Raw genomic sequence first — 57,671 nt, forward strand, 5'->3', positions numbered from 1 at the left:
GGCATACGACGAGGTCCTCGCTGACGTCGCGGACCGAATCCGTGCGACGGCCAGCATCGGCAAAGCCGACATCGGGGCGTTGCTGTTCTGGAAGCGCCTCCGAGCCGACACACCGTGGGTCCGTGAACTGATGGTCAAGCCCGAACAGGAAGTCAGGGTGATTACGGCGAAGGCCGTGTCTGCTGTCACCGATGTGTCACTTTCCGTACCTAAGGCGGCTTCTGCCGGCCGGGCGGCGCTCTCACCGCTTCCGGGCTTCAAAACGGGAGATGCACTGGCTTCAGCACTTCTGCTGGCCGCATCTCCTGAACGAATGGCGGTATACGACGAGCGTGCCCAAACCGGGCTGGAGACTCTGGGTCTCCCGCTCTCCCCTGCACCCGGTAGGTATGGACGCTACATGGAGCTGGTTGAAGACCTGCGGTCGACGGCGGCCCACTACGGGCACATTTGGTCTGCGAGGGACGTCGATGTCGCACTCTTCTGGCTCGGCGGTCCGAATGCACAGTCCTGAAGCATCCCGGGCCAGCATGAGGTGGCCATTGCCTTGCTGAGCTGATCGACTCCGTCATGAGCGGCGGACTATGCGCTTTGGCTGCAGTTGCGGTGAACGCTCACGATAGCCCAGTACCTGCATGTCTTTATCTAGCCCCGTGCGAGCCTGTCAGGCATTGACAACTACTTCATAAAGGAGCAAGTGGGACTGCCCCCGGTGTTGTTGACTCCTTGACCCATCGAGCTGGTGCTCGTGGAAGCATGTTGACCATGCCCACGGCTTATGGGGAGTTCCGCCAGGATGTTATTGATGGGGCCCGCAAGAGCGAAGCGCCGCTGGCGCAGATTGCGAAGGATTTCAGGCTTTCGGTCACAACGCTGAAACGCTGGATCGCCATCGCCGAGCGAAAAGAAATCGGCGCTGGCCCGGCAGCGGCGGAGTCGGCCGAGATCCGGGAGCTCAAGAAGCGCAACCGGCTCTTGGAACAGGAGAATGAGATTCTGCGCCGGGCGGCTGCCTATCTCGCGAGGGATATCAACCCAAAATGATGTACCCGCTGGTCACGGATCTTGCCGCCGACGGTGTTCCCGTAGCGGTGACCTGCAGGGTGCTGGGCTTCAGCAAGCAAGGCTATTACCGGTGGAGAGCCAGCCCGGTGACCGACCGGGACTGGGCGGACGCGCACCTGGTTGACGCGGCCCTGGACATCCACGCCGATGACCCTGCCTTCGGGTACCGGTTCATTGCCGATGAACTCCCCGGGAAGGGCATCACGGCGGGCGAGAACAGGGTCCAGCGCTTATGCCGGGACCACGGCATCTGGTCGGTGTTCTCCAAGAAGCGGGGCCTAAATCGGAAGCCGGGCCCACCGGTCCACGATGACCTGGTCTAACGCGACTTCACCGCCGCTGCTCCGAACGAGCTGTGGCTGACGGACATCACCGAGCACCCCACCGCTGAAGGGAAGCTCTACCTTTGTGCGGTCAAGGACGTCTATTCCGGCAGGATCGTCGGGTACTCGATGGACTCGCGGATGAAATCCTCGCTGGCGGTCGCAGCGCTGGAGAACGCCGTGCAGGCACGTCGTCCGGCAGGAACCGTGGTGCACTCCGACCGGGGATCCCAGTTCCGGTCCCGGCGGTTCGTTGAATCACTCCGGCACCACGGGCTGACTGGGTCGATGGGCAGGGTCGGTGCGTGCGCGGACAACGCCGCGATGGAATCCTTCTTCTCGCTGCTGCAGAAGAACGTTCTGGACCGTCGGCGGTGGCTCACCCGGCAGGAACTCCGGCTGGCCATCATGACTTGGATCGAACGGACCTACCACCGCCGGCGACGGCAAAGACGACTGGGAAAACTCACGCCAATCGAATATGAAACAATCAACCGGACCGCGCTCACAGCGGCCTAAGACCCCGAGTCAACAAAAGCCGCGGCAGTCCCCTTCGCATTACCCATGAACGCGTCTTAGCAGACGCACAAGACACGGCCCGCAAGCTGGTTGAGTCGCGACGCCTCGTCCAGGTTCTGGAAAGAGACCTGGCAGCATCGCGACAGGCGCATGCCGAGCATGTTCAGCGCTTGAGTGCCGGCGCCGAGAACGTGGTCGCATTCGGACGCCATCAGCGCGTAGAGGCTGACTGAAGTTGATGATGCACCTCTGGTGGGCATTGCCCCCAAACATGGGCACCCAGTCCCGTCGAAGTTCGCAGGGCCGTCGCGTACCTTCGAGGTCGTCGTGGCGCAGGGCAATGGGGATGGGCTGTGATCACCATTCTTCGCAGGTAGAACGATCTGAACGGTCCGGCCGTGGATGCGCGACAATGGGGCCAAGGAGGAGGACGCTCACCTCCATAGGGCCTCACTGATTTGGTTAGATTCTGAGCTTGCCAATACGAACTACTGACCGCGCTCAGCGCATGTCCCGATCTGGATGATGCCAAGATCGAATGAGCAGTGCTCAGTGTGTGTGCGACGAGGCTGAGCATCGTTATTTGACTTCATCGCTGTCGCTGCTTCGAGCCTAAGGTGTGGCATACCCCACTTGCCCACTTGCCCACCGGCCGTGCAACCGTAGCCGCACCCTTCGTAGCTGCTTCGCATCTGCTCAATAAATCTGGACATCGACGAACATGTTGCGGATCCGAAGATTGAGAGTGTCTGATTCGCGCAAACTGAGTTGTAGCTCGCCACGTGAGCGTTGAGGCAATAGAGGTAGTCGTCCCCGGGCTCACAGATTCGTTCGGCTGTTTCAAATACGTTGAACGCGCCCGTTGGCTGCATACTCTGCGTAGCGGCGCGAGCCTCTTGATCGACAATTTCAACATCGTAACTATTTGTTGCTCCAACGACCAGGAATGACAGGGTCGCAACCACTACGAGTGGTAACCAGATCCACTTCCTAAAGTCGTGCCATGTCTTTGCGAACTTCCACATAAGCAGGCCGCCAATTAGAGCTACAAGCCCACCGCTAGACCAAGTTTGAGTCCCAGGTGCTAGCTCGAGTCCGGCCATCGATACTGCAGCGAGTTGACTGGCAGTTGCGACCGCACCTACCAGGAAAACGGTTGACCAGCCGCTCCTTAGGCCTCGAAACCAGCTTGGTCCGACCGGTCCCTTCTCGGAAGGGTTCTCTACTCCTGAATCTGTGCTCATGCCGTCTGCTTACCTAGATCAGCACATCGCTGTGTCGCCCAGTCTTCGAACTGCCTGTCGGCTTCTTTGAGCATTCGAGTACTCAAGTCGTTGAGGACCTTTACTCCCCGAGCGGTCTGCACTTTGACGCCCCATGGGGTGCCTGAGCCATGCGCAAACATGTGACGAAGCACTCTTCCAAAGAAGAGAATGTCATCCGTTGAGTGCATTCCGGAAAAGTCAGTCCGTGAGGTGTTCTCGTCGGATCTAATGGAATCCAGGTCGAGAACCTCCCTGAGACTCTCGGCCAAATCCATATCTTGAAGTGGCTTGCCTCGCAGGGATGGAATTATATGGATTAGTTGGTCCACCGCGGAGTACGAGAGAGTAACCCGAAGAAGAGCTTCGTAGCCAGTGATGGTCCGCGAATCATGCTTCCCGCTCAGGGTCAGGCTCTCAAAATCCCGTGCAAATGCCCGGCGCGCTTGGAACCGTGTCACTCGTTGTCGCTCGGTGCACTTGGGGTCCGAGGCGGTTGCCTTAATGTAGTCCGCATAACCAGGAAGCTGATAGGGCATTGGTACTTCAACTGGAGTAGCACCGATCAATTGATCACGCATCGTCCCCCCGTTGAAGTTCTCGTTAAGTTCCTTGATGTCGATGCTATCGAATTCCAATGCCGGGATAGGACGGGCACGTCGAGGCGGCGTGTCCCGTCGGCCGGCGTCGCAGTGTTCCACTGTTTCAACGTGGTGATCTGTCCAGCGGTGAGGCCGGCATGGATGCCACGCTGTAGCTCCGAGCCTCCTAGGGCGTCTGAAACCACTGAGGTTCGGCAGATTGCAACAGTACCCTGCTACTAGTTGAGCTCGTCTGCGCGAAAGATCTCTCGGCCCGAGACGTGCCGCCATATGACGTGATCGGGACCGCTGAACGGGCCTAGGAATGCTGTCTTGGACAGTTGCATCCTCGGGTTGGGGATTACGAGACTCCAAGTCTCTTGTCTCCTCCGAATATATGTCGTCCTTGGACCACTGCGGCGCAGCATGACACTTTTCTGTAGAGGTTCAAGAAACCTGACACAGGCGGAAGATGAAGAGTTGACTGACAGTAGCTGACAGGCAATTCCTTTGAGGATCAGGAGTAGAAGCCTCTAGGGCTAGATAACGGACGGACGCCTACAACAAGGAGGCAGTCATGGCGATTTCGGCGCGGACAGCTCGTCGCAACCTTAGCCGTCTCATCAAACGGGTCACCAACGACCGCACCGAGGTTGAGATCGTGTCAAAGCGTGGGTCCGCGGTCTTGATGTCGAAAGACGAATATGACGCTTTAGTGGAAACAAGCTACATTCTCCGCTCCCCTGCGAACGCGCACCGCCTCATGTCGGCTCTGGACTCCGTTCGCAAGGTCGAAGCTAACGAGCACAAGCCTTAGAACCTGACAGGACACGCCTCGGCTTGGACTGCCTCTTGTGATGTGAAGACGACGTGCACGGTCAAAGCTCGGATGGGTGTCCATCAGGCCTTCTACGTCTACTCCGAGGAGCTGGTCGGCCCTGCTGGCTTTGTGTGGAAATCGCAGTGCCGACTCGGCCTGGCGATCGGCGGCAATTTCATACCAGCCAAACGTGTCACCGTCGGCGACGACTCGCGGCCAAGCTGATTGTCGAGGGTGACTTTCAGTCGAGCTGCGAGGATTTCGCGGCGCAGCAGGGCGAAGACCTGGTTCGTCTTTGCCGGGTCGGCTCTTGTGGCGTTGCCCGCAAGACTTCGTTGCCTTGCTTCGTTTTGTCCGACTGCCGACGGGTCCTGCTCTTCGTCTCGGTCGTTGGCTGCGAGTTTGTCCCGTGCGAGCGCACCCCTGCACTCCGCAATAAGCTGCCGTATCTCGTCGTCGTGCATCTTCGTGTAGGACCCTATCCAGACAGTGTCGAGGATTGCCTTGTCCTCAGGGCCGGTCAGATCACTACGGGCCAGTGCCTCAAGAATCGTGATGCCATAGAAGTGCCTCGTGTCGTTGCTGGAGGCAGCAGCCCCCAGGGCCCATTGGGTGCGCCGAATCCATTCGGCCCTGTCATCCGCCTTACACCTCCGCCTTAGGCTGCCGGCATAGGTTCCGGCGCTGCCAAGGAGAGCCCTCTTCTGACGTCGCAGATTCAGCAAAAGGAAAACGGCCGCCCCGATAATGACCGCCGAGAGGACGATGGATGTGAAAGGTGAAATCTGCGTCCACCACCCCGGACCCTCCGGCGTCGGGGCCACCTGGGGTGCAGCTATGAGCACCCGTAGCGGTTGGCCAGCACTCATGGCGTTGCCGTTCCCTTTCGTCGACGCGGCTCCAAGGGAAGCTCAGTCAAGTTCATCCAGAATTCGGGCTATCTCCCGAAATGTCGCTGCATCAATCTGACCGCTCTGACAGGCACGAAAATTGCGCACGCCAGCGCGGCGCATGCTGCGGAGCAGAACAAGTTCCGCCTCGACACGCTCGGAGAGGGGGCCGTCCTCCTCCAACAGGTATTCAGGGCTAACGCCGAACACCGCTGCCAGTGCCCGCAGGAGCTCCTCCGGGAGGGCCTGCTCCTTGCCGGCTTTCAGCAAGTCCCACTGCTCCCTGTAGACGAAGAAGCCGTGCGCTTGGGCTGCGTTGCGGACTGCCGGATAGTCGAAGGGTTTTCCGTTCCCAGCCGGGATGGTGTCCAAGAGCAGTTCGACTTTCCGGGCGAGGGTCTCGGCCCGGCGCCGGCCGGCGCTCCCCCCCGACCTCAGATCAAGATCGTCCACAAATTCAACTCCAAGTTTTTTGATGCCCGAAATCGGTTGAAAGACGCCCTCAAAGCACGGCTCAAATGTCTTCATGACGCAGCAAGGTATCGGCCCTGGTGCGTGGTTGTCTCTTTCCCTGCCTTACTGCGGCACAGCACGCCTGGTGCGCTGTAACACCGCGGGCAGGACATCGACATGGCCTTCGTCCTTTCTTGCTCAAGCTTCTGATTTCTTTCCGCCGAGATTCGTTGCCGTTCCGCAGCCCGGATCTGCTCGCTAACCAGCTGTGGTGGAGAGGAGTGCCGACTGATCCCATCCTCGTAACTAACCGTGAACTCCGGGCGCCTCTGGCCGAGGTCAGCCAGCGCCACAATCTGTCTTGGGGATAATGGCGCGCCGCCGGACGAGGACCATGAGGGCCGCCCCAGGTCTTCCTCCCCGGGAAATTCGGGCGCGAGAAGAGTGCCGGTGCCCACATGTTCGCATGCCCGCTCAAGCAGGGCGAGTTCGTCCACGACGAGGCGCAGAGCCTCCCCCAAGGAGCCGTCGGTGCTTCGCAAGTTGAGGCGGACGTTGACCCCGACGAGCATGTTGCGGACGTGACGCAACGCGCCCCGGGCACGATGAAAGGATTGGATCAGCTCAGGGAAAGTACAAGCAACGGCGCCAGGGAGCGCCTTGGAAAGGTCCGGCTCCTCGGGGAAGACCCAGTGCTGGACATTTTCTGCATAAGTTCTGGTCATTTCATCGACGAGATTAGAATCCAGATTCTGGTTCTCTTGAACGTCGGCGATGAAGACGGAGGCCGTGTCGTGACCCGACACCGCCGTCTCCCACTTCACATAGTGGAGAAGGCTCCTCTGTGAAAGCCGGCCTTCCTGGTACGCCTCCACGGCCCTCTGTAGTTCGGCAATTGGCATATTCACATCCTTCTGTAAGGTACTCAATTACCGTAAGGGCGCAATTTCGCATCAGAGTGCGGCGTTCTGCAGTTTCAAGCACCTATGATCGAGGAACGCCTCGTAAACGAGCAGATCGACCGTGATGAAGCTCACAAAATTAATCTGATCAAATGACTGCGCAGTGGCTGCTCGAATGTGCCCTCCGAAGGCCAAGAGACCTGGCACTCAGATCACCACGCCCGGCCCGGTTCCCTGGCCAGAGCCCTCCGAACTCCCCGCCGACGCCCGGCCGCAGGGACATGTTCCCCCCGCCTCAGTAATTCCTGAACCCTTGGTGCAGCGTCTTACCGACCTTCCACGTGAGCCAGCCGAAGCCTGACAGTACGACGATGGCGGTGCCGGCGATGGCGAGCTTCCAGTACCATTCCTGGGCGCTCAGGAACCAGGCCCAGACGGTCTGGAGAATCGGCTGAAACCCGAGCGCCGCCCAAACAGTCTGTGCAGTCCCGAACACGACCCAGACGGCTACTGCCAGCGGCACGAGTGCCCCGGTCATCTGCCCGACGGTGCGCCAGGTCACCGTTCCTCGGAGCTGATCGACTTGCCGGCTGGCCCGGTGGATCTGTTCACTGACCTGCGTCCCGGCCTCGCTGAGCGCTGTGCGGCTTCTTTTCAGCTCAGCCAGCATCGGAGCGCTCGCCTCGGCGAAAGCGGCCTGCACGGCTCCCTCGTGCGCCAAGAGTTGCCCGCTGAGTCCGGGAACGAGGTACTTGGCCAGTTTGTCGTGGTCAATGCTGACGGCGCGCTGGCGGTGCACGGCATCAGCCAATCTCGAGTTCGTCGTTTCCAAAGCCGAGATCTGCGCCGAGATATCCCGCGTCAGAGCGTGGGCGGACACGTCCCCGGCCCGCACTGTGGACCCGTCGGGGAGCTTGACGACTCTTGAGCCGGCCAGCAGTTCCAGCATCTCGCTCTGCGTCGTGGCGAGTGTTGTCAGCGTCTTCCCGTGCGAGTCGTTCGCGGAGACGTTGTAGTTGTACAGCTGCTGCATCAACCGTTGCGTCTGCTCCAGTCCCTCCCATGTGCTGATGAAGCTGTGAGCCATCGCGTTGAACGAGCTCACGACTTCCTGTTGATTCCTCTCGATCCCGTCGAGCCGGTCGAGGAACGAATTCAACGTCTCCGAAAGCAGTTGCTGCTCGTGGTTCTGGTCGTGGTGCTGCTGATTGAGTGTGTCCATGATTCCCATGCCTTTGCTCCTTCATCTCCTGCTTTTTTGTAAATATCTGCTCCAGGCCATCAGCGGTGAACTCGAATGACAACGCCGAGGCCTTGCGCCTGCGCACCCGGGGATTCCTCCCAGGCGTGGAGGCGTCGAGCATCTTGTACGTGATGCCGGTGGCTGTCTCACCGGCCGTCTTGCCTCGGTACCCGTCGCTCACAACTTTGTGTTCCGCTGTGATGACCTCGACGCCGCGGGCATTGCACGCCGCTGTGAACGTCACCATGTCCACCGCGGAGGGGTCGATACCCGCCTGCTCGATCGCGTCGCCGAACTGCTGGTCGAAGGCCGCCATGTCACCGCGCTTATTGGCCCAGTAGGAACCTCGTGTGGACGCCGGTGCCGGCTCGGTCACCCGCATCCCTTCTTCCTGCATCAGGCGGTCATTCGCGCGCTTCACCTGCCAGTGCACGCGGTAGCCCTTGGGTGCCTGACCCGTGACGGCGTCGTGGTTCAGGATCGTGATGTGCGCGTGGACGCAGCCGCCCAAGCCGTCGTCGTGAACCACGACCATTGCTGGACTGTTGGGCCGCATCTTCTTCGCCAGCAAAAATCCCAAATCTCCTGCCCGCTGAAGGTCATGGGGATCACTGACATCGAGTTCGCCTGGATGAAAGGAGATCACGTAGGAATGAGCCTTCACTCTGCGGCCGTTCTGCTCGGCCAGCCGGTTGCCCAGCCTGATGAACTCGTCGATGCTCGGTGCATCGCAGTAAAAACCCGGCGCCAGCCGGTCGGTGCCTGCGGCTTTATGACCCTTCTTCTTCGCCCCGACGCCAAAAACCAGGTAGTCCCCGCGGGTGCCCAGGTCGTAGACCGGCGATACCGTCGTGATGCTCACTGGTGCTCCTTCCCGCTGAGCACTGTAACGATGCGTTCATAGTGCTCCGCCAGTTCGTCGACCACGGGGGCAAGGGCGCCGAGGTCCAGCACGCCGCGGCGCCCGAGGCGGCTCAGTTCGTTGAGATTCACCCCGACGCGCTTGACGTCCACCCGTGCAGCATCGAGGACCCTGAGTTGGCCCGCCGTGAGCACAGCCGTCGGCGGCTCCGCCGTCTCGGCACCGCCGCCGTGCCCTTCGGCCTGCTTCGCCGCGGCAAGGGTCGCGCCTCGAACGAACGCCGACGGCGACAAGCCCCGCCACGTCGCCACCTTCTCGACTAACGCGAGTTCAGCTTCGCTGAGCCGCGTGTCGATCCGGCGGCTCCTAGGCTCCGGAGCAAACTGTTGCGAAGTGCTGCTCATATGCGCGCCTCCGTCCAGTCCTGAACCACGAAATCTGCGGTGGAAAACGAACGCAAGCAGGCACTCTGTCCGACACCGCTTCGCTCCTCGTCCAGTGCGCCGCTTGCGAGGGGCTGGGCTCCGCCCTTCCCCCTCGACCCCCAAACCCGAACCAAGGCACCGCACCCGGGTGCTTCCGCACCCAGGTACTGGCCGCCGACGACAACCTGCCCGCCGGTCACGGCGCATCCTCCGTGCTGCGCCCGTCGTGCGGAGTAACGGCATTCCCGCCGTTGCCCTGGCCCGCCGGCGGCGGCACCGCCCTCGAAGTCTTGGCCCGTGTCGACCGCTGGGCCGACTCGGCGGCAAGCTGCGCACGCGCTTCAACCTCAAGCTGAGCCGCCGGCCCAGGGTGCTTATCACGCATCAACATCAGCATCCGCGCGTCGACGGCCTGCTGCTGCTTGCGCTCACGATCCCGCAGGAGCCGGAGCTTCTTCGCTGCCGCTGCTTTGACGGCTGCAACCTCATCTTCAATTGCCATGGTGTTTCTCCATTCGTGGGTTCTCCAGCCACAGGTGGTGAGCTGGAAGTTACGAGTTACGCCGCGTTTACGGTGCAGTCCTTGCCCGTAACGACGTTGCTGGCCCGCAGCATGCGGTCATAGTGATCTCCCTCGAAGCCGAGCCGATCCGCGATCCAGCTCAAGCTCTCTGTCAGAGTCACTCCAGTGCGCACCCTGAGTTTCATGTCCTGGTGACCGGGGGTCAGCTTTCCCTCCTCGACGTGGGCCATCCTGCATTCCTCGGCTATGCGTTTCAGGGTGGAAAAGTGCTTCGCGTACAAGAGCGGGTCGGTCTCACGGACTTCCCATATCGAGAGGCTCCCGGCTAGCACGCCGACTTTGATCTCGTCCAGACGCGTCGGGAGCTTCAGGGGTCTTGCGAAATGGGCTTCCACTTCGCCACGCCAATCAAAGTTGGCGACGACCCTGGTATCCGGGTAGCGGTGCTTTCCCAGAGCCTGTTGCGTTGGGTCTTCGTGGGTCAGGTAACGGAGGTAGCTCGCAAAGCCACCTCGGCCACCCACGACTTGGACCAACTCCAGCGGCACACCGAACCACTCGGCGATTTGTTCGCGGCTGCGGGCATCCTTGCATTGCAACGCGATATGGATGTGGGGAGGAACCAGGCTGCCGTCGCTACGACGGTCCTGGTCGTGCTCGGTCCATGCCCACTTGGTGATCGAACGGTGGGCAAAGCCCCTCTGGAGTTGCCTCGGGTTCATGAGTACTTCGCCCGTCTCCGGATGACGCCGGTACTGCGTGATCTTGAATGAGCGATAGCGAGGGGGCGCGGACTTCTTGTCCTTCGACGTCGAACGGACAGAGGATCGTCCAGGATTGCGCGGACGGACCGCTCTCGAAGTGTCGTTCGCGACGGAACGGTTTTTTGCTGCCGGCATTAGTAACGCACCTCCTCGGAGGTGCTGCGGTGCTCCTGGGAAAGCAGCCAGGCTTCGACGGCCGCGGACCGGTAGCGGACCGTTTTGCCCAGTCTGATGAAAGCGGGACCGCGGCCCGTGATACGCCACTCGCTGAGAGTGCGCTCGGTGACGTCCAGTTGACCGGCGAGGGCCGGCGGAGTGAGAAGGTCATCCAGCACCGGAATGCGAGCACTGGCGACGTCGCGTTCGATGGCGGCCAGGCGTTCGGCGATCGAGCTGAGGGTGGGTCGGCTGATGGAAACGGTTGTATACATGAGTATCCCTTGCGGCTTTTCAGCGGCAAGAGGATCATCCGACGAACCATTTCAGATTTCTATGTCGGCCGTGCACCTTGTGGTGCGTATCCACTCGGGGAGATTACTCTCCACTACTCCTTGTGATTGTTTTCGGAGCTTTGATCTCGTGTGTCACACAGTATACACACACGCGTGAGTCGTCCCACTGATTTTCACAGGTTCGCCCTTCACCGGGCATTGTGCATTCGACACTCTTGAGCAATACCGGGCAAGCTTGAAAACCCGCCAAATGACCTTGACTCGCAAGTTCTAATTTGTGTTCGCGCAGTCGATGGGTGGGGCGGTGCCGATAAGCCGAACCTTTTCGTCATCGAATAGAAACTCCTCATGTGTGGCCAAAGCTACCGGTTGGAGGCTAAAGCCGGGAGTCCCTCCGCTAGAGCCAGAGTGGCTGCTTTCGAACTGGCGGACAGGGTTCCCCGTGCGTAATCGTAAACAAACAGCGCCGCACCTGCCCGATCGGCGAACTCCACCGACGCCGGCGTGTACCCAGACAATGTAAAGAAGAGGGCCCGTTTCCCCTCCACGTGGGCGACGCCTACCACCGCTCGGACCATCGCGGGCGATATGACCGAAGCGTGGTGCTTGACCTCCGCCATGAACCGCTCGCTAACCACGTCCGCCCCGCCGTCCCGAGTGGCCGCAGACACGAAGCAACGGTCCTCTCCGAGGAACTCCATCCACCGTTTCGCGAGGAACTCCGCCTGCCGGTCCGTGCAGGCCATCATAGGCTCCGGTCGTTCGCCGCGCGGCATCCATTTCAAGCCCTCTCTCGGGTAGTTGCGCACTTTTGCGGCAGGAACGGAAGCGACGGACCGGTAGTACTCGGCGTGTGCTGTTGTGAAGTCGGCGCGCACTGCTGCAAGTAAGGCATCGTGAAGCTTAAGGCGCTCTTTAATGTATGGATCGTAGCTCTTCCACCACTGGGCGGTCCGGGCGTCGTTGCTCCTGCGAGCGGCCTTGGCCGCCATCACCCACCCGCCGATAAAGGCGATCACCGGGAGCATCCCGAGTCCCTGCACGTTCCGCATAACAGACGGGGCTGTCACAGCGACAAAGAACCACGCGACGTAGCCCAGGAAGAACATCCAGTGCACCCACGCAGTGCTGTACTGCGGCTGGGTCCGGTGCTCGCGTGGCGGAGGATATATCGCCTGAGCCTTCGCCCAAGACCACCGGTGGGTCTCCATAAGTCCAGTCGCCTCGCGGCCCGCGCTGATCGCAAGATGCTCGGCGTACTGCCTGGCTTCACTCTCGAGTCCACTCACCTGGGCCGCGCTCAGCCCGGTCCCGGCCCATTCGGTCAGCCCTCCGGGTGCCGTCCCCACGCGCTGCCCCCTCTCCGTCGAATCGGTTGCCCTGAGGCAGCCCCCGAGGCGATCATGAGGTAGGCGCGGCCCATCATCGTCTTCTTCCCCGCTGGCACCCCGAACCCTGGGTTCCTGTCGAGAAACCTATCAACGAATCGACGCTGCACCGACCCAACTCCTAATGCCACTCCGGCGCCTGCTTCATGTCCTCGGCCCAGAGCCGGAACCGCCTCCGCTCCTCCGGCCATGGCGTCGCGTCATCACCCTCGATGTGCGAATTCATCATGTTGGGCACGCGCACGCCTTCCGAACGCAGCGCCCTCTCCAGACACTGTCTTACCTCGATGAGCCAAACTTGGATCCGTGTGAGCGGGATGCCGGAGAGCCACACCTCATCGTTGTCCGGGAATGGAAGTTCGAACACCGCCCATAGGTCTTGTTCCGCCAGCTTCCGAAACCGCGCCAGTTCCTCAGGCCCAGCCATTGTTGCGAGCCTCTCCTGGATCTCGAAGAACTCCCTGGCATGCCCGGTCTCCATGAGGTTATACGCCGACCGCCCGAACTCGTCCCAATGTTCGGAAATGTTCCGGAGGTCTTTGAGCACTCGCTCCTCCTCCATGGTGGTCTTCGGCCTCTCCGCAAGCCTGTCCTGCGAACGGAACACGTTGTTGATCGCCGAAAGCAGGAACGTGCGCTCGATTCTCTGCTGCTGGTGCATCGCCACAGTCGGGACGAGCACCGGCGAATTCGGGCCGGGGCGCACCTCGTTCCGAATCGCGGCCAGCGACCTATGGGCCGCCTCAGTCCTCGCAATCGTGTTGAAAGCTGAGATGCGGCGGAGCCGTGCGCATTGCATCTCTGCCGCCTCTACCCACATGAGCCCCAGGGACCAGACCTCGACGTCTGACCGCGCAACGCGCTCCTGCTTCTCCCTTCCCATGCCACCTATGCTCGCACTCGAATGGCACGACCGCGGCCACATTACAGAACCTCCGTATCTGCGCCCCGCCGGAAGCGACAAACGACGTCATCGCAGTTACCCATGCCGCGGAAAAATCCGCACGGGGGATTCGAAGGGCCACTCAACTTCAAAGATTCGAGGAAGCACAACTCGGCACGGTTTGAAGCTATGCCCCAGATCCGATCAGTCCATCGACGGCCAAGGACCCAACGTAAGCATTTGCTGCGGGGATGACGGCGCAGAATCAGCCTCCGACCTTCCGACAATCGCGCACAGCTCGGCACAGCTCGGCTTCAGTCTCACTCAAGAGAAACTTCCTCTGGGCACGCGGGCGTAGAGCCCAGCAGTGGCAACAGATCCGGCCCTGACGACTGCCGCCGTGGAGTGCTGAAGCACAGTTGAGCACGCCAATTCTCAAAGTTTTTGATGTCGGGACAAAGTCGAGAATCGGTGGTACACGCGGCACACGCCTTATAGCAGTGGGATCCCCTGATAAACCAACAAAAAGCGCTCCCAAGGGATGCGCCATCTTTTGTTTCAAAAACGCTACACGGTCCGGCGAAGCCACAGATCCCGGTAGTCCCAATGCCTTTTAGTCGCTTGACGGAAAGCCCAAACTCACATTTACTGACACTTCATTCGCACCACGGCATCTACAGGGAAGGCAGAGCATGGGGAGTATCCACGCCTACGAAAATAAGAGCGGTAAGTGGTACCGCGTGCTCTATAAAAAGCCGAATAACGGCCAGGGCCAGAAGCGCGGGTTCAAACTCAAGCGTGATGCTCAGGCCTTCCTGGACGGCGTAGAGGTCTCCAAGCGGAGCGACCAGTTCATCGCCCCGAGTGACGGGCGCATCACTGTAGAAACCCTCGGAGCCGAGTGGCTGGCAGCCCACAAGCACACGGTCAAACCTTCAACGTTCCACAGCGACGACAGCGCTTGGAGAAACCACGTAAGTCCGATGTGGGGGGACCGCCCCGTCTCTTCTTTGAGGCGAACGGAAATCAAGGCATGGGTGGCCTCGCTTTCCGAATCTCGAAGTCCAACAACGGTTTCTCGTTGCCTCGGCGTACTCTCAGGGATTCTCCACGACGCAGCAGAAGACAAACGTATTGCCTCGAACCCGGCAGAGGGCGTGAAAATCGCCCGAAAGACGAGCCGCCGCCGCGCGTATCTGACGCACAGCCAGGTGGAAGCCCTCGCATTGGAATCTAAATACCCGGATTTTGTGCGGTTCTTGGCTTACACCGGGCTCCGATGGGGTGAGGCCACCGGCCTGCGGGTCGGCCACGTGGACCAGTCAGCGCGGCGGGCGCTCATCGTAGAGAACGCCGTCAATGTCAATGGCAAGATGGTGATCGGTACACCCAAGACACATGAGAGCCGTTCCGTTGTCTACCCAGCGTTTCTGGCGCCGGCCGTTGCGTCCGCCTGCGCAGGCAAGGAGAGTCATTCCCTCCTTTGGGGCGACGGCGTGAGCTATCTTCGCCCCGGAAATGCCGTCAGCGGTTGGTTCGGGGCGGCCCGGAAGCGTGCGCAAGCCAACGACCCGGCGTTCCCCACGCTGACACCCCACGATCTGAGGCACACGGCAGCGTCCCTTGCCATCAGCGCAGGAGCGAACATCAAAGTGCTGCAGCGGATGCTCGGGCATGCCTCTGCAGCTATGACGCTGGACCGCTACGCCGACCTGTTTGAGGACGATTTGGACACGGTGGCAGGCGCGCTTCACGCGGCCCGGAAAGATCAACTTCTGGCAGCGGGTTCCTCGTCCGCCGGCTCGATGCCCACCTCTGCCACTGACTAACCGACAGCACGAATCCGAAAGCTGGTCTAGTAGATAGGAATTCCCTCTGGTAGAGAGGAGTCGTGCCAAATCCTGAAATGCTAGTCGAAGAGGCCTTCGAGGATGACTACACGCTGAAGTTCAAGCAGCTGGTACTTCGCCGTGGGCTTCTGGCCTCCTTCGACCGTGACCGCGCGCGCGTCGACATTGGAATGATGCTCAACCGTCTTGGCACCCTCGAACTGAGTGGCACCAAAATTTGGTTCCAGCTCAAGGGCATCCACTCTTCAACGCTAAGTGCCGAGAAGCTTAAGACCGACGGCCACGCTTCCCGCAGCTTGCGTCTCGACGACCTGCGCTTTTGGTATGCCGCGCCGGAGGCGACCTATTTGGTCATTTACATTGAGGCAACGGGGCAGTTCCTAGCCGAGGATGTCCGCGACATTGTCGACAGAGAGTGGGGACCAGATTTTCTCCGCCGTGACCGGTTTCGCGGCCAGCAATCTGTGACGGTGCACGTATCTAGTGATGCGGTGCTCAATGACGACAGGCTCGACGCCATGGTTGGGCATCGGTCAATCCGCATCGACGGTCCGGCGTTTCGTGGTCGCCCACTCGGGCACCGGCTTGACCCACTTCGGTGCGAACTAGCCCGGCTCCCTCCCGACGTCTTCGAGCGGCTTGTCCGGGCACTTCTCGACGCGCACCTTTTCCGCGACGTCGAGGGTGTGGACCCATCGCGAGTACTTGCGGATGCGGGGCCCGACGGTCACCGTCTCCAGGTCCTCGTCGGCACCCTACACACGACCTTCGAGTATCCATTTAGTGGGAGCGTCGAATATGGCTTCGATGACGCCGACTCCCCCGAGCCGCGCAGCGAGGGGCAGTGGTTCTCTGCCCTCGGAAAGGTCGGGGTTATTATCCACAGCGACGTTGCCGGGTCAATCAAGGCGGCGCCCGAGCTGCCCCTCTTACTCGAAGAATGGGACCGGTCGGACGTCAAACAGGTACTGGTTTTCTCCAATGGCGCCGACATGACCAGTTTGTTCCCGTACAGGCAGATATTTGGCAGTCGCTGCCCAATCCCGCAGGGCCTATCGAGCATCGCCTACAACGTACTAGTCGCAACGCTGGTCTTCCTTGACTTCGAACAAGACCTGCGCTGGAGTTCAATCAATTACCAGTGACCCATCCACGTCGAGCGGCTGGAGCACTCCGATGATTGCCCTAGATTGATTAGCGTCAATCCGCCCATTCAAAAGTGAAGCTGGGCCCGTCGGCGTCCTGGTTATGCGAGTAGTTGGTGAGCCCAAGATTTCGCTCGCATGAGACAAGCGCTGTGTCGAGTATGCCGTTGTAACTCTTTTTCTCCCACCGCCATGGGTGTTCCTCGTCCCAAAAGTGCCGCGACAGATCAGGAGCGGTCAGAACGAGGGGAAAATTCGGAGTGCTTTGGCCGATCGAGCTCCTGATAGGGGCCGACCGCTCCACGAGTGCCCTCAGGTCTTGACGCTCCTCGGGAGAGAACTCGTCTTTCAATGTCGCAAACAGCAAAAGACACCGAACCTCTTTCTCGACCAACCTCGCCCGGAGGAACTCCAGGTTTGCTACATCCTTTGAGTCAATGCGGTTCCCGGTCTTTACTTCTCCGAGTACGGCCAGCCAGTCCCTGTCCCCGAGATAAGCGGCGATGTCAGCCTCAATCTTCCTTCCGTCCACGGTGACCTCAAGTCCCAGCACCAAGGGCGGGAGGTCGGATGTGTGTCGCAGTTGCTGCAGCAGAGAAGTCGTGGCGAGTGCCGGCAGCAGCGCTTCTATCTGGTCGGGCCGGAGATGTGCTGCCAACCGGTACCGCCACTCTGGTTGGGACAGCGCCTGGGAAAGGGCCAGATTGTAGACCTGTCCGCAGAACTCGCAGTTCATAGTTGCACCGAGGTCATCGGCGGAGACGTGGCTCTCTACACGGCAGTGACTGCAGTGGACTCTTAGCGTGGGGACGAAAAGACCGCTGTGGAACAGGTTGTTGACCGCACGGATTGCGTAGTCGCGAGGGGCCGTACTGTGGTTCATTGGCGAGTCTGGCCAGCTGCCGCGCTCCTTCTCAACCATTCCTCGCAGATAGTCGAGCGGAACTCCGGCAGGCTTTCCTGCTGCTCTGGTTACTGCTGCCCTCACCCCTGGTTGATTGAATGTCCCGCTGTACGGGCCCCCAAACTTTTCGGCTGCTCGGGTTTGGAACTTGCCCACATTTGACTGCCCGACTTCTACGGATTCGCTATCGAACAGCAAGCGAATCACTTCTTGGGTGTTTGCAAAAGGAACGTGTAGCTCTTCATACCCAACGTCAAGACCAAAAACCAGCCCGTCATGTCCAGAGCGAACGTGGTCCACGCTCTGATGACGCTGACGGTTTTCCAGCAGCGCTGCATGTCTCCGGTATGGCGGGACATGCCCGGTGTAGCGGGGATCCTGACCGCGGACTTCCCCCAGTTCCACTTCAGCGGCCACAATGCCGCGTCGGAATACGTGGCTAGGTTGGCCTACGAGCGGCAGGCGGGGGAGATCCACATCAATTCCTTGGGATGCGGGTCGAAATTCGACGCGGAGGGCTCGCCTGAAATCGGTCCGCAGGCCGCTGAAGAGAAACTGTGGTTCCTGCGGGCGACCTTCCCTCACCTCGTGAGTGGCTCCTGCAGCGCGTTCTATTGCCTTTGTTACCTCAATAGATGATTTAGCACCACCGAACACGTGCAAAACATTGCGCTTGCTGACGACTCCCTGAGGTCCGACGACTCCCATTTCAGATCCTGGGAGTGGTTGATTGAGTAGTGCGTCAGCTAGCTCAGGAGCCGCGTTGGACGGGATTCCCAAGACTGAGCCGCCAACCGCACGCATATTCCAGAACTTGACGATGTTCTCGGATTGCTCGGCGTGCAGGATGAATATGCCGTCCTGACTTCCGCGGCTGTTTGGACGGTCGGGGTGGATGTGGAGCATTGTGGTTGCCAATATCCCGAGACCGGCCATGCTTGCCGGTCGCGTTGTGAGCAGATCCGTATATGGAACCGGGTCATGATGGGTACCGACCTTGTCCGGGAGCCCCCAGATCGCGGCAAAAGCCAAGTCATCCGGGTCCTCAGCGGACCAGCAGGGCACTGTGAGTTGACTCGGCTCGTGGAGAAGTTCTTGAATCGGAAGTAGTCCTTTACGGAAGGTTCCGTTGTCTTCGCTGCCGAAGGGACCCCACTGCGCCCTACCTTGCCAGGCCCACCCTGGCTTTCTCAAAAACTCGGCTAGAGGGCCCTCCGTGACGTCAGCGTAGAGCGAGTCGACACCAAACACTTCACCGAGTTTCTCGAGTTCCGGAATGGGAGTGTTTATATCGAAGATCGGCATTGAACGGCCACCCCACACCGAACTTAAGCTTGCGATGGCTTCGCGGACCTCAGCCGGTGATCGAGTATCCACTAGCAGTCCAACCCGCCAGGGTCGGACGGTGACCGTTCCGCGGGCTTCTGCCATTTCCATCGTCATGCTTTGATCGTACTGACCTGGCAGAGTCTCAGTCCTTGGAGACGCGGAGACGAGTAGACCTGCTCCTTCAACCGGCGTTCGCTCCACCGCATGAGCGGAGACGGCGGGACATCGTCTGCCTGGGTATGGGTCCTTCTGGCAACCAAGGTTTGGATCACGAGCTCCAGACAAGCGGACAAACCAACGGAAATCTGCGCCCGCCTTTGCGCGGTTTTCCCTCTGTGCAAACGAAATCTGTGGTTCAGCTTGGCTAAACGGGTATTGGCGCGACCTAGCGCCTCGATGTTCCTGGTCGCGCGGCTGGGTGGTGCATCGGGTGCGTGGTCGCGGTTGATGGCGGTCCGTCGCTGTGAGTGGCTGCTGCGGTTCGCCCTGGGCGGCGGACCGCCCGGCGTGCGGGAGGTTCCTCGCCCCCGTTGGGGTCAGTGGCCGGGCAGTTGCGAAAGGGGGAATCCAGCCGCACGGCCTTCCACCCTTTCGGGTGACGCTAGCTCCCCGGGTAAAGTGAGCAGTCGCCCAGGGCAGATAGCACTGAAGTCGGATGTCGCACCGGAGCAACTTCCGGTTCCGTGACGGCAACCGACCGGGCGATGGACATATGCGACATCTAAGAAAGCTACGGTGTGACTAGCTGCGCCGGGTTGTAGCGTAGTCATGAGGGTGTGGCCTGCGGCGGGGAAGAGTACAACCAAGCTGAGCGGCCGCCTGCCCTACGGCGCCCCGGAATCGGGTTGGCAAAGAATTGGCAAAGGAATCGCTGTGGAGTGGTGTTTTCAACCGTTGGAGAACGTGACCATACGTCGCTCGATTGGCTGAGAAACCAAGGCTTCATGGGATTTTCCGCAGAACTGCGGGGATGACGAAATGGGTTCAAATCCCACCGTCACCGCCACGCAGCGAGGCCCCTGGTTCCCTTTGTTTACAAGGGAACCAGGGGCCTTTGCTTTGCCACTCATGGGCCATGCGGGGCCCTGCGGTAACGCCGTAGTAACAGATTTTTCACGGAGGACTCCCCCCGAGTGGGAAGGGTCGACAGGTCAGGGCCACGACCGACTCGAAACACTCGAGTAACGGGACGGCACTTTCGGGGGTTTCTGCGGGCCGCCAGAAGCTTCGATTGTCGCAGCTTAGAACTGTTCTCTGATGCGCGAGGCTGACGAAAGTCGGGCCCTTGACTACACAGCAGCGCAACGCGGAAATCGTCGCCCGATTCTCCGAGCCGAGATGTCGAGCCATAGGTGGAGCCACGGCCTCCCGCGCTCTGGTCCGGATGCTGGGAAACCTTTCCAGCCATGTCTTATTGGTATCCTCCGGGAATGATCAACACCATCCAGGCCGTCATCCTTGGCCTCATCCAAGGCATCACTGAACTTTTTCCGATTTCGAGCCTGGGCCACAGCGTCATCATTCCCAAGCTCTTTGGCTGGAACCTTGATCAGAACGCGCCCTCGTTCCTGACCTTCCTCATCGCCACCCATCTGGCAACGGCCATCGTCCTGTTTCTTTTCTTCCTCAAGGACTGGATCGAGGTCTTCAAAGGCCTCGGGCGTTCCGTCCGCGACCGGAAGGTCCTGCCGGAGGACACTTACGCAAAACTAGGATGGCTGCTGATTTTGGGCACCATCCCGGCCGGGATCCTGGGTCTGGCACTCGAGAAGCCGATACGCGCCCTGTTCGCCTCACCCCTGCTATCCGCCGTATTTCTCGTCGTCAATGGCCTCATCCTCTTCACTGCCGAGCGGCTGCGAAGCAAGGAGGGAAACCGTGCATCGGCCCAGGCCCCGACGACGGACGCGGCCGTCTCCGATGCCGAAATTGCCAAAATCTCCTGGAAACAAGCACTCGGCATCGGCACCGCACAAGCAGCCGCCCTCGTCCCGGGAATCTCCCGTTCCGGATCATCGATGGTCGGCGGGTTGCTCTCGGGCCTTAACAACGAAAATGCCGCCCGATTCAGTTTCCTGCTGGCCACCCCAATCATCGGTGCGGCCGCCGTCCTGAAATTGCCTGAACTCTTCAGCCCGGCCATGGCCGATCAACGCCCCGCGTTCCTCATCGGAGCGCTCTGCTCCGCCGCCGCCGCATGGTTCTCCACCAAATTCCTGCTCCGGTTTTTCGAGACCCGGACCCTCACCCCATTCGCCATCTACTGCGTGGCAGGCGGAATTATCTATTTCGCCCTGATGCTCATCGTCGGCTAGGGCTGGCAGCAGGCCGAGTCCGAGACAGCCACGACCGACAAAACCAAAGCCGGGGCCGGCTCGCGGCGACCCGGCCTGACCACAGAGCATCAGCGATGCTGGCCGCCGGAAAGTCCGTGCCCTGCAGCGTAGTACCAACAACGGTCAAGACCTGAGGTCGGCGGGCTCGTCCGGTCAGAGCGCGTAGCGCCGGGAACGCCCAGGGATCATGTCCTTGACCAAGGCAATCCTGCCGGTGACCATCACGGTGAACCATTGTCCTGAAGAATGGTCAATGCCCGCGAATCGCCCGGGTTCGGTCTGGATCAGCTCCATCGTTGCGTTGTCGCGGGCGTGGAAGAGGTTCCACCGGCCTGCTGTTCCGTTTCCAGCCAGATAGCCGCAGCTCTGGAAGTCGTAGACGTGGACACGGTCCTCGGCTACTTCGCCGCTCATCACGACCAACCGTCCGGTCTCAACGTCCCGGATCAATCGGACGTTGGAGATAGTGCAGATACGTCCGGTGACATAGGCTATGGCCCGCTCACGGTCTTCAATCATTCAAAATTCCCCCATACGATGTGCCGGGCGCCACGGTGGCTCAATCGTCGCCGGGATTTCCTGTCCCCCGCCGCCGCCGGCGATGCTGACCGGATTCTCGCAGTATTCGGCGCACACCTGTGAGCGGCACCAACGTCGCCCAAACATCGCCCAACGCGTCCGTGAACCTTGGGATTTCTGCGCTGAACGGTCCCTTGGTTCACGCCGCCGTTGGCGTCCCACGGCGGCCTAAAATGGACGGGAGTAGAACGCTGAGAGATGCCGAACGCCAAGCCTGAACCATTTGGGGCCGGCCACATGGCCTCTTGATCGGACCTTAACCGACCCGTGACGTCCGTTTTCTCATTCGCTTACAGTGTCCGCATGGCGGTGAGCGACCTTCCACTCGCCACCCTCACGTCGGTAGACCTGGGTCGCACGCAAAGTGTAAGTGCGGTGCTTACCGTCGACCGAGACGGAGGAATGTTCCAAGCCAGCTGTGAACGCCATGTCGCCCACGACGTCGAACGCCTTGAGCTCGAACTCGTAGGACGTGCAGTCGGAGAAGCTTTCTTCAAGAAAGGTGAACAGCTGCTCAACTTCGTGCTGGCCGTTCGCATTTCGCCACGCGCCCAGAATACTGACCGGCTCGTTTCGCGACCATATCGCCCTGCGCGGGCCCGCATCTCCATTATGAAGGGCTAACTCGGCCTGATACAGCGTCGTCTTCACCCAAGTGAGAAAGTCATCTCGGACAGTCATTCCGTCACCGTACTCGGTCTCCACAACTCCAGCAACGACGCATGCCTCAATGGGTGAGGCGGAGAATCCGCTCCCTGTTCGCACTCGATTCACTGGGGAGTTCCGATTCCGTCATGTTGCAGCCTCAAGGTAGGGATCTTGGTCACCCGCCAAGGGCCGGACAGGTCTTGCGTGATGTTGGGAGTTATGGTGAGGGCGATCGTTCAAGGCAGGCCAGGGGCCGGGCCTGTGGCCTCCCGCGGCAGGTCCGGGCTCCGGTCCCCCGTGGCCTATTTGTTTATTCTTCCGGCACTGGCGATCTTCCTGGTTTTCACCATCGGGCCAACGGTTTTCACGTTTGTGGTCAGTACTTTCAAGTGGAACTGGCTGAACCCTGACCAGAATAAGTTCGTGGGCCTGGCCAATTATCAGATGCTGGTCGACGGCTCACAGGATCCGCCATTTACCGGCACCTTGCTAACCTCGGGCTACTTTGTTGTGGCCATGGTCGTGGGTGGAACGGCGATCTCGCTGAGCCTGGCAATGTTGCTGCGCCGGGCCGCAAGAATCAATATTGCCGCCCGCACCGCGGTCTTCTTGGCCCACGTCACCCCACTAGTGGCAACGTCGATTGTCTGGGTCTGGATTTTCAATCCCCGCTTCGGATTGGCCAATCTGGTGATGAGTTGGTTCGGTATCGCCAATATCGACTGGCTCGGCGATTCCCGCTACGCCATGCCCGCCGTGATCATCTACTCGCTGTGGCATGAAATCGGCTTCACCACGGTGATCTTTCTCGGCGGCCTGACCACCATTTCCACGGAACTTTCCGAGGCGGCGAGGCTCGACGGTTGCAACGGCTGGCAAGAATTTTGGAACGTCACGTTCCCGCAACTTCGCCCCGTCGTCATCTTCGTCATCGTGGTCTCCTCGGTGGCTTCCCTGCAGGCATTCACCCAGTTCTTCATGATGACCAGCGGCGGCCCAGGATTCGACACGGCAACGCTGGGCTTCCAGCTCTATCAACAGGCGTTCGTATTCCGGAAGACCGGGTACGCGGCCGCGCTGGCTGTCGTCCTGTTTGGCATCACCGTAGCGCTTTCGATCCTTCAGCTGCGCACCACCCGCTCTTTGGACCGGACCAGCTGAGACGTTCTCTAACACCAACCTCTTACAGGAGTACAAAATGACGCGAAACTCTAAACCTGCCCCCATGACTGGCCGCCGCCGGATCCTTGCGACGTCCGTTCTTGTTGCCGCCGGACTGACGCTGAGCGCGTGCGGTACCGGCACCAACACCGCGGCGTCCGGCAGCTCCGTGCCGGCCGACACCGGCGCGCCGGCAACGATCACCTTCATGGAAGCGATGTCATCGGGGGCGCAAAAAACTACGCTGGCCAAAATGACCAAAGACTTCATGGACAAGAACCCGAACATCAAGGTCGAGCTGCAGGACCAACCCGACTACGGGACGCTGCAGACCAAAATCAATGCCCAGACGGCGGCGGGAACGCCCCCGACGATCGCCCAGGTGTACGGAAACTGGGCCGACGAATTCGCGGCCAGCCAGGTGATCGTCCCGCTCGATGACTACGCTGCGCAAAGCGATCAATATAAGAGCTTCTTTGCCGGCATCAAAAAGGACATGAAGCTCACCGACGGCAAAACGTGGATGTGGCCATTCAACAAGTCCGTCGTGGTCCAGTACTACAACCCGAACATGGTGCCCGCGGCGCCCAAGACCTGGGACGAGTTCGCCACTGCCGCCAAGGCAGCGTCCACCGGCAACACTGTCGCCCTGTCCATGGACCCGGGCAGTTCTTCGGGACCGGCCGGCGGCACGGCCTTCTTTGAAATCCTCGCCGAGTCGATGGGCGACACGGTCTTCGCAGCGGACGGGACACCTCAGTTCACCAAAGACGGGGCCGTCAAGGCGATGGACTACCTGGTCAAGATGAAGAAAGACGGATCCTTGATGCTCGGGACCAACTACCCCGGCCAGGCCGCACTGGGCGGCGGGACCGGAGCGTTCGATCTGTCCTCCGTGGCCAGCTACCCGTTCAACCTCAAGGCTGTCGGAGACAAGTTCAAACTCGGCGTCGCTGCCCTGCCCTCCGGTTCAAAGGGCTCCGCCAACCAGCTGGCCGGCACCAACATCGCGCTTTTCGCCAAGAGCTCCGACGCCGAAAAGGCCGCGGCCTGGAAATACATGCAGTTCCTGACCTCCCCCGAGGAAATGGCGTACTGGTCCGCCACCACCGGCTACCTGCCGGTCAGCAAGGAGGCCATGGACCAGCCCGTATTCAAGGACTACGCCGCCAAGACACCGTTCGTGACCGAAGCCGCCACCCAGCTTGACTCAGCCACCCCGCTGCCCCCGAAGGCGTGGATCAGCAAGGCCTCCGGCGCTCTGGCCCAGGCCATCCAGTCCGCTGTGAACGGGACTGCGAGTTCGAAGGACGCCCTGGCCACCGCCCAGGACTCGGCGATGAAAGCCATGAAGGGTTCCCAGTAGGTCCTGTGGAAACGACAACACCCATGAGGACCGCGGTCACGCCAACGCAGGAGGACTCCCGGGGCGAATACACCGCCCCGCCCTCCGGGACTCTGCGTTCCGGCCCGGGGCGGTCCGGACTGACCCGATGGCGGCATGGCGTCCGGCTGGGACCGCTGTTGCGGCCCTGGGTCGCCGCCGCCGTCGGATTCCTCTTTCTGGTCCCCATACTCTGGATGCTGATCACCAGCGTCGCGGCGGACGCGGACGTCTTCACCTTCCCGCCCAGGCTCTGGCCGGCCTGGGACTTTTCCAACTACGCCCGGGCATGGGGAAAGAGCCCTTGGCTGACCTACTTCGGGAACACAGTTTTGATCGCCGGCAGCGTCGTCCTGCTGGTCCTTATCACCTCGTTGCTGGCCGGATTCGCCTTCGCGCTCATGCGCTTCCGTGGCAAGGGGCCCCTCTTTCTGCTGGTCATGAGCGCCATGATGGTGCCGCAGACCGTGCTCCTGATTCCCAATTTCATCATTGCGCAGAAGCTGGGGTGGTACGACACCTACCTGATCCAGATCGTCCCGTGGGGCGCGTCGGTGTTCGGCATCTTCCTGCTGCGCCAGTTTTTCCTCACCCTGCCCAAGGAACTTTTCGAAGCGGCAGAGATTGACGGGGCCGGACCGGTCCGGATGCTGTTCTCGGTCGCCGCACCGCTTGCGGCTCCCAGCCTTGTCCTCGTGGCACTGAACTCTTTCATGGGCTCCTGGAACGCCTTTGTCTGGCCCTACATCATGACCAAGTCCGACGCGGTCCGGCCCATCGAGGTGGGACTTCAGGCTTTTTACGGGACCGAGGGAACCGACTGGACAGGACTGTGTGCCGCTGTGTCGTTCACCACGCTGCCCATCATCGTGCTTTTTCTGTTCCTGCAAAAGTACTTTGTCACCGGCGCCTACGGGACGCAGGGCAGCGTCCGTGGCTAGAGAAGCACAACAAGATCAACACCCACGAACGGGGCCTGGCATGACAACGATTGAATTCTTCGGCGGGATCGGGGTGATCGGATCCTCCAAGATCATGATCTCGACGCCCGCCGCGCGTGTGCTCCTGGACATGGGGCTGGACATCCCGGCCGAACGCGATCTTTTCCGCGCGCCGGTGCGCGAACGCCTCGGCTTCGAGCTGCGGGACCGCCTCGCCGTCGGGTTCGCACCCGAAATTCCGGGGGTCTACGACCCGGCCCAACTGGATCCGGGCGCAACCCTGGGCAGGCCCGATCACCGATCAACTGCGGTCTTCCTCTCGCACGCCCATCTGGACCACGACGGCGCCCTCGGCTTTGTCCGGCCCGACGTCCCCGTCTACGCGCACCCGGACACGGTGTTGTTGGAGGCCGCCATAGCGGTGTCCGGGACGGGCGGCCCGGGCAACCGGCCCGAACTGACCCCCATAACCGGGACCGTAATCGTCGGGGACATCGCCGTGGAAGCCGTCCCGGTGGACCACGACATCCCTGGCGCCTGCGGATTCCTGGTCACCACACCGGACGGGACGCTGGCGTACACAGGGGATCTGAACTTCCACCGTGACGGCGCTCGACTCAGCCGTGGATTCGTGGACCGCGCCGCGGGCGTTGACATGCTGGTTACGGAAACGACCATGCTCTCCTTCGACATCCCCGCCGGCGCAGGGGAACCCCGCAGCGAGGCGGAGGTGCTCGAACTGGCCGCAGAGGCCATGACCCGGGCGCCCGGGCTGGCCCTTGTGAGCATGTACGTCCGCGACGTCGACCGCGCCCAACGCCTCATGGCCCGGGCGGGCGCCCATGGCCGCACCCTGGTGTGGCCCGGGCAGTCCGCGGCGCTCCTTCACCACCTCGGAGTCGAGGGCGTCACCACCTGGGACGGATCCCGCCCACAGACCCGTTGCCATGCCGAAGCCGTGGCCCGGGCCGAAGCCGCCGGCCACGGGAGTATCCGCACCGTCAGCCTGGACGCCGTCCGGGCCTCACCCTCCTCGTTCCTGATCCAAGCGGACGTCTCGGACGTACCCAGCCTTCTGGATCTCCCGCTTGCCGCCCCGCACCGGCCGCCGGGAACGTTTCTGCCCTTCATCCACGCCCAGGGCGAGCCGCTGGGCCCGTTCATGGCCAACTGGCACACCTACATGGAATGGCTGGAACGGCTCGATGTCACCTTTGTTGGCATCGGCTCCTCCGGGCATGCCACCGGCGAGGCGCTGCACAAGATGGTCATGGACATCCACCCAGGTGTTGTCGTGCCCATCCACGGATTCCGGCCCGAAGCCCTCCAGGTGGACGTGCCCAGACTCCTCCCGGAATACGGCACCTCGTACACCCTGAGCGGCCGTGCCCTCCGCTAGGACCGTCGCCAGCCGCATGAACCCCGACCGCAAGACCGGGCCTGCCTCGGCCCGCTGGTCCCCAACTGAACACGACATCGGAACACGCGTTCCCCTGGATCGAGAGTCACCCGTGAGCCCCCTCCCCTCGGCCGAAGCTGACAACGATACGTCCTTCGACTCACCCTTGCCGCTGCTCGTCCTGGACTTTGACGGCACCGTCTGTCTCGGGGACGGACCGGTGCATGCCTACGCAAACGCGGCAGCGCGACGTCTGCCCGCACGCACCAGCGCACCGCTGCTCACTACATTGCAACGGTTCCTCAACGGAGCACCGGGCTCCCGGGCCTACCCGGACGGATACGCAGCCGTTGCGGACCTGTTCGGCGCCTACCTTCCCCAAGATCAGCTCAGTGCCGCCTTTACCGAAAGCCGCCAGCGCCTGGCCGCCGGAGAAGTGGCAATAACGGCCCCACCCGGGCTAGCCAGGTTCCTCGACGGCCTGACCGGGCGTGCGCTCCGTGTCCTAGTGACCAATGCACCCCACGCCGGGGTGCTCGAAAGCCTCCGGACACTCGGCCTCCACGATCACGTCGATGTGGTGAGAGCGGACGCCTCAAAACCACACGGCTTCGCCACCCTGCTCCCCCGGATGCTCCGACACCGGGCACCCCGCCGGTTGCTCAGCGTCGGCGACATCTGGGAAAACGACCTCCGGCTCCCCCTCGAAGCCGGCTGCGCCACGGCCTACATCGACCGCTTCAACCGCCAGAGCGGCCCCTCCAGCCTGCGCGGCCCTGACTTCCCGGCCCTGTATCCGGACATCCAGGCCTGGGCGGAGAACCCCGACGGGTTCCACGAGGGGCACCGCGTAAGCGCTCCCGTCAGGGTCACAGACGGCGCATCGGAGGCCACTCACACTTGACCATCTTGGTGCCCGCGGAGTAACGCGGCGCCTGGAAACCTGCCGGGGCGCCACGCTCCGGACTGCGGCTGCCGCGGCGCCCGCGCTTCCGGCGCCCGGCGCCCGGCGCCCGGCGCCGACCACATCATTGTGGTGATGATGGAGAACCGCTCCTTCGACCACTTCCTCGGCTGGATGCCGGGGGCCAACGGGAAACAGGCCGGGCTGAGCTACATTGACCGCTACGGCATTCCGCCCTCGACCCACCACCTGACCGATTTCCAGGGCTGTGGCCACCCGGACCCGGACCATTCCTACGAGGGCGGCCGGATCCAGCCCCGGCGTCCCGCTTCGGACTCGACGTCTACAACGCCGGGGTCTAAGACAGGTCCCGCAATAAACGGCAAACGCCCGGCAGGTGCTCCCGCACCGGCCGGGCGTTTGCGTTCCGACGGGGGTCGTTCACCCGCAGCGCCGCCGGGTCGGGCGTCGGCCGACTAGGGTTGCCACCCCCAATGAGCGGGCGACGGCAAACACTTTCCCCCGGCGTTCCTGGTCTCGCCTCAGGTCGAGAGCACCTTCCGGATCCACATGGCGAGAGCCTCAATCATCAGCACCATCCCGATCACGAGCAGGGCCATGGTGAAGACCACGTTGTACCGGCTAAGTTGAGCGGCCTCGAACATCACTTGGCCGACACCTCCCGCGCCGACCACCGCAAGCACCGTTGCGGCACGGATGTTCCCGTCCAGTGCGTAGAAGATGTGGCCAACGAATGCCGGTGCTGCCTGCGGGAAGGTCCCCGCAGCGTACGTCTGGGGCCTGGAGGCTCCGGCGGCCCGCAGAGCACGTTCGGGCCCGGGGTCTACTTCCTCCATCGAGTCGGCGAGAAGCTTACCGAGCAGACCGACGGTGCCCACACCCAGGGCGAGGGCCGCAGCAGCACCGCCGAGGCCTGTCATGAGGATCAGCACGATAGCCAAAATGAGTTCCGGGATCCCGCGCACCACGAGCAAGACTGAGCGCGCACCGCTCCGGACAGCTCGGCTTGGGGCAACATTGCGGGCCGCGTAGGATCCGATCAGCACGGACAGGAAGACGCCGATCAATGTCCCGGCCAGCGCGATCGCAACCGTCTGGCCGAGCATGGCAAGAATCTGAGGCCACGTGTAGTCGCCGATCGAGAGCGAGAAAAACGATGCCAGGCGTTGCGGGAGAACGGCCCAGACAGTCAGGAAATCGCCCCATGTAGGTGCCGCGATCACGACGGCGGCTGCCACTACAGCGACCGCCGTCCAGCCCAATGCCGGGCCGGACCAGCGCCGGTTCTTCTTCTGCGCACTGCCGCGCAGGACCTTGCGCCGAATTGTTGAGGACAGAATCTCCATGCCCACGCATACCGCGAAGATGATGAGGGCAACGGCCATGGCACGCCGATAGTCGAGCCGCTGGATACTCGCGGAGAGCTCGTAGCCAAGGCCGGGCATCCCAACGTATCCGAGAATCGCCGACGCCCGAAGATTGATGTCCTGACGGTGGAGAATCGTGGCCACCCATGAAGGCGTCACCTGCGGAAGGACGGCCGAGACAAACTCCTGGGCCTTCGTCGCGCCGGCCGCCCGGACGGCCAGACGCGGGCCTTCATCGATCTGCTCGATCGCATCGGCGAAGAGCTTTGCGACCATACCGACTGAGTGCAGCCCAAGGGCCAGGATGCCCGGGAGGGATCCGAGGCTGAACATGGTGGCCAGGATAATTATCAGAATGATCTCGGGAAAAGCGCGGGCCAGAACGGTGATACTGCGTCCGAGCCACCGCAGCGCCGGGTGCGGGCTGGTGTTCCGGGCCGCCCAGTAAGCGATGGGCACTGAGAGCACAGCAGAGAGTGCCGTGCCGCAGACCACGATGGCGAGCGTGAGGACTGTCAGCCAGAGAAGCTCTTCCGGATGGGAGAAGTCCAGCGGCACCATTCGGGCAAGGAACCGCTCCGCGGCGGGTACGGTCCGGGACAGCCGTGCTGCGCTGAAGTCCAGCAGTTGGAATGAGCCGAAGGCGGCGAGCAACAGCGCGAGAAGAACGATCGTTATGGATACCCGCGCCCACGAACGAGCCGTCCCTGACGATACCCGAACAACTTTGCCGTCCGGGCTAGGGTCGTCAGGAGCGGGACGTCCACGTTCAGGACTCCGGGTGAGAATTCCGGTCATCCCGCCACTGCCCCGGCTGATGCGTTGGCCGCGGCCTCAGCCGGCGCCACCCTGCTGTAGATCCGCATGGCCTCTTCCCGGTTCAATCCGGTGGTTGGCGTGTCCAGGACTACAGTGCCGCCGCGCAGGCCAACAACCCTGTCTCCCCAGGACAGCGCAAGGTCCACCTGATGTAGGCTGCAGACCACTGTGAGCCCGTTTTCGCGACCGATCTCGCGGATGAGTTCCATGACCTGCTTGGAGCTTTCCGGGTCCAGGGAGGCCACCGGCTCGTCTGCCAGGAGGATTTTAGGTTCCTGCATCAGGGCCCGGGCCACTGCTACGCGCTGCTGCTGGCCGCCCGAGAGGGTGTCTGCCCGCTGGTGTTCCAAACCCGCAAGGCCTACGCGCTCGAGGTGCCCGGCCGCCGTCGAACGCAGAGCCCGGGAGTAGGACCAGATGCCGAGTCGCGGGCCGGTGATCCTTGCGAGGGCGCCGGTGAGGACGTTTTCCAGAACGGTTAGCGAGCCCACCAGTTCAAACTGCTGGAACACGACGGCGACCTTCGAGCGGAGGGCGCGCAGCTCGCGTCCGCGCAGCGCCGGGACGTCACGGCCGAGTACGCGGACTCGGCCGGACGTAGGGAGTTCCAACTGATCCACGTGCCGCAGCAGGGTGGATTTGCCGGAGCCCGACAGGCCGAGGAGAACCAGAATTTCGCCCTCCTCGACCGTCAGGTTCACGCCGGCGAGGGCTCTTTTGGAGCCGAAGTCCTTGACGAGATCGTCAATTTCTATGACGGCGTGGCTGCTTGTCATGCCTTAGATGCCCTCACAGGTCTTAACGTTCGGGAGCTTCTTGCAAAGATCCCGGATGTTGTCGTAGTACTTGTCATCGACGGGCTTGTTCCCCTCGCCGAAGAACTTGTCAAAAGCGTCGGTGGTGGTAATACCTGCCGCCTTGATGTCGGCGGTCTTGACGGTGGACATCTTCTCCGTCAAGACCTTCTTGACGTCCGCGGGGAGGCCGTCTGCCACAGCGAACGGGGGGCCCGGAACGAATTCTCGGTGCAGGACCTTCAGGTCAGATGCTTTGAACAAGCCGGCCGCGGGGCCGGTGGTGGTGACGGTGATGTCCTGGGCGAAGCCCACCTCGCACTCGGTGCCCTGGGAAACTTTCTGCGCGGAAACATCGTGCTTGCCTGCCATCACCTGGGAGTAGTCCCCCTTGTTGACGCCAGCATTGTTCAGCATGTACTGCGGGAAAAGGTAGCCCGATGTGGAGTTTTCATTGACGAAGCAAACCTTTTTGCCCTTGAAGCCGGCCACGTCGGTGACAGGCGAGTTTGCGGGCACAATCGCGTCGGAGTAGTAGCCCGGCTCGTGGGTGCTGGCGTCAACGCTTGCGCCGACCGGGGTGAATTGCGCACCCTTGGCCTTGGCCTGCAGGTAAGTGAAGGCGGAGAAGGACACCACGTCGACCTGGCCGGCGATGGAAGCTTCGATGAGGGCGGCGTAGTTCGAGGACTGCTTGACCTCAACCTTCTTGCCGGAGACTTTGCCTACGTAGTCCGCGATGGGCTGCCACGTGGACGTCGCGGAGCTTTCGTCCGGGACCATTCCGATGACGAGGGTGCTGGAATCCTTGGCGAAAGTACCCGCTTCGGCGGACGGGGCCGAAGCGCCGGCCGAGCCGCAGGCGGTAAGTGCGACGGCCGCTACCGTAGTCAGAGCCGCGACTTTAAGGGCGCGGCGGGAGGAACGAAGGAATTTCACTGGTGGTGCCTTTCGATGCGAATGCCGGGAACCTCAAAGGCCGGGCGATGGTAGGACATCTGGTTGACGGCTTGAGATTAAGCAATTGAGGTAACCAAAATCCGCGAGATAACGGTCACAAAGTTAACGGCCGGTGAAACTTGGGCACCGGACATCGGAAGACCGGCTCAAAGAAAGGAGGCCCGGAACATCCTTCACGCCCGCCACGATGTGATGATGGGGGTGCTCCTGCAAGGCCGCACGGCTCAATCTGCCGGTCAATACTCCAACGGCAGTGACCCCGGCATTATGGGCGGCAGCCAGATCCACGATGGTATCGCCGGCGGCGAGTACAGCGCGGACGTCCTGGACGCCCGCCAGCTCCATGGCGCGGTGGATCATATACGGCGCAGGACGCCCTGCCGCAACCTCATCCGAACAGACCACCGCGTCCAGCATCCCGCCGTCTGACGTCAGCTTCCAGCCGAGCTTCCGTAACACCGGCCACGCCACGTCCCGGGAAAAGCCGGTAGTGAGGGCTACTTTGACGCCCATACGGCGAAAAGACGCAAACGCACCCTCAACACCCTCAAGAGCCACCGGCGGATTAGCGTCATAGCGCTTGGCGAGGAGCACCTTAAAGCGGACGAAGGCGGCTGCCACGGTCTCTGCCTGCGGCGTGCCGCCGCCTTCCCGGATCAGCGCGGAGATGGCCTCCATTTTGTCGGCGCCCATCCATTTTTGAACCCTCTCCGGAGTGATGACCGCCCCGGTTTCCTCGACGCAGGCTGCCAGGGCAGCATAAACATCACCATGCTCATCCACGGTGGTTCCTGCCATGTCGAGAACAACCAGCTTGATCATGGGATCCTCAGTTGGGTCGGGTTTGGTGGCACTCGGGACTCATCGGCCCATGCTGGTTCAATGAATCAAACTGGAAATGAACAGCAAATAAACGTGTGAAAACAAGCGCCGCTCCGACTTGATTCCGCCCGGCCCGCAGGCAAGTCTCGAAAGGTGAAAACCCCGGAAACCCGCCATTCTGCCAACGCTGGCGGTCCCGCCGACGTCGTGATTGTAGGAGCGGGCATCCTGGGGCTGGCGCACGCTGCCCATGCTGTTGCCAACGGGCTGTCGGTAATCATCCTCGAGCGCGACCACCGCGCCGTCGGTGCGTCCATCCGAAACTTTGGCCACTGCTGCATCACCGCGCAGTCCGGCGAACTTTACGAACTGGCGCAGACTTCACGGACGTATTGGCTGGATTTCGCCGGCCGCGCAGGCTTCTGGGTCTCCGAATCCGGAGCCGTGGTAGTTGCCAGGACGGGCACGGAGCTGGCGGTGCTGCGGGAATTGGCCGCGTCCCGCGAGCCAGGCCAGGTGGAGTTACTCACGGCCGCGGAGACGCGCCGCCGTCTCAGCAGCCCGGTCACGTCTGCTTCCCCGTGGACTAAGACGGACGACGACGGCGCCTGGCCCGGATTGGTGGGAGGCGCGTTCCTGCGCGATGACCTCCGGGTGGACCCTCGCACCACGGTAGCGCGGCTAGCGGCATGGCTCGACGACCAGCCCGGCGTCGAGCTTCACTGGAACACCGCCGCGATGAACTTCAGTCAGGACCCGTCCGGAATCGCTACCGTCCACACATCTCGTGGAGATTTCAGTGGCCTCCAGGTGTTTGTCTGTGTTGGACACGACGTTGACTATCTTTTCCCTGAGTTGGCCGCCGAACATGAACTTCGACGCTGTGTTCTGCAGATGTCTCTTGCGGCACAGCCGCCCGGCGTCGTGATAGGTCCGGCGGTCCTGACGGCCACCTCCATGCTCCGCTACCCTGCCTTCACAGACATGCCTAGTGCGGCCGCGCTCCGCGCCCAAGTGGCACAGAACCAGCCCGAGCTGCTCGACATCGGTGCCAACGTGATGTTCACCCAGCGCCCGGACGGCAGCCTGATCCTCGGCGATTCCCACCACTACCACCCCACTCCCTCCCCTTTCCTCGCGGAGGCGGTGACCAGCACCATCAACGCCGAAACCGCAGCGCTCGTCGGGCGGCCGCTGGACATCATCGAGCGCTGGCAGGGCATCTACGCCTCCTCCGAGGCCGCGCCGATCCTGGTCCGGGAGACCCTCCCCGGCGTCACCGTCGTATCGGTGACATCTGGCGTCGGCATGACCCTGTCCTTCGGGCTGGCACACCGCAACATCTGCCCCCTCCTCTGAACCTCCCCGCACCCTTTCCTCGACTTTTTTGCAAACCTTCGGGGCTGCCCCGGTTTTGTTGGCTGCTTGACCCAGCGAGCGGGTGACGCAGGAGTAAGCCCGCAAACTCTGGGAGGCAATCTGGATGCGATCGCCAGGGGCGCCAGGGATGAGCCCTCCCCAGCCTGCATGGCGAATATCCACCGACAACGCCTACCCAATCCCTGCCGGTTCCGATATGAACCGTGGAGCTAAACCAAACGTCATCGGAACAGAACGCAACGAAAAAGGGAACTTCGGGAGTCGCTTCCCAATGGGCCCCTCCTGCCCCAGCGATGTCACGCCGCGACCCCGCTCGGAGCCTAAGATATAAAGGCGAATGTGGCTAGCCGCCGCTTCTTCGGAAGATGAGTTCAGGCAAGTCCACGCAAACTCCAGCCGGATCGTGACTCCGTCGAAGCGGAGCCGCGCCCCATCCCCGGCGCCGTCATTCATTCATGCTAGAGAGATCGGACATTGCTGTGACTGGGACCCCGAATCGGCGGTCATTCCTTCTGGCTGCCGCCTCCTTGGGATTGGCAGGCTGCGCACCCGCCAGCCAGGAAATCGGGGCGGCAAGGACCCCTGCACCAGACGGGACAACACCGCAAGCTCCCAATCCAGAAGGGCTCTCCCTCGCTGATCGCCCTCAATTAGGAGCCGACAATGCCGTCGCTCCTCCTTCCCCCGCAGACCTACATCCTGCGGAGCTTCCAGCGCGGCCAGGGGCAATGCCGAGCCGGAATGAGGTCATGACGTTGCACTCCGCGCCTGCTGCAAAGTACTGGGGTCTGGAAGCACCCGGGGTGTTTACCCGGCTGCCTTCCACGGCCGCCGGAGTGGCACTGACGGTTGACTTTTGCGGCGGATCCAATGGAAATGGAGCTGACTTGGCTCTCTTAGCCCTCCTACGGCAGGAGCACGTCCCGGCCACATTGTTCCTGAACTCGCGATGGATCGCCGCCAACCTTTCCCTCGCCAAGGACCTGGCTGCCGACCCGCTGTTCGAACTCGCCAACCACGGTACCAACCACCGGCCCCTCTCCGTCACAGGCAAGAGCGCCTACGGAATTCCTGGCACGGCCAATCCAGGGGAGGTCTACGACGAGGTCATGACCAATGATGCCCGTCTCGCCGAACTCACCGGAAAGCGGCCCCGCTACTTCAGACCCGGTACCGCATACCTGGATGAAGTCTCTGCCGAAATTGTCCGCGCCTTGGGCCTCATCCCGGTCGGATTCAGTGTCAACGGCGACGGCGGCGCCACATTCCCCGCGGCGACGGTCACCCGCGAGGTCTCCCGTGCACGCACCGGCGACATTGCCATCATTCACGGCAACCACCCCGGTGGTGGCACCGCCGCCGGGGTCCTTCGGGCGCTCGGGGCCATGCGAGACCGCGGGGAATCATTTCTTCCCCTGCCCACGAGTGTGAGCTAGACGTGCTGCCTGGGACATTGGTTGAGGTCGTGTGAGAACTCGGCATAGATTTTCTGCATGTGACGAAGTCCTCTCGGTGGAATGGAACTGCCCAAGAACGGCATCGGACCCACTCTGAAGGTCCGCGCTGGGCAGGGCGGGCCCGCGCCAGTGGCCGCTGAGGATTCTGGTGTTCCCGCCATAAACTCCCGCCAAATCTAGGCGTTTTCCATACCAGAGCTGGTTTCGGAGAGGTTCAAATCCCCGGTCAAAGCAAATGAGAAAGGCCCTGGTTCCTCTCCAAACAAAGTGAAACAGGGCCTTTATGTTTTGCCGAGACCCTGCGGTAACGCCGCAGTGACGGAACTTTCACGTTGCCCGCGCTGGAAAACGATTAAGTAGGCGGCCCTCCAGCAAAGACTCGGAACTTTCGAGCCGGAGTACGACTTTGCTCCGCCCAGCTACGGGCCACTTGGTGGTGTCGGCGGTCGCGGCATGTAATGCCTCCTGGCCGGGCAGGCTTCGCCGTGTTCACCACGAATACACCGAGCTGCAATCCGGCTCTGGCAAAGTCCCACCCGGGGGCCACCACTAAGACAAGCATCAGGAGTCGTTTCATGACCGCTTTGGACCGCCGTCGTTTTCTTCAGCTCTCGGGCGCTGGTGCTGCGAGCACCGCGATCTCGCAGATGCTGGGCCAGAGTATTGCAAGGGCCGCGGAGATCCCGGCCAACCGGGCCACCGGCTCGATTAAGGATGTTGAGCATGTGGTGGTCTTCATGCAGGAGAACCGCGCCTTTGATCACTACTTCGGCACGCTGAAGGGTGTGCGTGGGTTTTCGGACCCGCACCCGGCGGTATTGCCGTCCGGAAAGGACGCCTTCCACCAAGTCAACGCCACCCGCGACATCACTCCCTTCCATCCGGACGCACCGAACCTGGGCATGCAGTTCATGGAGGACCTGGACCACTCGTGGAAGATGACCCATGAGGCGTTCAACAACGGTAAATACGACAAGTGGCTGCCCACGAAGTCGGATGCGACCATGGCCTTCTACGAACGCCGGGACATCCCGTTCCACTTCGCCCTCGCCGACGCGTTCACTATCTGCGACCAATACCACTGCTCGGTCCTCGGCCCGACAGACCCGAACCGCTACTTCATATTCGCCGGGGGTGATGACCCCGACCGGAAGGGCGGCGGTCCGGACCTGTGGAACGAGGAAAAAGGGTACTGGTGGAGCACCTACCCCGAGGAACTCGAGAAGGCCGGGGTCTCGTGGAAGGTCTACCAGGACATCGGCGAGGGCCTCGATCCCGCGCACTATGAGGGCTGGACCGACGACGCTTACATCGGCAACTACGGGGACAATTCCCTGCTCTATTTCAAGCAATATCAGGACGCGAAACCGGGTTCACCCCTATACGAGAAGGCCCGCACCGGCACGAACGCCAAGGCCGGAGACGACCTCTTCAGCATCCTCCGCAAAGACGTAAAGTCGGGAACACTGCCGCAGGTGTCCTACGTCGTGGCCCCCGAGGCATACACCGAGCACTCCAACTGGCCGCCGAATTTCGGTGCCTGGTACGCCGCCAACATCCTGGACATCCTCACCTCCAACTCGGACGTCTGGAGCAAGACGGCGGTGCTGTTCATGTACGACGAGAACGACGGCTTCTTCGACCACATCGTCCCGCCGCACCCGAACACTCCGCAGATCCCTGGCGCATCCACGGTCCCGACCGCCGGCGAATGGTACGACGGCACCCCCACCTTCTATGGCAGCAAGGACACCCCGGGACACTTCGGCCTCGGCGTCCGGGTGCCGATGATCGTCATCTCCCCCTGGAGCATGGGTGGCTTCGTCTGCTCCGAGACCTTCGACCACACCTCCATCATCCGGTTCCTCGAGGCGCGCTTCGGCGTCGCCTGCCCGAACATCACGCCCTGGCGCCGCGCAGTCAGCGGCGACCTTACCAGCGCCTTCGACTTTTCCGACCGCGGCGACGAGGCGCCGTCGCTGCCGAACACCTCGGCCTATAAACCGGCCGACCACAACCGCCACCCGAGCTACGTTCCGACGCCCCCGGCGACGAACTCGATGCCCGACCAGGAGAAGGGCACGCGTCCGTCCCGCCCGCTTGGCTACGCCCTTGACGTTGAGACGAAGATCGAGGGCGGCAAGCTTACCGCCCACTGGGCGAACCGGGGCACTCTCGGCGCGCACGTGCAGGTCCGCTCGAACCTGCTTCCTGCCGCACCGTACTCGTACACCATTGGGGCGGCGGCCTCACTGGACGCCACCTGGGCGCTCGGTGCCGAGTACGACGTGCAGATGCATGGACCGGCTGGCTGGTACCGGCACCTCGCAGGCACGACGGCGTCCGCGGACCTCCGCGTCACCGTCACCGCCGACGGTAAGGCTTCACACGCGCAGTTCCGGATCGAGAACGCCGGACCGGCACGCGCAGCCCTGACCCTCAAGGACGCCTACGGGCCCGGCTCCCAGGCTTTCTCGCTCAACCCGGGCCAGGGCAAGACTGTTGTTATCCCGACCCAGGGTGGCTGGTATGACCTGACCGTCACCTCCGCCGCGGATCCGAAGCTTGTCCGCGTTCTGGCGGGCCGGCTGGAGAATGGGCGCGCGCTCACGAGCGACCCCCAGCTGGGCCGACCACAGGACCGGCAACGGCGCGAGAGCTGATAGCAACCGTCGGCCCGCCCGCACACACCCGTGCAGGCGGGCCGACTCGGTAGACGCCACTGTCCCCCAAGGGGCCGGTCAGCGTGCCTCACTCGTTACGGCGGAATCCCAGCTAGGGCGACGCACCGGGACGCAACTCGAGCCACGATTATGACGTGGTTCTCGGGGTTGGTTGACGCCGGTTCCACCCCGGGTCAAACTGGCATGGTGAGCGAAGCGGAAAAAGAAGTCATTGTCCGTGCAGTTATTGACCGCCTCTCGGCCCGATTTCCGGAGGCGCCCCGTCCGCACATCGCCGGCATCGTCGGTGAGGAGTACGAGTCCTTGTCTGCGGGCCGAATCAGGAGCTACATCCCCACCCTGATTGAGAATAGCGCCAGAAACCGGCTCCATCGAGAATTCACTTCAGAGCCTTCCGAGCATCTCTTCTAATCCGCTAAGCAGCGCCTTGGGGCGGTAACGGGGGTTAGCGGTCCTCGGCCCGGACGCCGTCGGCCTTCATCAGTTCCAGCAGGGTTACCTATTTCCAGTGGAGTCGCCTGGGCGGGGATGTGCGCCACGCCTGGTGGAACTGGGAACGGGCTTCGGCGCCGCGCTGTTGTTCCAGGGCGTGGAGTCGTCCGTAGGTGAATGCGATGCCCGTTTCCAGTGGTGTGGCGGCGAGGGTCCGCAGCTTCTCCTGGATAATAATGCTGTCCTGGTGTTCGCCCAGAATCGTCTGGATTTCTTCAGCGGCGCGCGCCATCCTGGCGGCCTGTTTCCCGAAAATCGGGACGGCCGCTTCTGCCGCGTAGCGGAGGCGTTTCGCGCTCTTGCGGACCTCATGCAGCGCTGCGCTGGCAGTCTCGGGGTCTGACGTATTCCGGAGGCTCTTCACCTCCTCTTGGAGGCGCCGTCGTTCTGCGTTGACGAGCCGGCCGATCCTCCCCTTGGCCTTCTTGTGCGCCGCTCCGGCGAGCGAAGGGGACGCGAGGAAGCCGTCCAGCACGTCGAGGACCCGGAAGTACCTGTCGCTGTCCAGAGCGGCCAGGCCGTCGGCGAGGGCAGCCTCGTAAGCGCCGCCGAGCGTGTCCTCCAGATGTTGCTCCGCCTGGCCCGGAAAGAGGTCCGGGGGTTCGGCGTCCAGCTCCCCGTTGAGGTGGGCGCGCATAACTTCCAGGTCCCGGGCCTCCCCCACCGCGCCGGCGAGCCATTGAAGTTCTTCCCGCAGAAGCTGTGCAGTTGCCTTGTCAGTCAGCTTGCGGAAGCTTGCCAGCACCGATCGGATCCGGCGCGCGGCCACCCGGAGCTGGTGCACGGCGTCAGGGGTCCCTTGCCGGACTCCAGGGTCGTGTGTCTTGAGCATCTCGACCTGCTCGTGCAGATAGGCGAGCAGCACCGCTGAAGCCGGTCCCTTGCGTCCGGGGTTGGGTGCTGGCGGAGCGTCCGCGGGGTACCGGGCGCCCAGGGCGCGGGCCAGTTTGGAGGGCAATTGCGCGGGCCGATGACCCAGCGAGGCCAGCACCGACTCGGCGGCGTCCAACAGCTTCCGGCGCCCATCGACCAGTTCGATTTCCCATTCCCGCCAGGCCGCAGGTTCGACCGGCTCCAGGAGGATCGTTGATTCAACCCGGTCGTCGCTGAATTCGGCCAGCACCGTTCCGTCCGCCGAGAGCAGGGATACGGCGGTGCGCCGGGTCTTCAGGTGGGCGATGGGAGCCAGTTCCTGGTTTCGGGTATGGACCAGCACCAGTGACCTTAACCGTGCCGGCACAGTGTCCGGGTCCTCGTTCAGGGGTTCCGTGATCTCACGCCGCTCGTCTGCTGCTACCGGCAGTTTCAGATGCCACCCGGCGTCCTTGCCTCCAGTGCGGCGGCGCAGGGTGATGCGCCGGGCCGCGAGGGCCAGGGTTGCCGTGTCGAAATACACCGCGTCGAGTTCCTGGTCTCCGGTGCTTTGGACGCTGTTCACCCCGGGAATCGAGGTGAACGTCGGCAGCCCATCTGATTCGTCGACGTCGAATTTCCGTTCAACTTCCGCTTCCGATGTCCCGGGCATGTCTCATGATAGGCCCGCAAGGAACTCCCTGGGCCGTGTCCAATGGCCCTTGAACATCAGCCGATTCGCCGCGAATTCTCCTGTGTTAGAGGCCAGCCATCAGCAGTCCCCGCCCCAAGCCACGCATCGACCGTCTGCAGGCTGCAGCACGGTGCGATGCCGCAGGAATTGATGCTTGGCTGAGGCAATGATTCAGGCCAGGCTCCTGCGGTGTGCAGCCGGTACCTCCCGGGAACTCGGCGCCGGACCCTCTCACCGCGTCGCATCCTCCACAGCCCAATCGAGATGTGGCTCCCGATTCTTGGCTTGATGTTAAGAGGTTGTTTGCCCGGAGCCTGTATGAAGGGCCGGTGAGCATTGATCCCGGTAGTCCCGGCCGGGCGCCGCGCCCGTCATTTCGCATCTTGACCGATCTCGGATCCCCGGCATTGGTCGTGCCCGGGGATGCGCCCTCAACTGAGATCGAGGCCCTGTTCCGCGCCGACCGCGGTCTGCGGGCCGTGGCGATCGATGTGGACGGCACGCTCTCGTTGTTGACGCGCGGGCAGTTAGATGAGCGCATGACGGGGCGGCTGGGTTACGGCAGGGCACTGAACGCCCGGGTCAAGGCCGCCGAGTTGCTGCCACCGAACCGTTTCTCGTTCGAGCCTCTCCTGGATCTCCGGGCCGCCGCGGCCGCGCTTCTGGGCAGGCCCGAGGAGGCCCGGTATGAGGATCTGCTGGTCCTGGCAGCGGCCGGCCCTCGGATTGTGCCGGTGTCGGAGGTTTTCGAGGGCCTGTCAGAGCTCTTCCAGCAGGATGCCCTCCATGATCCCCTGACCGGACTGCCGAACCGTAGGCTTCTGGACGAACACGGGCCGTCCCTGATCAGCACCCCGGGGTCGTCGTCGACGGCCGTCCTCTACGTTGATCTCGATGACTTCAAGATCATCAATGACACGTTCGGGCACCGCACCGGCGATGCGGCGTTGGCCGACTTCGCGGCCAGACTCCAGGCCTGCACCCGCCCGGGGGATCTGACTGTCCGGCTCGGCGGCGACGAATTCGCCGTTCTACTGGTCGACGTCGACGAGGTCGCCGCCCGTTCGATCGCGGCCAGGTTCCTTGAAGCACTCAAAGAACCCTTTGAACACGATGGACATGAACTCCACCTCTCGGCGACCCTGGGCCTGGCCATGGCCGGGGACATCGAGGGCGGCAGCCCGGCGGCGCGGCTGGAGTACCTGCTTCGTCACGCCGACACGGCTATGCTGCAGGCCAAGCATGAGGGCAAGCGGCGTGTTGGCCGGATCGACCCCTGCCGTCCCCCCACCCGGTTCGCTCGCCAGGCGTTAATCCGCCGGCGCCTTCCCCATGCCCTTGCAGCTTCGGGGTTCACGCTTCATTATCAGCCGCTGATGGACATCGGCGACGGGACCTGCGAAGCAGTAGAGGCGCTACTGCGCTGGGAAGACGCCGAACTCGGCCGTGTTTCCCCCGACGAATTCATCCACGTTGCAGAACACACCGGCGAAATCCATGCCATCGGCCGTTGGGTCATTGATCAGGCTTGCGCACAGGCCCGTCGATGGGCCGATACCGGTACGCCCAGGGCGATTTCCGTGAACATTTCTCCGGTTCAATTGGGGACCGGCACACTCGTCCCTGACGTCCTCTCGGCACTACACCGGCACTGTCTGCCGGCTTCGCTGCTGAATATTGAGATCACCGAGACAGCCGCCGTCGCAGACTTCCGATCCGCCGCCAAACAGCTCAAGGAGCTGATCGACGCTGGCATCGGCGTCGCCCTCGACGACTACGGGACGGCCTATTCTTCACTGGCCATGCTGCGCGATCTTCCGCTTACCGGGCTCAAACTCGACAAATCCTTCATCGACACCATCGACTCCGACCCCACCTCAGCCATCCTCGTCTCCGGCGTCATCGCCCCGGCCAAAGCACTGGGCCTGACGACCACGGCCGAGGGCGTCGAACGTCAAACCCAACTCGAAGTCCTAAGGGAACTAGGCTGCGACACCGCCCAGGGATACCTCATCTCCCGCCCCCTCCCGGCCGACCAGCTCGACTCAGTGCTGCGGGCAAAACAAAAAACAACCAGACGCGATGCCCCCTGACGGATGAACGGCTGGTGCATATGCCCTGCGGGGCGTGATGCAGGAAAGTCAGCATGCGTAGGGCTGGCGGCCGGTGCAAAAAGCCCGCATGCTGGATTGGGGGACACGATGAGTGCACACGCATACCCTCCGCGCAGGAAGGCCGGGCAATTCCCAGACCCAAGAAGCGGCTCCATCCCTTCACCCCCAGACACCTCACGGCCGGTGACACCGCCCGCCGAGAGAGCGCGTCCCTCGGCAAACTCAAACCGATCGAGCCAGCCGCGCGGCAGAGCGGGGCACCCGTCCTCGGCCGAGACCAGGTCTACGTAATGAAGCACGGCCAGGAGTACCACACGGAATGGTGCCAGGCCGTGGACGATAAGTGGAACCAAGCCCCCCGGGGACTGCTGGTGACCCTCCTGTCCGATGTTGGGGCGCGGACACCGTGCCGGGAATGCTTCCGGTCCTTGAACGCCGTCGGCGCTTTCTCTGCGCCAGCTGACCCAATGCAGTCGCCGGCCGCGCAGCCACTGGCGTCCGGACCGGTAATCCCGCTAAGGGTCGTTGGCATCGCCCACGGAATACTCTTCCTTGCGGCCGGGCAGGAGTACCGGGACCGGCTTCGGGAAACCTCGGTGGAGCCCGCCACCCCGCTCCTCGTCGACGGCCAGCGGGATGGGATGCTCGTCCGGATTGAGTCTGCCCGTGACGAACCACTGCTGGTGGTTCAACTTGACCCCCGGGCAACATTCCGTAACGGACCGTACCAGGTGCGTCTGCGGCGTCCACTGCAAAGGTCCGCGAGCAAGCTCTACGCCGTGGAGTCCGTTGAACCGGCGTCATAAACTCAGGAACCAGGTGACGCAGCCAGTCAAAGACGGCGGCAGCAAAGCGGGCATCGCGTTGATGGGGGCCGCAACATGGTTGGAATCAGTGCGGGGAGTAATCCTCCCCGGGACCGGTGTTCAGTCGTATTCATGCGCCCCCGGCCGCTTAATCCGCCTCTACGTGCGGGACCTGCCGCGGATGAAGTGGAAAATCAGCACAACGACGGCGATCACCAGCAGCAGGTGAATGAACCCGCCTCCGATGTTGCCGATCAAGCCGAGAAGCCAGAGGACGGCGATAATGATGGCTATCCAAAGCAACATGTGAATCTCCCTTGAATTGTTCTCGGATGGAAAACCTCATTCTGGGCTCATCTTCGTACCTCCAGCGGCCCAAGGCAAGGGAACGGCGCCTGCCCCGGATGAGCCGCCTTCCTCACCTCCGTGATCAGCCGTAAGGTTCGCGTAGGTCCGCCCGGACCACAAGGGAACGAGCATTCGGAGGCACGGCCCATGCCACGCGTCATGCGGTTCGACCATGTTGGTGTCACCGTCCAGGACCTCGACCGGGTAACGGCGTTCTTCGTCGGGCTCGGGCTTGAGGTCGAGGGCCGGGCCTTCGTCGAGGGAGACTTCATCGACACGGTCATAGCCATCCCGGGCTCCCGCACCGAAATCGTAATGCTGCGAGCCCCCGACGGCGGCACGGGAGTGGAGCTTTCCAGCTTCGTTCGGCCGGACCCCGTCCTGGGATCGCCCGCCGCAATGGCCAACGAACTTGGACTGCGCAGCCTGGCCTTCGAGGTCGACGACGTCGATGCTCACGCCGACCGGCTGGCTGCGCAGGGGTATGGACTGGTCGGCGGCATCGGCCGGTATGAGGATGCCTGGCGGATGGCCTACGTGCGCGGCCCGGAGGGCATTATCGTGGCGCTGGCCGAGCGGATTAGCTGACCCCAGTACGGCCTGTCGGATTCAGCAGGCGGGTAGGCTCGGCATCATGACTATTGACTCTTCTTCCGACCGCGTCCGACGACCGGGCGGCTGGCTGCCCGAGCAACAGGATGAACTCGAAGACTGGATTGCCGGCCACCGGGAACGGGTGGAGGCGCGGGGAGAAGATGTTCCTCTGCACCCCGTGATCGTCGAGTTCCAGGAACTGATTGCCAGCGATCCCGTTGTCCGTCTCTACATGACCGAGATGATCGAGCAGGTTCCGAAGTCGAAGCCGTACCGCAAACGGCACCTCACGAGCGTTGACCAGATGCTCCGGCTGATCAACGAGGTCCTGACGATGGCGCCAGAGTTCAGCGAAGGCGGCATGGTCACCACTCCGCTGACCGCAATCCTCGACTGGACCATGGGTACCGAGGCCGGGTTCGCTGCCCACCGCGATCCGCGGATCGTGGCCATGTTCCGCAAGATTCTGGATGCTTGGTGCGTGTTCTTGACCAGCGAGGACTCTTTGTACGTATTGAACACCTCGCCGTCCGGGTGGATGTCGGAGAAGGCACGGCAGGTCGTCGGAATGGACGACTACCAGCACGACCCCCTCGCCGAGCACTGGGGCTTCACGTCGTGGAACGACTTCTTCGCCCGCCGGCTCACCTCCACCTCCCGGCCAGTGGCAGCACCCGAAGACGACAAGGTCATTGTGAGCGCGTGCGAGTCGACGCCCTACAAGATCAGCTCCGATGTTCAACGCCAGAGCCGGTTCTGGGTCAAGAACCAGCCCTACTCACTCGATGATCTGCTCGCCCGAGACGAGGCTGTGGATCACTTTGTCGGCGGAACGGTGTACCAGGCGTTCTTGAGCGCCCTGAACTATCACCGGTGGCACGCGCCCGTCGCCGGAACCATCGTGCGGGCATACCTCAAGGACGGCACGTACTTCTCGGAGGCGGAGTCCGAGGGGGCCGACGCCGTCGACCCGACGGTTTCGCAGTCATACTTGGCCCATGTCGCTGCCCGGGCGATCATCCTGATCCAGGCCGACGACCCGGTGATCGGTCTCATGGCGGTGATCCCCGTGGGCATGATCGAGGTCTCGTCCTGTGTCATCGGTCCGGAAATCGTCCCGGGCCACCATGTGGATAAGGGCGACGAGCTGGGGTACTTCCAGTTTGGCGGCTCGACGGAGTGCCTCGTCTTCCGGCCCGGTGCCATCGACCAGTTCGCCCTGGCCGCTATCCCCCAGCCGCACGATCCGAAAGCGCCCCTCGTGCGGGTCCGGTCAAAGCTTGCAACCGCCAGGTCCTGATGATGACGGCGCCCCCTCCGAACGTACGGAACGCCGCCTAGCTGTACTGTCCCGGCACGTCCTCCAGCACCTTCCGGTCGAAGAAGCGGATCTCGCCGGTTTCCGGAAAGAACACCGGAACGACGGAAGTACTCGGATCCGTCGAGGTTTCATAGATTTCCGGCGCGCCCCCGTGTCTCCGGGCAATCGTGCCGACCAGCTCCGTGCCGCGGACCCTGACAGTCCGATATTTGTAGCTCATTCGGCCTCCTTTGGCGATCTGGGTCACAGCCTACTCCCCCACCTCCGGCAGGCTCCGGTGCTCGGCGGCTGCGTCATGGAAGACCGCGCGGCCCCCACTGGTGCACAATGCGTTCATGACCAATGACGCTCCCCGCCCGGTCTACTTCCTGTCGGACAGTACGGGCATCACCGCGGAAACGCTCGGCAACACCCTGCTCACGCAGTTCCCGGAGAACGATTTTGACCGCATCACGGTCCCCTTCATCACCACCGTGGACCAGGCACGCGCCGTCGTCAGGGTGATCGACAACCGGGCCGCCACCGGGCTGCAGCCCATCGTGTTCTCCACCGCCGTCGGCAGCGACATCCGCCAGACGCTGGGCACCTGCCAGGGGATCATCGTGGACCTCATCGGCAGCCACGTCGGCCAGCTGGAGCAGGCGCTGGGGTCTGCTGCCAGCGGCGAACCGGGCCGGGCGCACGGGCTGGGCAACGCCGCCCGCTACCAGTCGCGGATGGCCGCCGTCGAGTATGCCATGGAGCACGACGACGGCCAGAGCCTCCGGGCGCTCGAAAAGGCGCAGGTCATCCTGGTGGCACCGTCCCGCTGCGGCAAGACGCCCACCACGATGTACCTGGCCCTGCAGCACGGCATCTTCGCCGCGAACTTTCCGTTGGTGGACGAGGACTTTGAACGCGAAGGACTCCCCAAGCCGCTGCGGCCTTTTGTTTCCAAGTGTTTCGGCCTCACCACCAATCCGCTGCGCCTGAGCCAGGTCCGCACCGAACGCCGCCGCGGATCGCCCTACGCGTCACTGCGGCAGTGCGGCTTCGAACTGCGCAGTGCGGAGCGGCTCTACGTCTCCCACGGGATCCCGTACCTCAATTCGGCCAGCGTTTCCGTCGAGGAAATGGCGGCCACCATCCTCCAGAAGATGAACCTCAAGCACTGAGGCCACGCTTCACAAGTGTTGCGTGGGCCACATCGTGTGGAAACACCCACGCCGACCTGTCACTGTGGACAGGACTTGCGCCCATCAACCGGCGGCCGCCCGCGACGGGCGGCGTTACCGTATGCCACCATCTGCAAAGGAGCAGCAACCATGACGACGGACATCCTGTGGTTCTCAGAACTCGGCCTCAAGGACCTGGACCGGGTGGGCGGCAAAAACGCCTCCCTCGGCGAGATGGTGCAAAACCTCACGTCCGCCGGCGTCCAGGTTCCCGACGGCTTCGCCACGACGGCGGACGCGTACCGCCGCTTCCTGGCCGACTCCGGCCTGGACCAGAAGATCGCCGACCGGCTGGTGGGCCTGGACACCGACGACGTGACGGCCCTGGCCGCTGCGGGCCAGGAAATCCGCACCCTGATGCGCGAGACGCCCTTCCTGCCGGACTTCGAGGCGCAGCTCCGCGACTCCTACCAGCAACTGGTGGACAAGCATGGCGGATCCGATGATCTCTCCTGGGCCGTCCGCTCCAGCGCGACCGCGGAGGATTTGCCCGACGCCTCCTTCGCCGGGCAGCAGGAAACCTTCCTGAACGTCCGCGGCATCGAGAACATCCTCGTGGCCATCAAGGACGTCTTCGCGTCCCTCTACAACGACCGGGCCATCGCCTACCGGGTGCACCACAAGTTCGAGCACGCCGAGGTGGCGCTCTCGGCGGGCGTCCAGCGCATGGTCCGTTCCGACGTCGGCGCCTCCGGCGTGATGTTCACCATGGACACCGAATCCGGGTTCAAGGACGCCGTCTTCGTCACCTCCTCCTACGGTCTGGGCGAGGCCGTAGTCCAGGGCGCCGTCAACCCGGATGAGTTCTACGTCTACAAGCCCGCCCTCGAGGCCGGCCGGCCGGCGATCCTCAAGCGCGGACTGGGCGAGAAGGCGCTCCAGATGACGTACACGAGCAACCGCGAAATCGGCCACACCATCGATTTCGTTCCGGTGGAGGCGTCGCTGCGCAACCGCTTCAGCCTAAGCGACGACGACGTCGAGCAGCTCGCCCGGCACGCCGTCGCCATCGAAAGGCACTACGGACGCCCGATGGACATCGAATGGGGCAAGGACGGGATCGACGGCGGCCTGTACATTCTGCAGGCACGCCCGGAAACCGTGCAGTCCCGCCGGGCCTCGGGCAGCCTGAGCCGCTTCCGCCTGAACGGAACGGGCCGAGTGCTGGTGGAGGGCCGGGCGATCGGCCAGCGCATCGGTGCCGGCAGCGTCCGCATCCTGTCCTCGATCGATCAGATGGCATCCTTCAAGACCGGCGACGTCCTGGTCGCGGACATGACCGACCCGGACTGGGAACCGATCATGAAGCGGGCCTCCGCGATCGTGACCAACCGCGGCGGACGCACCTGCCACGCGGCCATCATCGCCCGCGAACTCGGGATTCCCGCCGTCGTCGGCACCGGCGGCGCAACCGACGACCTCATCGACGGACTCGAGGTGACCGTCTCCTGCGCCGACGGCGAAACCGGGGTGATTTACGAGGGGCTCCTGGACTTCAGCGTCGAGGAAACCGAGATCACCCAGCTGCCCGAGGCCCCGGTCAAGGTCATGATGAACGTCGGCACCCCGGAGCAGGCCTTCACCTTCGCCCAGCTCCCCAACCACGGCGTGGGCCTGGCCCGGCTGGAATTCATCATCAACCGGCAGATCGGCATCCACCCCAAGGCGCTGCTGAACCTGGAGGAGCAGCCTGCGGAGGTCATCGCCGAAATCCGGGAGCGGATCGCCGCCTACGACAACCCGCGCGATTTCTACATCAAGCGCCTGGCGGAAGGCGTGGCCACCATCGCCGCGGCGTTCGCGCCGGAGCCGGTGATTGTCCGGATGTCCGACTTCAAGTCCAACGAGTACGCCAACCTGCTTGGCGGACCGGCGTACGAGCCGCACGAAGAGAACCCGATGATCGGCTTCCGCGGCGCCTCGCGCTACCTGGAGCCGTCCTTCCGGGACTGCTTCGACCTGGAGTGCGAGGCCCTCTCCTTTGTCCGCAACGAGATGGGCCTGACCAACGTCAAGCTGATGATCCCGTTCGTGCGCACCGTGGACGAAGCCAGCGGCGTCATCGACCTGCTCGCCGAGAACGGCCTGCGCCGCGGCGAAAACGGCCTCGAGGTGATCATGATGTGTGAAATCCCGTCCAACGCGTTGCTGGCGGACGAGTTCCTGGATTACTTCGACGGCTTCTCGATCGGCTCCAACGACATGACCCAGCTGACCCTGGGCCTGGACCGCGACTCCGCGATCGTCGCCGGCAGCTTTGACGAGCGCAACCTTGCCGTCAAGAAGCTTCTGAGCATGGCCATCAAGGCTTGCAAGGCGCGCGGCAAGTACGTGGGCATCTGCGGTCAGGGCCCGAGCGACCACCCTGACTTCGCCGAGTGGCTGGTCGACGAAGGCATCGACTCCGTTTCGCTGAACCCCGACACCGTGGTGGACACCTGGATCCGCCTTGCCGGTGCGGCCACCTCCGCCGGTGCGGCAGTCAACTGACGCCGGCCGGACGGCGCCTGTAGGAACTGGCGGCACCCCGGTCCCCGGACCGGGGTGCCCGCCTCGCGGGCGGGCCGCTTCGCGGCAGCCGCACTAGTTTCGACAGCCGGTAGAATTACGGCAGGCGCTGCCAGCATCGAGCCGTGAAGGAGGACTCCGTGCGCACATCCCACGCCCGGACGCCTTTTCATTCGCTCCGTGCAGCCATGGTCGCCACGACGATCATGGCCCTTGGCGCGGCCGCGCACGTCGTCGCCGGCGGCCAGCTACCCGCCCCCGCCATCCTGCTCGCGTTCCTGGCCCTCAGCGGACTGGTGTCCACAGCGGCCACCCGGCTGAAGTTGAACGTCCCCGCGATGACCGGGCTGCTGGGCGCCGGGCAGGTGGTGCTGCATGAAGCGTTCTCCGCGTTCAGCGCGCCTCTAGCCGGCGCCGCGACCGGCCCCGGCATCGGCACCACTGGAGCGGGTGGCCACCACGTCGGCGGTATCCCGCTTCCGGTACCGGCGGACCACCTCCAGCTCCACGCACAGGACTCCGCCCTCGCGCTCTCCATGCTCGCCGGCCACGCGCTGGCGACGCTCGCCTGCGCCCTGCTCCTGGCACGGGGCGAGGACGCACTGTGGTCGCTCGCGGCATGGCTCCGCCCACTGGTCCAGCTTCCGGCGCCGGCGCTGCCGCGCCCCGCGGCCGCCCCCACTCTGCCCCTGTGGCCCGCAGAGTCCCTGCCGCTGCCCCGGCGCAACCTCCGGCGCGATTGCCGCCGGGGACCGCCAGCCGTCGTCGTCTTTTCCTAACATTCCTTCCGGCCGCGGCCGGACATGCCCGAAGGACCCACACCGGGCCACTCTGCCGCGCCTCCCCCGTTTACGCGCGCCGCCCGAAGTGCCGCGCGCACGCCTGAAAGGCACCCGTTTTGACGACTGCACTGCCCACATCCACACTGCCCAAATCCACCCGGTCCACTTCCACACTGCCAAAATCCGCCCAGTCCAAGTCCACCCTCCGCCGCGCCCTGTCCGCCGCCGCCGTCGCAGGCGGGACGGCAGTGCTGATGCTCGCCGGGGTCGGCGGCGCCTCGGCCCACGTCGGGGTCTCCCCGGACGACACGACCGCGAATTCCCCGGCCCTGCTGACCTTCGCTATCCCGCACGGCTGCGAGACCTCCGGCACCACCAAGGTGACCATCACGCTGCCGCCCGAACTCAACGATGCGCAGCCCAACGTGAACCCCAACTGGACCGCCGCCAAGGTCACGGAGCAGCTGCCCGAGCCGAAAAAGCTGGCCGACGGCTCGGCCATCACCAGGCGGACCAGCCAGGTCGTCTACACCGCCAAGGCGCCGTTGAGCCCGGAGCTCCGCGACTCGCTTGTGCTCTCGGTCAAACTCCCGGATGCGGCCGGCAAGACCCTGTACTTCCCGACGCTGCAGACGTGTGAGGCCGGCCAGGTTGACTGGTCGCAGGTTCCTGCCGAGGGCCAGGACGCCCACGCGTTGAAGTCCCCGGCGCCGTCGCTGACCGTGACGGCCGGCGCCTCGGCGGCCGACGGGCACGGCGCCGCAACGGACGGGCACGGCGCCGAGCATGCGGGGTCCGTCACCGGCGCTGCCCATGCGTCCACGGCGAACGACGACGGCGGCCAGCTGCGCAGCTGGGTGGGCCTGGTCGCCGGCGTCGGCGGCCTCGGCCTGGGCGGACTCGCGCTCGCCCGGAGCGGAAAGTCCGCACCCGCGCGGATTCCCGCCGACGGGCCGGCCCAGACCGAATAGCCCGGCACGGAGGAGAAACACGGGTTGGCGCCCGGAAATCACAATCCGGGCGTCAATCCGGGTCCTCCGTCGTGGCGTCGTTGACTCTGCCGTCCGCGCACCATAAAAGTTGAGCCATGAGGCCTCAGCAGATGAAACACAGACTGGTAATTACTTCGGTGACGGCGGCCGCCGCGGCTGCATTGTTGCTCAGTGGCTGTGGCCAAAACCAGTCCCAGGGCGCCACGACCCCTGCGCCGACGTCAGCGTCCCCTTCCAGCCAGTCCAGTTCCGCCAGCCCGTCCCAGAAGCCGTCCGGCGGAGCGGCTGCTACCCCCTCGTCGGCCGCAGCGGCCGGTCCTGCCCTGTGCAAGGCCGCGAACCTGACGGCCAGCCTTGATGACAAGGGCGGCGGCGCGGCCGGCAGCGTCTACATGCAGCTGATCCTGACCAACTCCGGGGCGGAACCGTGCCTGCTGAAGGGATTCGCCGGAGTTTCCCTCACCGCGGGGGCCGGCGGCGACCCTCTCGGAGCCGCGGCGACGCGCGACAATTCCACCCCGGTCGCGGACGTGATGCTGGCCCCCGGCATGGCCGGCAGCGCCACGCTGCGCTACACCCAGGCAGGCAATTACCAGGACTGCACCCGCACGCCCGCCGCAGGATTCCGGATCTACCCGCCGGAGGACACTGCGTCGCTGTTCCTCGCCGCGCCCAAGGACGCCTGCACCGAAGCGGGCATCAACCTGCTGACCATCGCCGCGTTCACCGCTAAGTAGCGTCCGCGGGGATCGTGCCTCCGCCTTAGGGCACCGCCAAAAGCTGTCGGTGCCTTAAGGCATGATTGAGGAATGAAGGGGCAGGGACTCGCCGGCGGCACACTCGCGGCCGAAGCCATGGACCGGTTCAGCCGGCCGACCCGGGAGTGGTTCTTGGGCGCCTTTTCCGCGCCCACCCCGGCGCAGAATGGCGCCTGGAACGCCATTTCCTCCGGCGCGCATGCCCTCGTGGTGGCCCCCACCGGTTCCGGAAAGACCCTCGCCGCCTTCCTCTGGGCCCTGGACCGGCTGCTGGTCTCGGCCCCGCCGGAACCGCAAGAGCTGCCGGGCCTGGACCCCGCGGCCGGGAAAGCCGTCCGGCGCAAGGCCCCGAAGCGGAAAACCCGGGTGCTGTACATCTCCCCGCTCAAGGCCCTGGGCGTCGACGTCGAACGCAACCTCCGCGCCCCGCTGATCGGCATCACCCAGACCGCCAAACGCCTCGGTCTGCCCGCGCCGCTGATCACCGTGGGCGTCCGCTCCGGGGATACGACGGCGGCGGACCGGCGCTCGCTGCTGAGCCACCCGCCGGACATCCTCATCACCACGCCCGAATCCCTCTTCCTGATGCTCACCTCGAAGGCGCGGGAAACCCTGGACGAGGTGGACACCATTATCGTGGATGAGGTGCACGCCGTCGCCGGCACCAAGCGCGGCGCGCACCTGGCCGTTTCGCTGGAACGCCTCGATGCCCTGCTGCCCAAACCGGCCCAGCGGATCGGGCTCTCCGCGACGGTGGAACCGAAGGAGCTGGTGGCGCAGTTCCTCGCGGGCGCAGCACCGGTGGAAATTGTGGCGCCGCCGTCGAAGAAGACCTGGGACCTGACCGTGTCCGTGCCGGTCGAAGACATGTCCGACCTTCAGGGCGCGGCCGGGGCCTTCGACTCGGGCCCGGCGTCCGGGCTGCAGCCGCACGCCTCCATCTGGCCGCATGTCGAAGAAAAGATCGTGGACCTGGTGCTGGCCAACCAGTCCACCATCGTGTTCGCGAACTCCCGCCGGCTGGCCGAACGGCTCACGGCCCGGCTCAACGAAATCTACGCCGAGCGCCAGCTCGTGGCCGCCGGCGGCGGCTGGGACGAGGCCGGCGGCGTGGCTCCCGACTTTATCGATGCCACGCCCACGTCGACCGCGACGCCGGCGCACATGATGGCCCAGGCCGGCAGCACCGCGGGCGCGGACCCGGTCCTGGCCCGGGCACACCACGGGTCCGTGTCCAAGGACCAACGGGCCCTGATCGAGGACGACCTGAAATCCGGCCGGCTGCGCTGCGTCGTGGCCACCTCCTCCCTGGAACTCGGCATCGACATGGGCGCCGTGGACCTCGTCGTGCAGGTCGAGTCGCCGCCCTCGGTGGCGAGCGGCCTGCAGCGGGTAGGCCGCGCCGGCCACCAGGTCGGCGAGGTCTCCCAGGGCGTGCTCTTCCCCAAGCACCGTGCGGATCTTGTCCACACGGCCATCACCGTCGAACGCATGCTGGACGGCAAGATCGAGCGGCTCTACGTCCCGGCCAACCCGCTGGACATCCTCGCCCAGCAGACCGTCGCCGCGACCGCACTCGGCGCGATCGACGTCGAGGAATGGTTTTCCACCGTCCGCCGCTCCGCGCCTTTCGCCTCGCTCCCGCGCTCCGCGTTCGAGGCCACCCTGGACCTGCTGGCGGGACGCTACCCCTCGGACGAGTTCGCCGAGCTGCGGCCCAGGATCGTCTGGGACCGCAATGCCGGCACCATCGAGGGACGCCCCGGCTCGCAGCGGCTGGCCGTGACCTCCGGCGGCACCATCCCGGACCGCGGCATGTTCGGGGTGTACATCATCGGCACCGAGGTTGAGGGCACCGGCAGCGACGGCTCCGGCGACGGCAAGGCCGCAGGCCAGGCGTCCACGGCCAAGGGCGGCCGCCGGGTGGGCGAGCTCGACGAGGAGATGGTCTACGAATCCCGGGTCGGGGACATCTTCGCCCTCGGCGCCACCAGCTGGAAGATCGAGGACATCACGCACGACCGCGTCCTCGTCTCCCCCGCCTTCGGCCAGCCGGGCAAGCTGCCGTTCTGGCGGGGCGACTCGCTCGGCCGGCCGGTGGACCTGGGCCGGGCCCTCGGCGCGTTCATGCGCGAACTTTCGGCGTCCGACGTCGGCCCGGCCACCGAGCGCTGCAAGGCCACCGGCCTGGACGACTTCGCCGCCAACAACCTGATCCAGTACCTCGCCGAGCAGAAGCTCGCCACCGAGGTCGTCCCCAGCGACACGACCCTTGTGGTGGAGCGGTTCCACGATGAGCTCGGCGACTGGCGGGTGGTGCTGCACAGCCCCTTCGGCATGCCGGTGCACGCGCCCTGGGCCCTCGCGGTCGGCCAGCGGCTGCAGCAGCGCTACGGCATGGACGGCTCGGCGATGGCCGCCGACGACGGCATTGTGCTGCGCGTGCCGATGATGGAGGACGAACCGCCCGGCGCCGAACTGTTCCTCTTCGAACCCGAGGAACTTGAACAGATAGTGACCGCTGAGGTCGGCGGCAGCGCGCTGTTTGCCTCCCGTTTCCGGGAGTGCGCCGCCCGGGCCCTGCTGCTGCCCCGGCAGACCCCCGGAAAGCGCCAGCCGCTGTGGCAGCAGCGCCAGCGCTCGGCCCAGCTGCTGGATGTCGCCCGGAAGTACCCGACCTTCCCGATCGTGCTCGAGACCGTGCGCGAGTGCCTGCAGGACGTCTACGACCTTCCGGCCCTGAAGGACATTGCGGCCTCGATCGAGCGGCGTGAACTACGGATCCTGCAGACCACCACACAACAGCCCTCGCCGTTCGCCAAGTCCCTGCTCTTTGGCTACGTGGCGCAGTTCCTCTACGAAGGCGATTCGCCGCTGGCCGAGCGCCGCGCCGCCGCGCTCGCCCTGGACTCGACCCTGCTCAATGAACTGCTGGGCCGGGTGGAGCTGCGCGAACTGCTCGACGCGAAGGTCATCGAGGCCACCGCACTGGAACTGCAGCGACTCGCCCCGGACCGGAGGATGCGCGGGCTGGAGGGCGTGGCCGATCTGCTCCGGCTGCTGGGCCCGCTCACCCCTGACGAAGTCGCCGCCCGGCTCGAGTCGCAGGCGCCGGCGGAGGCGGAGGCGGATGTTGAGGCGGGGGCCGTGCCTGGTGAAGCCCGGGCCAAACCGGAGCCCGGGGCGCTCGAAACCGCGGCCCCCGCCGCCGACGCGGCCGACGCGGCCGCCCATTTGGCGGCTTTGCAGCGGGCCAACCGCGCGATCAAGGTCAACATCGGCGGCGTGGAACGGTTCGCCGCGGTGGAGGATGCCGCCAGGCTGCGCGATGCCCTCGGTGTCCCCTTCCCGATGGGCGTGCCGCTCGCGTTCATCGAACCCGTCGCGGACCCGCTGGGCGACCTCGTCTCACGCTACGCCCGCACGCACGGGCCCTTCACCGCCGCCGAAGCCGCCGCCCGGCTGGGCCTCGGCGTCGCCGTCGTCGGCACGGCACTCAAGAGGCTGGCCGCGGACGGACGCGTCGTCGAAGGCGAGTTCCGGCCGCACGCCCCAGCGCCGGACGAGGCGCAGGCCGGGGATTCGGCGGAACCGCCAGCCGCCCCGGCGGCGGCGTTGCCGGCTGTCCTGCAGGCAACCGTCAGTGAGTGGTGCGACGCCGAGGTGCTCCGCAAGCTGCGGCGTCGTTCGCTCGCGGCGCTGCGGGCCGAGGTCGAGCCCGTGGACAACGCCGCGTACGGGCGGTTCCTGCCCGCGTGGCAGCACGTGCGGACACCCGGCGGCCGGGGCCAGTCGGCTTTGCGCGGGCTGGACGGCATCATCACCGCCGTCGACCAGCTCTCCGGCGTGCCGATTCCGGCCTCCGCCTGGGAACCGCTGGTCCTGGCCAGCCGCGTCTCCAACTACCAGCCGGCCATGCTCGACGAACTCATGGCCGCCGGCGAGGTCCTCTGGTCCGGGGCCGGCTCGCTGGCCGGCAACGACGGCTGGGTGAGCCTGCACCTCGCCGATTCCGCCGAACTGACGCTGAACCCCGCACCTGACTTCGTGCCCGGCGACGCACAGCAGCGGCTCCTGGACCACCTGAGGAACAACGGCGGCGGCTACTTCTTCCGGCAGCTGACCGACGTCGCTGGCGGGATGGACACGGTCCTCAGCGACCAGGACGTCGTGTCCGCGCTCTGGGACCTGGCTTGGGCAGGCCGGATCACCGGTGACACCTTCGCCCCGGTCCGGGCCCTCATCGCCGGTGGCCACACCGCGCACCGGCAGGTCGGGCGCGCGCCGCGCGCCCGGGCGCCCAGGCTCAGCCGGCTGGGCCGCGCCCACGGGACCGGGCTGCTCGGATCGCCCGGCCTCACCGGCGGCCGCTACGGCTCCGCCACCGGCGCCGCCGCCACGCCCCCGCTGGCCGCCGGACGCTGGTCCGCGCTCCCGGCCCCCGAGCTCGACGCCACCATCCATGCCCGGGCCACCGCGGAACTCCTGCTGGACCGGTACGGCGTGGTTACCCGGGGCTCGGTGATGGCGGAGAACATCCTGGGCGGCTTCGGCCTGATGTACAAGGTGCTGGCCCGGCTCGAGGAAGCCGGGCGGTGCCGCCGCGGCTACTTCATCGAACACCTCGGCGCCGCCCAGTTCGCGGTGCCGGCCACGGTGGACCGGCTGCGCTCCTACGTCGAGGACGCCCAGGTACACAAGGCCGAGCCCGTCGCCCTGGCCCTCGCGGCAACCGACCCGGCCAACCCCTACGGCGCGGCGCTGCCGTGGCCGGCCCTGGACGTGGAGGCGGGCACCGGCCACCGCCCCGGCCGGAAGGCGGGCGCCCTGGTGGTGCTGGTCGACGGCGAGCTTGTCCTGTACGTGGAACGCGGCGGCAAGACTTTGCTGGCGTTCAACACCGACTCCGACGTCCTGGCCGCCGCCGGGTCCGCCCTCGTCAGCGTCGTGACGCGCGGCGCCATCGACAAGCTGATCATGGAAAAAGTCAACGGCCACGGCATCCTGGACACGCCGGTCGCCGCCGCCCTGGCCCAGGCCGGCGCCTACTCCACCCCGAAGGGACTGAGGATCCGTGCCTGAGGGCGACTCCGTCTTCCGGGCCGCCGCACAGCTGCACGCCGCGCTGGCGGGCAAGGAGCTGATCGCCTCCGACTTCCGGGTGCCGCGCTTCGCCACCCTGAAGCTGGGGGGCTGGACGGTGCAGGAGGTCGTTCCGCGCGGCAAGCACCTGCTGATGCGCGTGGCCGGGCCGACGCCGAAGGACCGGCTCACCATCCACTCGCACCTGAAGATGGAAGGAACCTGGCAGATCTATCCTTCCGGCGGGCGCTGGCGCAAGCCTGGCTTCACCGCCCGCTGCGTCCTGCGGACGGCGTCGGCGGACGCGGTCGGATTCTCGCTCGGGCTGCTGGAGGTCATTCCGACGGCGGAGGAAGCCGGCGTCGTGGGCCACCTCGGTCCGGACCTGCTGGGCCCGGACTGGGACATGGCGGAGGCCGAGCGGCGCCTGCTCGCGGCGCCCGAGGTCCCGATCGGCGTCGCCCTCCTGGACCAGCGCAACCTGGCCGGCATCGGCAACATCTACCGCTGCGAGGCCTGTTTCCTGTCCGGCGTTCACCCGGCGACGCCGGTCTCCGCGGTGCCGGACCTGGCGGCCATGATCACCGACGCGAAAGTCCTGCTGACGGCAAACCTGGGCCCGGGCCGCCGCGTCACGGTACTGAACGCGCGCGGCGTGCCGGTGGGCCGGACGGCCGGCCGGCCGGGGTACTGGGTGTACCGGCGCGAACACCAGCCCTGCCTCAAATGCGGCACGCCCATCCGGCGCGGGGTCCTGGCCAAGGACACCGGGGTCGAGGAGCGGGACATCTACTACTGCCCCCGCTGCCAGCCGCTGCCGGGGGCTTCGCAGGCCTGATGTCCTGGCGGTCAGGTTCGCTGCGGCGGAACTCGGG

48 protein-coding genes and 1 pseudogene (1 of these 49 running past the window's edge) are annotated in these 57,671 nt (G+C 64.0%); 26 read left to right on the top strand and 23 right to left on the bottom strand.

Going from position 1 to position 57,671, the window contains the following annotated elements; translation table 11 throughout:
• Both ACZ5Z0_RS06975 and ACZ5Z0_RS06980 read left to right on the top strand, forming a co-directional pair.
• On the top strand, positions 1-514 hold the 3' portion of the coding sequence (locus tag ACZ5Z0_RS06975; RefSeq protein ID WP_464110469.1) for a hypothetical protein. The gene continues 95 nt to the left of window position 1, outside the view; only the last 514 of its 609 coding nucleotides appear in the window; its start codon lies beyond the left edge, outside the window; the stop codon is at positions 512-514.
• Positions 515-765: 251 nt separating this feature from the next.
• Positions 766-1,907 (top strand): annotated as a pseudogene (locus ACZ5Z0_RS06980) (IS3 family transposase).
• 1,240 nt (positions 1,908-3,147) lie between these two features.
• On the opposite strand, the gene ACZ5Z0_RS06985 reads toward ACZ5Z0_RS06980, so the two are convergent.
• Positions 3,148-3,807, bottom strand: coding sequence for a hypothetical protein (locus ACZ5Z0_RS06985; RefSeq protein ID WP_464110470.1), 660 nt, complete (start codon positions 3,805-3,807; stop codon positions 3,148-3,150).
• A gap of 520 nt (positions 3,808-4,327) precedes the next feature.
• On the opposite strand from ACZ5Z0_RS06985, the gene ACZ5Z0_RS06990 reads away from it, so the two are divergent.
• Positions 4,328-4,567 (top strand): type II toxin-antitoxin system Phd/YefM family antitoxin, encoded by a 240-nt coding sequence (locus ACZ5Z0_RS06990; protein ID WP_464110471.1) that lies wholly within the window; start codon positions 4,328-4,330, stop codon positions 4,565-4,567.
• Positions 4,568-4,665: 98 nt separating this feature from the next.
• Here the strand turns inward: ACZ5Z0_RS06990 and ACZ5Z0_RS06995 are convergent, their stop codons facing one another.
• From ACZ5Z0_RS06995 to ACZ5Z0_RS07045, 11 genes are all read right to left on the bottom strand, one after another.
• Positions 4,666-5,415: a hypothetical protein gene (locus ACZ5Z0_RS06995; protein ID WP_464110472.1), complete on the bottom strand. Its 750-nt coding sequence runs from the start codon at positions 5,413-5,415 to the stop codon at positions 4,666-4,668.
• Between the two features lie 66 nt (positions 5,416-5,481).
• The gene (locus ACZ5Z0_RS07000; RefSeq protein WP_464110473.1) at positions 5,482-5,988 is read right to left on the bottom strand and encodes a hypothetical protein; all 507 of its coding nucleotides are present in this window, start codon (positions 5,986-5,988) and stop codon (positions 5,482-5,484) included.
• Complete coding sequence (locus tag ACZ5Z0_RS07005) at positions 5,985-6,815, bottom strand: zinc finger domain-containing protein (protein WP_464110474.1); 831 nt, start codon at positions 6,813-6,815, stop codon at positions 5,985-5,987. The genes ACZ5Z0_RS07000 and ACZ5Z0_RS07005 overlap by 4 nt, the downstream gene beginning before the upstream one ends.
• Before the next feature lie 295 nt (positions 6,816-7,110).
• Entirely contained in the window at positions 7,111-7,614 is a 504-nt protein-coding gene (locus tag ACZ5Z0_RS07010; RefSeq protein ID WP_464110475.1) for a hypothetical protein, read from the bottom strand.
• A gap of 4 nt (positions 7,615-7,618) precedes the next feature.
• Complete coding sequence (locus ACZ5Z0_RS07015) at positions 7,619-8,920, bottom strand: relaxase/mobilization nuclease domain-containing protein (protein ID WP_464110476.1); 1,302 nt, start codon at positions 8,918-8,920, stop codon at positions 7,619-7,621.
• Positions 8,917-9,324, bottom strand: a complete 408-nt coding sequence (locus ACZ5Z0_RS07020; RefSeq protein WP_464110477.1) for a type II toxin-antitoxin system TacA family antitoxin — start codon at positions 9,322-9,324, stop codon at positions 8,917-8,919. The genes ACZ5Z0_RS07015 and ACZ5Z0_RS07020 overlap by 4 nt, the downstream gene beginning before the upstream one ends.
• A 217-nt stretch (positions 9,325-9,541) precedes the next feature.
• Positions 9,542-9,847: a hypothetical protein gene (locus ACZ5Z0_RS07025; RefSeq protein WP_464110478.1), complete on the bottom strand. Its 306-nt coding sequence runs from the start codon at positions 9,845-9,847 to the stop codon at positions 9,542-9,544.
• 56 nt (positions 9,848-9,903) lie between these two features.
• Entirely contained in the window at positions 9,904-10,767 is an 864-nt protein-coding gene (locus tag ACZ5Z0_RS07030) for a Rep family protein (protein ID WP_464110479.1), read from the bottom strand.
• Complete coding sequence (locus tag ACZ5Z0_RS07035; protein ID WP_464110480.1) at positions 10,767-11,063, bottom strand: helix-turn-helix transcriptional regulator; 297 nt, start codon at positions 11,061-11,063, stop codon at positions 10,767-10,769. Before ACZ5Z0_RS07035 ends, ACZ5Z0_RS07030 begins: the two co-directional genes overlap by 1 nt.
• A gap of 383 nt (positions 11,064-11,446) precedes the next feature.
• Complete coding sequence (locus ACZ5Z0_RS07040; protein ID WP_464110481.1) at positions 11,447-12,433, bottom strand: restriction endonuclease; 987 nt, start codon at positions 12,431-12,433, stop codon at positions 11,447-11,449.
• 160 nt (positions 12,434-12,593) lie between these two features.
• Positions 12,594-13,355 (bottom strand): hypothetical protein, encoded by a 762-nt coding sequence (locus tag ACZ5Z0_RS07045; RefSeq protein WP_464110482.1) that lies wholly within the window; start codon positions 13,353-13,355, stop codon positions 12,594-12,596.
• Positions 13,356-14,047: 692 nt separating this feature from the next.
• Between ACZ5Z0_RS07045 and ACZ5Z0_RS07050 the strand changes: the two genes are divergently transcribed.
• Positions 14,048-15,184 (top strand): tyrosine-type recombinase/integrase, encoded by a 1,137-nt coding sequence (locus ACZ5Z0_RS07050; protein ID WP_464110483.1) that lies wholly within the window; start codon positions 14,048-14,050, stop codon positions 15,182-15,184.
• A gap of 62 nt (positions 15,185-15,246) precedes the next feature.
• Positions 15,247-16,350 (top strand): DUF4365 domain-containing protein, encoded by a 1,104-nt coding sequence (locus ACZ5Z0_RS07055; protein ID WP_464110484.1) that lies wholly within the window; start codon positions 15,247-15,249, stop codon positions 16,348-16,350.
• A 55-nt stretch (positions 16,351-16,405) separates the two neighbouring features.
• Here the strand turns inward: ACZ5Z0_RS07055 and ACZ5Z0_RS07060 are convergent, their stop codons facing one another.
• Positions 16,406-18,697 carry a hypothetical protein gene (locus tag ACZ5Z0_RS07060; RefSeq protein ID WP_464110485.1) on the bottom strand — a complete coding sequence of 764 codons (2,292 nt, stop codon included), beginning with the start codon at positions 18,695-18,697 and terminating at the stop codon, positions 16,406-16,408.
• A 1,316-nt stretch (positions 18,698-20,013) separates the two neighbouring features.
• Between ACZ5Z0_RS07060 and ACZ5Z0_RS07065 the strand changes: the two genes are divergently transcribed.
• A complete protein-coding gene (locus tag ACZ5Z0_RS07065; protein ID WP_464110486.1) occupies positions 20,014-20,898 on the top strand; it encodes an undecaprenyl-diphosphate phosphatase in 885 nt (294 codons plus the stop codon).
• 174 nt (positions 20,899-21,072) lie between these two features.
• On the opposite strand, the gene ACZ5Z0_RS07070 is transcribed toward ACZ5Z0_RS07065, so the two are convergent.
• On the bottom strand, positions 21,073-21,438 hold the full coding sequence (locus ACZ5Z0_RS07070; RefSeq protein ID WP_464110487.1) for a hypothetical protein: 366 nt from the start codon (positions 21,436-21,438) through the stop codon (positions 21,073-21,075).
• Positions 21,439-21,780: 342 nt separating this feature from the next.
• Entirely contained in the window at positions 21,781-22,179 is a 399-nt protein-coding gene (locus ACZ5Z0_RS07075; protein ID WP_464110488.1) for a nuclear transport factor 2 family protein, read from the bottom strand.
• 264 nt (positions 22,180-22,443) lie between these two features.
• Here ACZ5Z0_RS07075 and ACZ5Z0_RS07080 point away from each other — a divergent pair, with 264 nt between their 5' ends.
• From ACZ5Z0_RS07080 to ACZ5Z0_RS07105, 6 genes are all read left to right on the top strand, one after another.
• Positions 22,444-23,307 (top strand): carbohydrate ABC transporter permease, encoded by an 864-nt coding sequence (locus tag ACZ5Z0_RS07080; RefSeq protein ID WP_464110489.1) that lies wholly within the window; start codon positions 22,444-22,446, stop codon positions 23,305-23,307.
• 64 nt (positions 23,308-23,371) lie between these two features.
• A complete protein-coding gene (locus ACZ5Z0_RS07085) occupies positions 23,372-24,673 on the top strand; it encodes an ABC transporter substrate-binding protein (protein ID WP_464110490.1) in 1,302 nt (433 codons plus the stop codon).
• A 23-nt stretch (positions 24,674-24,696) separates the two neighbouring features.
• Positions 24,697-25,632: a carbohydrate ABC transporter permease gene (locus tag ACZ5Z0_RS07090; RefSeq protein ID WP_464110491.1), complete on the top strand. Its 936-nt coding sequence runs from the start codon at positions 24,697-24,699 to the stop codon at positions 25,630-25,632.
• 40 nt (positions 25,633-25,672) lie between these two features.
• A complete protein-coding gene (locus ACZ5Z0_RS07095; RefSeq protein ID WP_464110492.1) occupies positions 25,673-27,031 on the top strand; it encodes an MBL fold metallo-hydrolase in 1,359 nt (452 codons plus the stop codon).
• Positions 27,032-27,143: 112 nt separating this feature from the next.
• Complete coding sequence (locus ACZ5Z0_RS07100; protein WP_464110493.1) at positions 27,144-27,935, top strand: HAD family hydrolase; 792 nt, start codon at positions 27,144-27,146, stop codon at positions 27,933-27,935.
• Between the two features lie 138 nt (positions 27,936-28,073).
• Positions 28,074-28,415 (top strand): hypothetical protein, encoded by a 342-nt coding sequence (locus ACZ5Z0_RS07105; RefSeq protein ID WP_464110744.1) that lies wholly within the window; start codon positions 28,074-28,076, stop codon positions 28,413-28,415.
• A 62-nt stretch (positions 28,416-28,477) separates the two neighbouring features.
• On the opposite strand, the gene phnE is transcribed toward ACZ5Z0_RS07105, so the two are convergent.
• From phnE to ACZ5Z0_RS07125, 4 genes are all read right to left on the bottom strand, one after another.
• Positions 28,478-29,977 carry a phosphonate ABC transporter, permease protein PhnE gene (gene phnE, locus ACZ5Z0_RS07110; protein WP_464110494.1) on the bottom strand — a complete coding sequence of 500 codons (1,500 nt, stop codon included), beginning with the start codon at positions 29,975-29,977 and terminating at the stop codon, positions 28,478-28,480.
• 140 nt (positions 29,978-30,117) lie between these two features.
• Positions 30,118-30,918, bottom strand: coding sequence for a phosphonate ABC transporter ATP-binding protein (phnC, locus tag ACZ5Z0_RS07115; RefSeq protein ID WP_464110495.1), 801 nt, complete (start codon positions 30,916-30,918; stop codon positions 30,118-30,120).
• A gap of 3 nt (positions 30,919-30,921) precedes the next feature.
• Positions 30,922-31,875 (bottom strand): phosphate/phosphite/phosphonate ABC transporter substrate-binding protein, encoded by a 954-nt coding sequence (locus tag ACZ5Z0_RS07120; protein ID WP_464110496.1) that lies wholly within the window; start codon positions 31,873-31,875, stop codon positions 30,922-30,924.
• Positions 31,876-31,998: 123 nt separating this feature from the next.
• Positions 31,999-32,718 carry a phosphonatase-like hydrolase gene (locus ACZ5Z0_RS07125; protein WP_464110497.1) on the bottom strand — a complete coding sequence of 240 codons (720 nt, stop codon included), beginning with the start codon at positions 32,716-32,718 and terminating at the stop codon, positions 31,999-32,001.
• A 153-nt stretch (positions 32,719-32,871) separates the two neighbouring features.
• On the opposite strand from ACZ5Z0_RS07125, the gene ACZ5Z0_RS07130 reads away from it, so the two are divergent.
• The 4 genes from ACZ5Z0_RS07130 (at position 32,872) to ACZ5Z0_RS07145 (ending at position 38,650) form a co-directional block, all read left to right on the top strand.
• Positions 32,872-34,077 (top strand): TIGR03364 family FAD-dependent oxidoreductase, encoded by a 1,206-nt coding sequence (locus ACZ5Z0_RS07130; RefSeq protein WP_464110498.1) that lies wholly within the window; start codon positions 32,872-32,874, stop codon positions 34,075-34,077.
• Between the two features lie 908 nt (positions 34,078-34,985).
• The gene (locus tag ACZ5Z0_RS07135; protein ID WP_464110499.1) at positions 34,986-35,534 is read left to right on the top strand and encodes a polysaccharide deacetylase family protein; all 549 of its coding nucleotides are present in this window, start codon (positions 34,986-34,988) and stop codon (positions 35,532-35,534) included.
• Positions 35,535-36,130: 596 nt separating this feature from the next.
• Entirely contained in the window at positions 36,131-38,218 is a 2,088-nt protein-coding gene (locus ACZ5Z0_RS07140; protein ID WP_464110500.1) for a phosphocholine-specific phospholipase C, read from the top strand.
• A gap of 150 nt (positions 38,219-38,368) precedes the next feature.
• Positions 38,369-38,650: a three-helix bundle dimerization domain-containing protein gene (locus tag ACZ5Z0_RS07145; RefSeq protein ID WP_464110501.1), complete on the top strand. Its 282-nt coding sequence runs from the start codon at positions 38,369-38,371 to the stop codon at positions 38,648-38,650.
• 88 nt (positions 38,651-38,738) lie between these two features.
• Here the strand turns inward: ACZ5Z0_RS07145 and ACZ5Z0_RS07150 are convergent, their stop codons facing one another.
• The gene (locus ACZ5Z0_RS07150) at positions 38,739-40,256 is read right to left on the bottom strand and encodes a CYTH and CHAD domain-containing protein (protein WP_464110502.1); all 1,518 of its coding nucleotides are present in this window, start codon (positions 40,254-40,256) and stop codon (positions 38,739-38,741) included.
• Positions 40,257-40,606: 350 nt separating this feature from the next.
• On the opposite strand from ACZ5Z0_RS07150, the gene ACZ5Z0_RS07155 reads away from it, so the two are divergent.
• Positions 40,607-42,370 (top strand): putative bifunctional diguanylate cyclase/phosphodiesterase, encoded by a 1,764-nt coding sequence (locus ACZ5Z0_RS07155; protein ID WP_464110503.1) that lies wholly within the window; start codon positions 40,607-40,609, stop codon positions 42,368-42,370.
• A 536-nt stretch (positions 42,371-42,906) separates the two neighbouring features.
• Here ACZ5Z0_RS07155 and ACZ5Z0_RS07160 read toward each other — a convergent pair.
• Together ACZ5Z0_RS07160 and ACZ5Z0_RS07165 are read right to left on the bottom strand one after the other, a co-directional pair.
• Positions 42,907-43,083, bottom strand: coding sequence for a hypothetical protein (locus tag ACZ5Z0_RS07160; RefSeq protein WP_464110504.1), 177 nt, complete (start codon positions 43,081-43,083; stop codon positions 42,907-42,909).
• A 273-nt stretch (positions 43,084-43,356) separates the two neighbouring features.
• The gene (locus tag ACZ5Z0_RS07165) at positions 43,357-43,503 is read right to left on the bottom strand and encodes a lmo0937 family membrane protein (protein ID WP_441418987.1); all 147 of its coding nucleotides are present in this window, start codon (positions 43,501-43,503) and stop codon (positions 43,357-43,359) included.
• Positions 43,504-43,692: 189 nt separating this feature from the next.
• On the opposite strand from ACZ5Z0_RS07165, the gene ACZ5Z0_RS07170 reads away from it, so the two are divergent.
• Positions 43,693-44,133 carry a VOC family protein gene (locus ACZ5Z0_RS07170; RefSeq protein ID WP_464110505.1) on the top strand — a complete coding sequence of 147 codons (441 nt, stop codon included), beginning with the start codon at positions 43,693-43,695 and terminating at the stop codon, positions 44,131-44,133.
• A gap of 46 nt (positions 44,134-44,179) precedes the next feature.
• Positions 44,180-45,439 (top strand): phophatidylserine decarboxylase associated domain-containing protein, encoded by a 1,260-nt coding sequence (locus tag ACZ5Z0_RS07175; RefSeq protein WP_464110506.1) that lies wholly within the window; start codon positions 44,180-44,182, stop codon positions 45,437-45,439.
• Between the two features lie 37 nt (positions 45,440-45,476).
• Here the strand turns inward: ACZ5Z0_RS07175 and ACZ5Z0_RS07180 are convergent, their stop codons facing one another.
• A complete protein-coding gene (locus tag ACZ5Z0_RS07180; protein WP_464110507.1) occupies positions 45,477-45,680 on the bottom strand; it encodes a hypothetical protein in 204 nt (67 codons plus the stop codon).
• A 115-nt stretch (positions 45,681-45,795) separates the two neighbouring features.
• Here ACZ5Z0_RS07180 and ACZ5Z0_RS07185 point away from each other — a divergent pair, with 115 nt between their 5' ends.
• The 7 genes from ACZ5Z0_RS07185 to ACZ5Z0_RS07215 all read left to right on the top strand — a co-directional run bounded on the left by ACZ5Z0_RS07185 (position 45,796) and on the right by ACZ5Z0_RS07215 (position 57,634).
• Positions 45,796-46,614 (top strand): pyruvate, water dikinase regulatory protein, encoded by an 819-nt coding sequence (locus tag ACZ5Z0_RS07185; RefSeq protein WP_138767481.1) that lies wholly within the window; start codon positions 45,796-45,798, stop codon positions 46,612-46,614.
• Positions 46,615-46,764: 150 nt separating this feature from the next.
• A complete protein-coding gene (gene ppsA / locus ACZ5Z0_RS07190; RefSeq protein ID WP_464110508.1) occupies positions 46,765-49,164 on the top strand; it encodes a phosphoenolpyruvate synthase in 2,400 nt (799 codons plus the stop codon).
• Between the two features lie 158 nt (positions 49,165-49,322).
• Positions 49,323-49,961, top strand: coding sequence for a hypothetical protein (locus ACZ5Z0_RS07195; protein ID WP_464110509.1), 639 nt, complete (start codon positions 49,323-49,325; stop codon positions 49,959-49,961).
• A gap of 257 nt (positions 49,962-50,218) precedes the next feature.
• Positions 50,219-50,935: a YcnI family copper-binding membrane protein gene (locus ACZ5Z0_RS07200; RefSeq protein WP_464110745.1), complete on the top strand. Its 717-nt coding sequence runs from the start codon at positions 50,219-50,221 to the stop codon at positions 50,933-50,935.
• Between the two features lie 131 nt (positions 50,936-51,066).
• Positions 51,067-51,693, top strand: coding sequence for a DUF4232 domain-containing protein (locus tag ACZ5Z0_RS07205; RefSeq protein ID WP_464110510.1), 627 nt, complete (start codon positions 51,067-51,069; stop codon positions 51,691-51,693).
• A 72-nt stretch (positions 51,694-51,765) separates the two neighbouring features.
• Positions 51,766-56,796: an Lhr family helicase gene (locus ACZ5Z0_RS07210; protein ID WP_464110511.1), complete on the top strand. Its 5,031-nt coding sequence runs from the start codon at positions 51,766-51,768 to the stop codon at positions 56,794-56,796.
• On the top strand, positions 56,789-57,634 hold the full coding sequence (locus ACZ5Z0_RS07215) for a DNA-formamidopyrimidine glycosylase family protein (protein WP_464110512.1): 846 nt from the start codon (positions 56,789-56,791) through the stop codon (positions 57,632-57,634). The genes ACZ5Z0_RS07210 and ACZ5Z0_RS07215 overlap by 8 nt, the downstream gene beginning before the upstream one ends.
• Positions 57,635-57,671 lie beyond the last annotated feature (37 nt).

Source organism: Arthrobacter sp. T2-23 (assembly GCF_055398325.1).

What these genes read in the sequence shown, in the direction of transcription:
- ppsA (WP_464110508.1), top strand. Translation starts at nt 46,765, where the DNA reads ATGACGACGGACATCCTGTGGTTCTCAGAACTCGGCCTCAAGGACCTG.
- ACZ5Z0_RS07185 (WP_138767481.1), top strand. Translation starts at nt 45,796, where the DNA reads ATGACCAATGACGCTCCCCGCCCGGTCTACTTCCTGTCGGACAGTACG.
- ACZ5Z0_RS07175 (WP_464110506.1), top strand. Translation starts at nt 44,180, where the DNA reads ATGACTATTGACTCTTCTTCCGACCGCGTCCGACGACCGGGCGGCTGG.
- ACZ5Z0_RS07085 (WP_464110490.1), top strand. Translation starts at nt 23,372, where the DNA reads ATGACTGGCCGCCGCCGGATCCTTGCGACGTCCGTTCTTGTTGCCGCC.
- ACZ5Z0_RS07075 (WP_464110488.1), bottom strand. Translation starts at nt 22,179, where the DNA reads ATGACTGTCCGAGATGACTTTCTCACTTGGGTGAAGACGACGCTGTAT.
- ACZ5Z0_RS07140 (WP_464110500.1), top strand. Translation starts at nt 36,131, where the DNA reads ATGACCGCTTTGGACCGCCGTCGTTTTCTTCAGCTCTCGGGCGCTGGT.
- ACZ5Z0_RS07000 (WP_464110473.1), bottom strand. Translation starts at nt 5,988, where the DNA reads ATGAAGACATTTGAGCCGTGCTTTGAGGGCGTCTTTCAACCGATTTCG.
- ACZ5Z0_RS07070 (WP_464110487.1), bottom strand. Translation starts at nt 21,438, where the DNA reads ATGATTGAAGACCGTGAGCGGGCCATAGCCTATGTCACCGGACGTATC.
- ACZ5Z0_RS07200 (WP_464110745.1), top strand. Translation starts at nt 50,219, where the DNA reads ATGCTCGCCGGGGTCGGCGGCGCCTCGGCCCACGTCGGGGTCTCCCCG.
- ACZ5Z0_RS07025 (WP_464110478.1), bottom strand. Translation starts at nt 9,847, where the DNA reads ATGGCAATTGAAGATGAGGTTGCAGCCGTCAAAGCAGCGGCAGCGAAG.
- ACZ5Z0_RS07020 (WP_464110477.1), bottom strand. Translation starts at nt 9,324, where the DNA reads ATGAGCAGCACTTCGCAACAGTTTGCTCCGGAGCCTAGGAGCCGCCGG.
- ACZ5Z0_RS07060 (WP_464110485.1), bottom strand. Translation starts at nt 18,697, where the DNA reads ATGACGATGGAAATGGCAGAAGCCCGCGGAACGGTCACCGTCCGACCC.
- ACZ5Z0_RS07125 (WP_464110497.1), bottom strand. Translation starts at nt 32,718, where the DNA reads ATGATCAAGCTGGTTGTTCTCGACATGGCAGGAACCACCGTGGATGAG.
- ACZ5Z0_RS07205 (WP_464110510.1), top strand. Translation starts at nt 51,067, where the DNA reads ATGAAACACAGACTGGTAATTACTTCGGTGACGGCGGCCGCCGCGGCT.
- ACZ5Z0_RS07065 (WP_464110486.1), top strand. Translation starts at nt 20,014, where the DNA reads ATGATCAACACCATCCAGGCCGTCATCCTTGGCCTCATCCAAGGCATC.
- ACZ5Z0_RS06990 (WP_464110471.1), top strand. Translation starts at nt 4,328, where the DNA reads ATGGCGATTTCGGCGCGGACAGCTCGTCGCAACCTTAGCCGTCTCATC.
- phnC (WP_464110495.1), bottom strand. Translation starts at nt 30,918, where the DNA reads ATGACAAGCAGCCACGCCGTCATAGAAATTGACGATCTCGTCAAGGAC.
- ACZ5Z0_RS07035 (WP_464110480.1), bottom strand. Translation starts at nt 11,063, where the DNA reads ATGTATACAACCGTTTCCATCAGCCGACCCACCCTCAGCTCGATCGCC.
- ACZ5Z0_RS07005 (WP_464110474.1), bottom strand. Translation starts at nt 6,815, where the DNA reads ATGCCAATTGCCGAACTACAGAGGGCCGTGGAGGCGTACCAGGAAGGC.
- ACZ5Z0_RS07090 (WP_464110491.1), top strand. Translation starts at nt 24,697, where the DNA reads ATGAGGACCGCGGTCACGCCAACGCAGGAGGACTCCCGGGGCGAATAC.
- ACZ5Z0_RS07165 (WP_441418987.1), bottom strand. Translation starts at nt 43,503, where the DNA reads ATGTTGCTTTGGATAGCCATCATTATCGCCGTCCTCTGGCTTCTCGGC.
- ACZ5Z0_RS07030 (WP_464110479.1), bottom strand. Translation starts at nt 10,767, where the DNA reads ATGCCGGCAGCAAAAAACCGTTCCGTCGCGAACGACACTTCGAGAGCG.
- ACZ5Z0_RS07170 (WP_464110505.1), top strand. Translation starts at nt 43,693, where the DNA reads ATGCCACGCGTCATGCGGTTCGACCATGTTGGTGTCACCGTCCAGGAC.
- ACZ5Z0_RS07150 (WP_464110502.1), bottom strand. Translation starts at nt 40,256, where the DNA reads ATGCCCGGGACATCGGAAGCGGAAGTTGAACGGAAATTCGACGTCGAC.
- ACZ5Z0_RS07210 (WP_464110511.1), top strand. Translation starts at nt 51,766, where the DNA reads ATGAAGGGGCAGGGACTCGCCGGCGGCACACTCGCGGCCGAAGCCATG.
- ACZ5Z0_RS07095 (WP_464110492.1), top strand. Translation starts at nt 25,673, where the DNA reads ATGACAACGATTGAATTCTTCGGCGGGATCGGGGTGATCGGATCCTCC.
- ACZ5Z0_RS07045 (WP_464110482.1), bottom strand. Translation starts at nt 13,355, where the DNA reads ATGGGAAGGGAGAAGCAGGAGCGCGTTGCGCGGTCAGACGTCGAGGTC.
- ACZ5Z0_RS07105 (WP_464110744.1), top strand. Translation starts at nt 28,074, where the DNA reads ATGGAGAACCGCTCCTTCGACCACTTCCTCGGCTGGATGCCGGGGGCC.
- ACZ5Z0_RS07145 (WP_464110501.1), top strand. Translation starts at nt 38,369, where the DNA reads ATGACGTGGTTCTCGGGGTTGGTTGACGCCGGTTCCACCCCGGGTCAA.
- ACZ5Z0_RS07180 (WP_464110507.1), bottom strand. Translation starts at nt 45,680, where the DNA reads ATGAGCTACAAATATCGGACTGTCAGGGTCCGCGGCACGGAGCTGGTC.
- ACZ5Z0_RS07050 (WP_464110483.1), top strand. Translation starts at nt 14,048, where the DNA reads ATGGGGAGTATCCACGCCTACGAAAATAAGAGCGGTAAGTGGTACCGC.